The following is a 57671-nucleotide window of genomic DNA, read 5'->3' on the forward strand; positions in this document are numbered from 1 at the left end:
CAAATCACCCTTACAGGACGTAGGGAAGGTTTGGAATATTTGCTCGTTTTTTTTATTGACCTAATTTATAGGAATCAAGGAGGAGAAAATCGTGCTAGTATTAGGAAGAAAGCCTGGCGAATATGTCATGATCGGCGATGTTATGGTTAAAGTTGTCAGGAGTAACTCAGGTGATTTAAGACTCGCAATTGATGCCCCTAAAAGCGTAACGATCACACGTGGAGAGTTGTACGAAAGTCAAAAGAATTCTCTCACGACTAATATGCAGTAATGCTATCTTAACGACACATTGTATGAACCCAATTTAATACAAGTACAGGGACGAGCAAAAAAACCAAGTAACTCTTACAGGACGTAGGGGATAAATTTGGGATAGTTTGCTCGTTTTTTTATTTATTCATACAATCAAGGAGGAGTGAATTATGCTGGTGTTAGGCAGGAAGCCAGGCGAATACGTGATGATTGGCGACGATATCATGGTCAAAGTCATTGAAAGTGACTTAGGAGATTTGAGATTAGCAATTGATGCCCCTAAAACCACACCTATTATACGTGGAGAATTGTATGAAGAACAAAACAAGCCTCCCGAGACCAATTAGGTGAAGTATATCAAATTTTGCAAAGAGACCCTTTAATAATACTTCAAGGACGATTACCTTTGCTGATTCCTAGCAGGACGCTGGGTTAAATGCAGCAGAGCAATCGTCCTTTTTTCTATAGTTAAGCATCTTCTTATGGTAATAAGCCGAGTGGCCATGAGGCTTGTTATATAAATATGTGAACACGGATGTTCACATAAATAAAAAATACACGGAGGTTTTAATTATGATTATCAATACTAATATGGCGTCCCTCAACACCTTACGTCAGTTGGGTATCAATGAGAAGAATACCCAGAGCGCCTTGGCAAAATTGTCCTCAGGTCTTCGCATAAACACTGCAGCTGACGATGCAGCAGGTCTAGCGATCTCCGAAAAAATGCGTGGTCAGATTGCTGGTTTGAACAAAGCTACTAGCAATGCTCAAGATGGTATTTCCCTAGTATCCACTGCAGAAGGTTCACTGAATGAGACCACTAGCATCCTTCAACGTATGCGCGAATTGGCTGTTCAGGGTTCTAATGATACCAACACTACGAGCGACCGTACTGCAATCCAAACTGAGATGAATCAGTTAACCTCTGAAATCAACCGGATCGGTAATACCACTGAGTTCAATACCCAGAAATTGCTCAAAGGTACCAATGCAGCGGCAGTGACCACTGCTCAAACCACAAATACTAATGTTGATGGTGTGACTGGCATTGCTGCAGGCGCAACCGATGCTATGGTAGTCAATGCAAAGAGTGTTGTGGCGATAGCTTCTACCGGCTCAGTGCAGGGTAATACTGCCGCTGCCACCGGTAAAGTCGGCTCTACGGATATCACAACGGCGAGCGTGAAAGGTGCTACCGCTTCGACTACGCTCCAGGGACTTACTTTTACCTCAATTACCAAAAACGATAAATCTGTAAATGGGGTAACGGTTAAGATTAACCAATTGGCAAACGCAACTGGAATTGGCAGTTCCGTAGACATTACTGGTTCTGGTGCTACTGCTGTAATCAACTTTAATATTGGTACTGGTACGGATGGCAAATCCCTCTTTACTGGTTCTAACCGTGGTGAATTGTCCAATTATCTCACCAGTATCACAGGTGGCTCAGGTTATGCTGGTTCAGGAGTGACAATTGCTCCTCCAGGTGCTGGTTCTGCAGAAAAACTGGTTGGTATGTCAGATGCTACGAAAGTAGCCGCTGCCTCAACAATTTCCAGTAGCAGCTTGTCTGGTGGTATAACCGAAGTAAAAGGTGTTAGTACGTTCTCTATTACCAGTGCCATCAAAGAAGCTGGCGATACGATTAATGTCGGTGGCAAAACCTTTACAGCGGTAGCAGGCACTGCGGATGCTTCCAAAGGTGAATTCAATGTTGATAAAACTGCAGCTGCAGTTGTTGCAGGAGCAGGCGCTGCGGCAACAACAGACGTTTCCGCTGCTACAGGAAATCAAATTGATATTGCAATTGGTGGCACAACTTATACCTTGAATAATACGGCAATTACGGGATATGGTGACGGTGTTGGAAAAACTAATGCAGATGTAGCGACGTTAATTGGTAGCGCTGCAAATGGTACAGCTAAACTTTCAGATGTGGCTAATGTAACTGTTGACACTAGTGGAAAAATTAATATCACTGCCAAAACTGCTGGATCTGCTGTTGCTGCACCTGTAGTTTCGGTAACAGGTAGTGCAGCCTCGACTTTAACTGGATTTGCTGTTTCTGCTAATGTTGGAACCGCTGGAACCGATCCCGATCTAGGAAGCGCGGCAGTTGTTGCTGCAGCAGGTGATAGAACAATAGCGACAGATATGACTGGAGTAACAACTGATGGACAGATAGACATCGCATTTGGTGTAACGACTTATACTATCGATCATACCGCTCTATCAGGATATGGCGATGGTTCTTCGGCAGCTGCTAGTGATCTGACTGATCTATTTGATAATGCATCTGATGGCGGTACTGGTAAACTTTCAGACGTTGCTAACGTAACTATATCTGGTAATAAAGTTACTATAACAGCCAAGACCAATGCTTTACTCGGCGCAGCACCTACAGTTACTGTATCAGGTACTAGTTCAACTGAAACAGATTCGATTACAGCTTTAACTGGATTTGCTTTGGGTTCTACTCCTGGCACTGATGGTACCGATATTGATGCAGGAACTGCGGGAGTTGTTGCTGCAGCCAGTGATAGGGTGTCAGCTACAAATACGGGCGCCACATTAGCAGGTAATGAAAATATAAAAATCAACCTAGGTGGAACGGATTATAATGTGGATCATAACGCTCTAGCAGCGTATGACGGCTCCGTAAAAGATGATGCTGCGCTGATTGCATTAATTGGTGCTGCAAAAACTGCTGGCAATGTTGCTCTTTCAACCGTTGCAAATGTAACTATAGCTTCTAATAAACTTACGATCACAGACAAAACAAATAACGCAGCCCACGGTGTTCCTACAGTTACTTTATCTGGTACGAATGCAGCTAACCTTGCAACTTTAACCGGATTTGCCGCTCCAGTCACTGGAACCGCTGGTACAGATACTAGCAGTGCTGCTGAGCAGGCAAAAAATTTACTGATGGCTATCAATGCCGATACTGATTTAAGCAAACATTTTAGTGCTACTGTGGCGAATGGCAAAATCACCATGACCGAAAAAACTAACCAAGCAACTGGTACGGCATTATCCACTGTTACTACTGCCGGTGCTGGAGCCAATGACAAACTAGATATTACTGACACAAGCGGTAAGAATTTGAGCCAAATTACCATTGTCAAAGGTTCTCTTGCCGCTGGTACTGCAGCTGTAACATCAGCCGTAGATTCTATGACCTTGACGTCTGGAACAAAAAGCACCGAGTTAAATGGTATAAAGCTGTCCTTTTCAGGTTTAACATCAGGGACTTCAACGAGTTTGACGTCTTCGTGGGATGCAGCAGCACAAACCTTAAATATAACCGGTAGTATTGCTGATGCAGAAACTGATGCTAATTTTGGAGCTGCTGTTTTGGCTACGGCAAAGACTGGTTTGACTGACGCTGGCTTCCAAGGTGGGGCTGCACTTACTCTGACTCCTGGTACTGCCGGTACCGGTGCTGGTGGTAGTGCTACTTTGATTGCTACAGCTATGAACGGAAATAGTATGACATTTTCTGGTGGCGTAAAAGACGTTGTGGCTGATACCTTGACCGTCGATCAAAAAGACGGCAACCTAACGATCTACTTGGCTAACACCACAGCAAGCAATAATACTGCTGCTAAGATTCAGACCGCCGTGCAAGCGTTAGGCACCGTCAAGACTGCAAATGGCGATGTAGACTTTAGCAAATATCAGTTCAAGGCTGAAGGCAATTGGGATACCAAAGCAACAGGCGAAGATATTGTAAAAGCTAACACCACCTTGGTAGGTGGTACCACAGAAGTCAAAGGTGACTACAGCTTTGACATCGCCAAGGCGTTTGACGTTGGTGACCTAGTGAATGTTAAGGGTCAAATCTTCACTGCAGTCGCTGGTAATGCCGTTGGTTCTAAAAACGAGTTCGATGTCTCTGGTGGCGATATTGACAACCAGGCAATCAGCTTACGCAATGCTATTAGTTTAAACAGCACCTTGAGTGCTACCTATAATGTCAGTGGCACAGGCGCTAACGTTGACTTGAAGGAAATTACGGCAACTGGAACTGACCTGAAAACTACTGACCTTGCAGTAAAAGGGACTGGAACAGCCGGGCAATACGCCGTTGATGTTAGTAGTCTGATGACCAATGGTGCGTCCTTTGAACTGGATGGTCAGAAAATTAGCGTTTCCAACAAAGCCGCCAATGTGGGCTATGCTAATGGTACGGCAATTAAAGTGGCTGCAACCGTGGCCGATCAGACGAAGGCTTTGGCGGATGCCATCAACACCAACGCCACCCTTAAAGTCAATTATACCGCATCGGTTGATTCCACCAGCGGCAACCTGGTACTCACACAAACTGCCTTTGGAGCCAGCTCGACCGCACCTCAGGTATCGACGACGACTTCAACTTCCGGCGACTTTATTGCCAAATTGCAAATTGGAGCAAACACTGGTCAAACAATGACCCTTGACGTTGCTGATATGAGATCCGTGGCACTTGGCATCTCCGGCGATGGCACGGCAAGTACCGTCGCAGCGCAAAATGGCACCATTGCCTCGTATGTGGCAACAGCCAACGTAAGCAATGGTACCGACAATACCAATGTCGAATTTGCACTGGACATCTCTACCGCTGACAAAGCAACAGCAGCCATCAGTGTTATCGATGACGCCACCGCCGCAGTATCTGCTGAGCGCTCTAAGCTCGGTGCTTACCAGAACCGTCTCGAACACACCATCAATAACCTTGGCACTTCTTCCCAGAACATTACCACAGCTGAGGCCAACATCCGCGATGTAGATATGGCCAAAGAAATGACCAACTTCCAAAAGAACAACATTCTCCAACAGGCTGCACAAGCTATGCTGGCGCAAGCTAACCAACAGCCTCAAGGCGTTCTCCAATTACTGAGATAATTGGCTTAGCGTCCTGGCTAGCAATTGATGCCCAATCGTCACGCTCAAGAGCCAGAGATCTACTTCTCTGGCTCTTCTCTAAATTGAGGGATGTGTGGTATCATTAGACGACTAGTAGTCAGGCATTGCAAAGGAGCCAGCTGTGACCGATGAAAACTATTTGATCCGAAAACTAGAATGGGTGAAGTACAGACTCGAAATGTTAAATCAAATTGATGAGAAGTTGGTTGAAATGAGACAACTGGCCGAAGGTGCCCGAGATAACAAGCTAAGCGGTAAACAAATCAAGGTAATTAATACCAGACTGCACAGATGCCAACAAGAAGTTAGCGAAATGGATGAACAAAGCAGAACTTTTTGGCTAGACTTTCAGTGATCTCCAGTGGGAATGATTCACTTTAAGATTTGACTTTTTGGTAGTAAATCTAACGAAGGAGTGATTGAAATGGATATAGCAGCTATGTCAGTCGTGCTCAGTCAAGGCAAAGTTCAGCAACAAGCAGGCATATCGGTCATGAAAATGGCGATGGGCGTTGAAGCGACTAAAGGTGACTCAATTGCATCTCTAGTAAGTGGAACAACTAAGACCATGGAAACGTCCGTTCAGCCAAACTTGGGTGCTAATCTTGATATACAAGCCTAAGGAACAGCCGCTAGTTTAGGATCATACCTAGCTAGTGGCTTTATTATTCTTGGCGACCTGTATCATTGCGAACTGCCACGCAAAAAAACACGTTTTTAGTAGTTTACACTAAAGCTTAGTAGCACTTCTTACGATACATATAGTAGAGTAAATCAATCAGAGGTGTTCGATTTGGATATAAGCGCACTAAAGACTTCCGTAGGTTTTGGTGACTCTGCCAATATAGAGCAGACGGTTCCCCGTACACAGTTCGTTATTAATGTTCCAACTGCGACTACGGGTAACGTTACGGATAAACTAGTGACTGCACCCATTGACGACAAAGTCAATAAAAAGCCAGTCAATTTGCATGATGTAACCCAGATAACGGAATCGATAAATCGGTTTATTGAAGCAATGGATGCCAATATTAGATTCACAGTCCATCAAAAGACAAACGAACTTATGGTACAAGTCATTGACCAAACTAATAATAAAGTTCTAAAAGAGTTTCCGCCCCATGAATTTCTCGATACGATGGCTGCGATTCGGGAATATGTCGGGATACTACTTGATAAAAAGATATAGTGATGGATTTTTGATAGGAGGTCTGAAATATGTCATCGATAGGAGGAACTTATGGACTGTCTGGTTCGGGCATGGATATTGATTCTATCGTAAAAAAGCTAATGGCTGGACAGCAAACAAAAGACGATGCGTTGGTGCAAAAGAAGACGGTATTGCAATGGCAAAAAACTGCCTATAATACGGTGTATGATGATATTAGCACGTTTCGTAATACGGTATTTAATTATAAACTCGAGGGGACTTTAAATCCGAATAAGGTTTCTTCCAATAACATGTCTGTAGTCACTGCGACAGCTAATGCTGGTGCAGTGGATGTAAATCATTCCTTGGTGGTTGCGCAGTTAGCCAGTGGAGTGAACTTGACGAGTACTAGTAGCATCACCCCTACTGGAGCGGATAAGAAGACACTTGCCACACAGTTGGGTGTAACAAGTTCTTTTGCTATTAATATTGGGAACGGTTCGGCTAGCAAGGCTATTACCATTACGCCTACCGAGAGTATTAATGATGTTGTCAGTGCGATAAATAGTGCTGGTGTTAACGTGCAAGCAAGTTATGATAGCACCTTAGACCGGTTTTTCCTTTCGACAACCAATTTAGGATCTACTACGGGGATTAGTATTAGTAGTACTGTTACTACTGGAACCCCTGATGCAGGGGCCGATTTTATCAGGAAACTTAATCTATTTCCTAATGCTGCTCCTGATTCCACAACTAACACTGGAGGTTTCACTACCGCCGACGATACTACTGCTAATACAACTACCACTACGTTTTCTAGTCCTACCGGTCTAGATGCGGAATTTAAACTAGACGGGGTTCATTTAACCGAAGCTAGTAATACATTTAATATCTCCGGCGTGACGTACAGTATAACAGGCGTATCGCCTAACGTGGGGGCGGGCAATATCGAAGATAAGTTGTCTGCGGGACAAGCGACTAGTGTGAGTGTGACAAACGATGTCGACAAAGCGGTGGACAATATCCAATCCTTAGTTGATTCCTATAATAAGATTTTGGCTGAGGTTAATGGCAAGGTAAAGGAGACGCGCTACACTGACTACCCCCCCCTTACGGATACTCAGAAGGCAGCTATGAAAGATGCAGATATTACTCTCTGGAATACCAAGGCACAGAGCGGGATGCTTCACAGTGATGCGACCTTGACGAGCCTTGTGAACGCCATGCGAAATGCATTTTCTAGCCCTGTCTCTGGCATTACTGGCACCTATAATAGTGCGTCCTCAATCGGTATTACCACTGGCGACTATACCGAGGGCGGTAAATTATACTTGAATACGGATAAATTGCGGACCGCGTTAAACGCGAATCCGAATGTACTGAATCAGCTATTTGGCGCTGCTGGTACAACAACAACAATTAATGGTAAAACGACTACCGACAGTAAAAGTCAGGGGATCGCAGGGCGGCTGTATGATGGCATTAAGAACACAATGGATCAATTGAACCAAATAGCGGGTACTACTGCTAATTCCCAATATGATACCAATAGCAATTTTGCTAAAAAAATTATTGCCTACAATACGCAGATCAGCAATGCTACAAACAGGTTCAATACGATGCAGAGTGCTTATTATAAGCAGTATAATGCTATGGAAGTAGCGTTGTCGGCATTGAGCTCCCAGAGTAGTTGGTTATCATCGCAATTGGGTACCAGTAGTACTGGCTAATAATACAGGAAATCATAGGGAGGGTTTATCTTGATGAATTCGCAGATGGCAAATGCTTATAAAAATCAACAGGTTATGACGGCTCCACCGGAACAATTGACCTTATTGCTCTATAATGGAGCGCTACGGTTTCTGAATGAAAGCATTTTGGCGATGGAGCAGGGGGATATACAAAAATCCCACAATGCCAATATGCGTGTACAGGACATCGTTCGTGAATTTGTACTCACGTTGGATATGAGCTATGAACTTTCGAAAAACTGGGCACAGCTTTATGAATACACGGAACACTGCCTTATTCAAGGCAATATTAAGAAAGATGTGGCACAGTTGCAACAGGCTAAAGGCGTGTTAGAGGAACTGAGGGATGCTTGGGTAGGCGCCATGAAACAAACTCATGTGGCCCGGGCAATGGCTAAGTAATGGTAGGCGAGACAGCACAAGGTTTGTGGGAGAATTACCGGTTTTTGACGAAAGAAATGATGAAATTTCTGACTAAGCAGGATATGAATCTTTTTTATGACCTGCTGAATCAAAGGGAGCGGTTGCAGACCCTCATTGAACAGACTGATGATGATGGTTTCAAAGTCTCGCCAGTAGGACAGAGCTTGCTTACCGAAATCCAGAAAGATAGTGAATGCATCATCCATAATTTGCAAGTTCGCCTCCACAGTAGCAAGCGGCAACATCAGGTATCAGAAGCTTATAGTGCTACGAGCACTACGGCCGTTAGCGAGATGAATTGGAAACGATAATTGGTAGACTATCCTCGACTTTCTATGTGAAGGTCGGGGATGTTTTTCTAGAAGAGAAGAGTGGGGATTCCATGAAAATAAGCCTATGCATGATAGTGAAGAATGAAGAAGATGTTCTTCAACAAAGTTTGAACAAGGTTGGTCGTTATGTCGATGAAATCATTGTTGTAGACACTGGTTCAACCGATCGTACCAAAGAAATAGCGCTGACATTTACTGAAAAGGTCTATGATTTTACATGGTGTGATGATTTTTCTGCTGCCAGGAACTTTTCATTAGAGAAAGCGTCTTGCGATTGGGTGCTTGTTTTGGATGCTGATGAAGTCATAACTAATTTCAACGTTGGACATTTCTGGAACGTTATAAAGAGCGATAAGTCCGTTGTTGGACGAATTAGACTGATCGATATTGTATCCGATGCGACGGGAGAGAAACGCTGTACGGAGAGAATCAGTCGCTTATTTAATCGAAGATTATTTCATTATGAAGGGATTATCCATGAACAGATTGTCAAAAAAGACGGAAACTCCTTTAATACTGTTCCGGTGGAGATTACGGTAGAACATAGTGGTTACACCCAGGAAGTTATTCAACGCACAGATAAAATCGCCAGAAATATCACGTTGCTGGAACAGGCATTGGAGAAAAATCCCGAGGATGCTTATATGCTTTATCAATTAGCCAAAACATATTATATGGCTAAGAGTTACAAAGATGCTGTGTATTGCTTTAAACGAGCGTTAGCCTTGCCGCTAGATTTTTCACTTGAATATGTGAAAAATCTGGTTGAAACGTACGGATATGCTTTAATTAATAGCGGAAGTTATGGAGAAGCAATGTGTCTCAAAAACTATGAGAAGTATTACGCTAGTTCAACGGATTATCAATTTTTGATGGCTCTTATCTCTATGAATAACGGGAGATTTTCTCAGGCAATCGAACAATTTATGCGGTGCATCGATAATAAAGAAGGAAAGGTAGAAGGAACTAATTCCTATTTGCCGAAGTTTAACATTGCCGTTATATATGAGTGTTTGGGATACCGGGCTGAAGCGGTTAGGTATTATGAGAAATGCGAAAACTATCCAGCAGCTCTTAAGCGTCTGAGGGAAATTTAGTACTCGTTGGGAAGAACTATCGTTGATGAATCTTTAAAGTTATGAAGCTCAATCTTCGATATATAAAGTGTAATCATTCTCCTATTAGATACCACTGAATTTAATCTTATCAATTATTAGGCATGAGGTTAGGAGGAATCTTCGATGGTCAATCCCATTCAACCGAATACTCAGTCCACCACGATCCCAGTGGATGCCTTTCCAGGTCAAAAGCTGGAAAGGTCCCAAGATACACCGCGTCAGGTTGTCGATCGTAAGCAGGAAATTCCCTCGGCCCGTGAAGAAATTCCACGTGAAGAAGTAGAAAAAGCTACGGAAAAGCTCAATCGACTTATGGGAATTATCGATAAACGTTACGAATTCAGTATTCATGAAAGTTCTCACCGGCTTACGGTTAGGATCGTGGATCAACAAAGCGGGGAAGTACTGGATGAAATTCCATCGAAACGTGCTTTGGAGATTTTTGATTCTTTTAGCCAGATGGCAGGTTTATTGTTCGATAAACATATCTGAAAGAGTGAAGTGCTTTTAAAATGACGTTAAGAATTCAATATAGTTTGAAAAAACAACAGGATACTTTGTGTACTCTGTTGTTTTTTATTTTTGCCCGAAAGTCCTATCAAATTTTGTCGAATAACTATATACGCATTTACAACTTGATGCTAATATTAGGGAATAAGCTGAGAAGATTGTATATTCGTTTTCTTTGGAGGAATTTCACAAAAAATGGCGAATAACAAGACTGGAGCAATATGTCTATTCTTGGAATAAGCTGTACATAGGTTGTTCGATAATTCAAATACGTACCCTTAAGTGGTGAATTACAAAGTTGTATCATATAGTTTCTTAAGAAAAAGATTGGGGTGGCAAAGCATGAGCCAGGATGACGGTAAAAATCAGGGAGTAGATCTGGGGGAGTTCTTAGAGTTTTATTTGTTGGATTCCCAGGAACAGATTGAAAAACTCGGGGCGGGGCTCTTGCAACTGGAGAAAGAGGGAGGAAATATCGGGCTTATTAACGATCTTTTCCGCTCGGCTCACAGTTTGAAGGGGGCCTCGGGCACAATGGGGTTCACTCCTATAGTTGCGTTGACCCATGCGGCTGAGGATTTATTGGATCGTTTGCGGCAAGGTAAAATGGAAGTTTCTCTAGAAATGATTGATATTTTATTAGCAGTGACCGACAGGGTGAAAGTGATGCTGGCTCAAGTGGAGCAGCGTCTGGAGATTTCTGTTGAGTATGAAGATGTAGTTTCCTCCATGAAGGGGTTATTAAATGGAGAGAAACCTGCTGAATCCGTGAGTCCACAGCTTGTAAAGGGAAACGAAGATGTGGTAGATGATTTTGTCCCGCTAGACTTTGTCTTATCTCAGTCAGAACGTGAAAAAGTAAACAATGCTTACATTATGGGGTATGGAATCTATCAAGTGGATGTGAGACTGGCGCCTAATACGATTATGAAAGCCGTTCGTGCAGTGATGGCGACCCAGCGGCTTGAGGGTATGGGCACGGTGATTAAGCTTTATCCGAGTGTTGAAGATCTGGAAGTCGGGAATGCCGAGGGCTTCTCCTTACTTGTACTATGTAATGAGTCCATTGAAGAAATGCACAGGGAATTATTAGAAATATCTGAGTTGGTAGATGTTGCTATTCACCCTTACCCAGAGGGCGAAGGGCTGGTTGAAGAGGTAGCTGCGGGTGCGACTGTGGTTATTGATGAACCCATTTTAGATCAGGAAATATCCCCTAGCTTCCAATCCTTTTCCGATAAAATAGCTGAGGTTCAACCTAAAGCGATAAGCACAACGTCTACGGCACCGGCTATCGAAGTCGTTAGCGGGGAAGGTAACACGCAAGTACATACGATTCGGGTCGATACGGCCCGGATGGATAATCTTATCAATCTCGTCGGGGAAATGGTCATTACCCGAACCCGCTTGGTACAAATCGGACTGGATCTAAAGGCCCAGTACACTACGGATAATATGGTCAATAATTTAAACGAGGCCAATGTTTACTTGGGTCGCTTAATGAATGATCTTCAAGAGAGTGTCATGCGTCTGCGAATGGTGGCGATTGGAACTGTTTTTAGTCGATTCCCCCGTTTGGTCCGCGATCTCGCTAAGAAAACTGGGAAAGAGATAGAACTTGTCTTAAAAGGTGAAGACACTGAACTAGATAAAACGGTCGTCGAAGTTATCGGGGATCCCTTAATGCATCTCATACGGAATTCAGTGGATCACGGGGTGGAGTCTCCGGAAGAGCGTCGCGCGGCGGGTAAACCGGATCGTGGTACGATTACGCTGGACGCCTATCATGAAGGAAATCATATTGCGATTCTCATTTCAGATGACGGGGCAGGGTTGGACCTTGATAAAATCCGGAAAATTGCAGTTTCCAAGGGCCTAGTCGGTGATAAAGAGGAACTCTCTGAACGCGATATTGCTAACCTTATTTTCTTGCCAGGTTTTAGCACGGCAGATAAGGTGACTGATATCTCGGGTCGGGGTGTTGGAATGGATGTTGTGAAAAAGGCCTTGAATAATCTTGGGGGCATGGTGGATATCACGACCAATAAGGGTAAAGGTACAACCTTTACTATCCGGTTGCCTCTAACTTTAGCGATCATTCAAGCTCTGCTCGTGGAGGTTGGGAAAGAAATTTATGCAGTTCCACTCTCTTCGGTGTTGGAGACCCTTCTCGTCAATCGAACGGATATTAAAACGGTCGGCGGTTTGCCGATGGTTCAACTACGCGGGAATACGTTACCCCTGATTTCGTTACAAGAAAAATTTGGTCTTGCAGCTCCAGAAACGGCCAGTAGTGAGGTCTTTGTCGTGGTCGTGGGCTTTGGAGATAAAGCCCTGGGGCTTATTGTGGATGAACTGCGTGGACAACAAGAAGTTGTCATTAAGTCGTTGGGCGATTTTCTGAATAATCTCCCTGGTATTGCTGGTGCTACGATTCTCGGAGACGGCAAAGTCACGTTGATTCTTGACATAGGATCATTGATTCAAGACGTGTTGGTTATGCGCAAAGGCTAGATAGAGAGTATCTATTATGAGGAGGATTTAACTATGGCGGAAGAACAATTAGTTACCTTTAGCTTAGGGTCTGAAGAATTTGGCGTCGATATTATGCGTGTTCAAGAGATTATTCGCATCCCACCCATTACTCGTGTGCCAAAAGCCCCGAGCTATGTCGAGGGTGTTATTAACTTGCGTGGGAACGTGATTCCTGTCATCAGTTTGCGTAGCCGTTTTAGTATGCCTCGAGTCGATGAAACTGATCTCAGCAGAATCATTGTTTTGCAAGTTCAGAATAAAGTCTTTGGTATTAGGGTGGATGCGGTAACCGAAGTCTTACGCTTACAGAGCGAAGCCATTGAACCCCCGCCACCGATTGCCTTAGGTATGGACTCTCAGTTTATACGCGGAGTGGGAAAAATCGGCGAGCGTCTCCTTATCCTATTAGAACTTGACCAGATAATGGGCGGAGAGATGAGCCATGAGTTCAGCGCTTAAGCCGCCGATCGGGGTTCTAATCGTGGATGATTCTCCCTTTATGCGTTTGACCTTACAGAAAATCCTTAGTCAGGATCCGAGTATTAAGGTTTTGGATACGGCTCGGGATGGACGTGAAGGGATTCTCAAACTCCAGTCCCTTCGCCCTCAAGTCGTGACGATGGACGTGGAAATGCCGGTTATGAACGGACTTCAAGCTTTGGAAGAAATCATGCGTTGGCAGCCTACCCCGGTGATCATCTTGAGCTCGGTGACGACTGAAGGTGCGCAAGCAACGCTAAAAGCTCTTGATCTAGGGGCCTTTGATGTTGTGGCGAAACCGTCAGGCAACCCAGGAGCGGATTTACAGGCGCTTTCTCGCGATTTAGTGGATAAGGTGAAAGCTGCTGCGGGTGTTAATCCTGCGCGACTTGGGCGTAAGGGATTAACCTCAATGGTTGCTTCCTCGACATCGGGTGCTATGGGAACAACGGGCGTTGGAGGGACGACCAAGATCGCTGCGCCAACGTCCATTGGCCAGAGCCCTCGCCTTCCTGGCACAGGAAGGATGGGCTTGTTGCCCAAGCATGCGGTCGAGATAGTGGCTATCGGAACTTCCACGGGTGGGCCGTCTGCTTTACAAGCAGTTTTACCCGCTCTCCCGGCCAATTTTCCTGTTCCAGTGCTCGTTGCACAGCACATGCCTCCGGGGTTTACTGGGCCGCTTGCCCAGCGATTAAATGGGCTCTGTCCGTTAAATGTTCGAGAAGGTATCCATGGAGAAGTATTGAAAGCTGGAACTGTATATGTTGCTCCAGCAGGAAAACAGCTACAGGTTCAGCGCAAGCCGGGGCAGTTGATCCTTCACATTGGAGACGAAGCACCCATCCCCACGCTTTACCATCCTTCTGTGGACGTCATGTTTCTTTCCTTAGCAAAGGTCGTTGGTAAAGGAACCCTTGGAGTGGTGATGACCGGAATGGGAAGTGACGGTACGAAGGGTATGAAGGAAGTTAAGGCTTCAGATGGGTTTGCGATAGCCGAGTCGGAAGAGACCTGCGTGGTCTATGGAATGCCAAGATCCCTGGTGGATGCTGGTCTCGCTGACCGGGTCGTACCGCTGGGGGAGATTGGGCGAACCATTGTAGAGTGTGTCATGAGGAGGGGATAGACCTATGAGTCTTTTTGGAGCCATCGATATCAGTGCCTCGGGTTTAACTGCCCAACGTCTGCGTTTGGACCTTATTTCCAATAATATCGCCAATATTAATACAACCCGCACGGGCGAACTTACCCCTGGGGGAAACCCCATACCTTACAGCAGGCAAGCCGCAGTGTTCGTCCCACGCCCCTCGGAAACACCGTTTGCCAATGTCTTAGGAGAAACTTTAGGGGACCGAAACGTTGGAAATGGGGTACAAGTTTCAAGCATTGAGCGCGACGTTCAAGCGCCATTTCGCTTAGAATATAACCCGGATTCCCCTGATGCAGCTAAAGTGGCCGAGCCTGGTTTACCAGTGGGATATGTCCGTCAACCGAATGTCAATATTGTGACTGAAATGGTAGATATGATTTCCGCATCGCGGGCGTACGAGGCGAATGTGACAGCTCTCAATGCCAGTAAGTCGATGGCGGCTAAAGCGTTAGAGATTGGAAAGGGGTAAACATTAAATGAGTATTCCGCCAATAGCACCGATCATGCCCCTTGGCGTTTTAAGTCCAATCAGTTCAGCATCTTTGGAGACTCAGCAAAGTGTTGGCTCTGGAGATGGGGCACAAAAGGCGGGCACGGATTTTTCCAAGTTTTTAAACGATGCTCTCCATCAAGTTGATGCCTTGCAATCGAAGGCGGATGTAGCCAGCTTAGAATTGGCAACGGGTCAGGTGCAAGATATGTCATCGGTCATGGTTGCCCTAGAGAAAGCAAGTTTGTCCATGTCTTTGACGGTTTCGGTGCGAGATAAAGTGTTAGATGCTTATAATCAAATCATGCGTATGCAGATGTAAGAAGTGAGGGTGTTATAAGTAAATACGTTTGGAGTTGCATTTTTTGGTGGGTAAACAATGGATAAATATCCTAGATTTGAAGAAAGGAGGAGCGAAGAATGGATTTTTCTTGGGCTGGAATTCGGCAATCATTGAAGTCATTTTGGGATAAACTTTCGAGCCCACAGAAAATAATAACGGTGCTTGCTCCTCTTTTGGTTGCTGCCGCACTGATCACCTTGATCACTTGGGCGGGACGACCGCAATATGTGGCAATCTTTACGAAACTGAGTGACACAGAGGCAGGGGCAATCACCACGAAGCTGAAAGATTTAAAAGCAGATTATAAGTTGGCGGATAATGGGTCAACCATTATGGTTACTCAACAGACAGCCGCTGATATTCGCTTACAGCTTGCTAGTGCGGGGCTTCCTCAACAAAGTAAATTTAGCTTTGACAGCCTTAATACAATGCATCTAGGCGAAACGGATGCGGACCGGAAACTACGTTATGTTCTCGGGTTACAGAATGAACTAGAGAATACCTTGAAAACGTTGAATGGTGTGCAAGATGCGCGTGTGCATATTGTGATGCCCGAACCGTCATTATTCGTAGATAGTCAAAAAACGGCAACGGCGGCGGTGACATTGAAACTCGTTCCTGGGACGAAACTCGGTGAGGACCAGGTACGTGCGATTGCTAATCTTTTGGCAGGTTCTGTAGAAGGACTGCAACCGGAGAATGTGACGATTGTGGATACTGGAGGAAATGTACTTTCGGATGTCTTAGGAAAAAGCAAAGATCCTAAACGTCTTACGGGAACGGATTATCAACTTCAACTAACGGTTGAAGAAGACACTCGAAAATCGGTTCAAAGTATGTTAGATAAGGTGCTGGGTTCGGGTAAGACTGTCGTTCGTATTAATGCTGTACTAGATTTTGATCAAATCAAACGGACCAAGCAAACGAATGGACCAGGCGCTGTGGTGAGTGAGCAATATACGAATGAAACCGCTACGAACGGCTCTTCAGCAGTGGGGGGGACGCCAGGAGTGACTGCAAATGGAGCTCCGACATATCCCACTGGGACCCAAGGATCGAATTCATCTAGCAAGGTCAATAGTACTAAGAACTATCAGGTAGATACAACACAGGAAGAACAAGTCGTAAGCCCGGGTGCTATAAAACATCTTTCTGTGTCAGTTATGGCGGATTCGGATATTATTTCTCAGACTCAACTGGATCAGATTAAAACGATTGTGGCTTCTGCGGCTGGCGTGGACCAAACCCGTGGAGATCAAATTCAAGTAGCAGCTCTGCCCTTTAATAAAACAGATTTGCAGCAGGAAAAACTTGCGATGGATAATGCACAGAAACGGCAGCAAATGCTTAATTATGCCGAACTAGGAGCGGCTGTTTTGTTCGGCATAATGTTTTTCTTAGCGTTTTTACGATCCCGTTCGAAGAAAGCACGTGCTGGAAAATTGCTCGAACTGAATGGTTCACAGCCGGTAACACTCGCAGCGGCCGAACTTCTCATGGCCGAACAACAGTCGGCAGAAGAAGAGGCGAAGCTTAAATTTGCTCAGAAAAACACTAAGACTGCTGATGAGCTTGAAAAGCAAAAGACGAAAGAGTCAGTCGAACTGTATTCGCGCAATAATCCGGATGAAGTTGCCCGTCTTATGAGAACCTGGCTATCGGAGGAGAGTTAGATGGCGCAAGCTTTAACGGGAATTCAAAAAGCCGCGATTCTAATGGTCGCCTTGGGCGCAGAGAATTCAGCTCAAGTGGTTAAACACCTCGGTGAGGGTGAGATAGAACAGTTAACCTTAGAAATGGCGAATGTTGGTAGGATATCGCCGGAACAGCGGGATGCTGTTGTGGAAGAATTTCATCAAATGTGCATTGCTAATGCTTATATTTCTCAAGGGGGCATCGAGTACGCGCGTGAGGTGTTGGAACGGGCCCTCGGGGAAACACGGGCGTTTGAGATTATCAGCCGCTTGTCGACCTCTTTGAAGATGCGGCCTTTCGACCTCGTGCGTCGGACGGATCCCAAACAACTTTTTTCCTTTATTCAAGGAGAACATCCTCAAACGATAGCGCTGATCATGACACATCTTCCAGCAGAAAAAGCAGCGACCTTGCTCTCTAGTCTTGCACTAGACCGACAGGCTGATGTGGCGAAACGTGTTGCGACAATGGGCCGAACAAGTCCGGAAGTGCTCAAAGAGATCGAGAAGGTCTTGGAACGCAAGATTTCTAGTCTCGCTCCGACGGATTATACGACCTCAGGTGGGATTCAAAGTATCGTAGATGTTCTTAACCGTGCAGATCCCGGAACCGTCAAAGTGGTCATGGATGCCTTAGAAGTCGATGATCCTGTCTTGGCTGAACAGATCAAGAGGCAGATGTTTGTCTTTGAAGACATTATTATTCTGGACGACCGCGGTATACAATTGGTCCTGCGCGAAGTAGAAACCAAGGATTTGGGGCTAGCTCTGAAAGGGTCCAACCCCGAAGTGGCGCAAAGGATCCAAGGAAATATGTCCTCGCGTGCAGCTCAGATGCTCAAAGACGATATGGAATTTATGGGTCCAGTGCGGTTGCGTGATGTCGAAGAGGCTCAGCAACGCATTGTGAAGGTGATTCGTAAGCTTGAGGAAAGTGGTGCGATTGTGATCTCAAGGGGGGGAAGTGATGAGATTGTCTATTAGCGGGCGGGTTGTCAAAAGTTACGATGTTGAGGTTTCTGCCCCGCGAATGGTAGAGAGCCTCGAGGGGTTTCAGCAGTTGGGTCCGCGTTTGACGGTACTCAGTGTTGAAGAAGAGGACCGTACCTCGGCAAACTCAGAACACCTTAGTTGGATTGCGAATCCCATTGAGGTAGAGGCCAAGGAGAAGGCAGCAGCCATCTTTGCTGAGGCCCAAGAGAAAGCAGCCATCATCCTCGCTGAGGCTGAAGCAGAGGCTCAAGAAATTCGTGTCCAGGCCCAGGCTGATGCGGATCGTTTCCGTCAGGAAGTCGTAGAGACTGCACGAGCTGAGGTGTATCCCGCAGCACAGTCCGAGGGATATCAGGCGGGATTACAAAAAGGAGAGGCTGAGGGAAACCGCTTGTTCCAAGAGGCAAACCAGCTTTTTAACTTAGCGCAGCGAGCGGTTCAGGAGGAGTATGCTAAAGTCGACGGAGAATTGCTGGGTTTAGCCATAAAGATTGCTGAACGCATAGTGCGATCAAGCTTGGCCGTCGAACCGCAGCGATTAGCAGCAATCATTCAGGCCTTAACTCTATTGCCGCAAAATCGAGAGGGCTGGCGGTTGCATGTAGCCCCAGAGGATGCTCGTTGGCTGGAGCGCGTTGGCAATCAACCGCCTTGCCCCTGGGTTTCAGATGAGTCATTGGGTCCTGGAGATTGTTTCCTAGAGTGTCAGGAAGGAATTTTTGATGCTCAGCTTGAAGCCCAGTTAGTTAAATTAGAGCAAAGTTTGCGAGAGGAGTTCGAGCATGGGGGCCTGGAATCGTTTGACGCAGAAAGTGGAACAAATTGAACCGATTTCGGCTCAAGGGAGGGTCTCGAAGATCGTGGGTTTGATGGTTGAGGCAGCGGGTCCACGCGCGAGCGTTGGAGAATATTGTCACATCATCGGGCGCAATGGACAGGAGCTTCCGGCGGAAGTGGTGGGCTTTCGGGATTCCATTACCCTGCTCATGCCTTTAGGGGAACTTGAGGGGATTGCTCCAGGAGACCGAGTAATTCCTCAGCACCAAAAGCTAACGGTTGCTGTGGGGCCAGGGCTGCTCGGACGAATCCTTGATGGGCTTGGACATCCTATGGATGATCGACCGCTTGTCTCGGAAACGGCGTATCCTCTCCAAAATAAACCGCCTAACGCTTTATTACGTCCAAGAATTCGAGATACCCTGAGTGTTGGAGTTAGAACGATTGACGGAATTCTCACCATTGGCCGAGGACAACGTATGGGGATCTTTGCGGGGTCTGGTGTGGGTAAGAGTACTCTGCTTGGCATGATGGCGAGAAACACTGTGGCAGAAATCAATGTCATCGCCTTAGTAGGGGAACGAGGTCGAGAACTGCGAGATTTCATCGAGAAGGATTTAGGTCCTGAGGGATTAGCGCGTTCGGTGATTATTGTGGCGACGTCGGATCAGCCAGCCTTAGTAAGGCTGAAAGCAGCTTTTACCGCGACGGCTATCGCCGAGTATTTTCGGGACCAAGGGAAAGATGTCCTCCTGATGATGGATTCTGTGACACGTTTTGCTATGGCACAGCGGGAAGTGGGGTTGACGGTGGGAGAACCTCCGGCGACGCGAGGATATCCTCCCTCTGTTTTTGCCCTTCTGCCTAAGCTTTTGGAACGATCGGGAATGGCGGAGATCGGAAGTATCACGGGGATCTATACAGTGTTGGTGGATGGAGACGATCATAATGAACCGATCGCGGATTCGGTTCGAGGGATTCTCGATGGGCATATTGTCTTGACCAGGGAGTTGGCCATGCAAAATCAGTATCCAGCCATCGATATTTTACAATCTGTCAGCAGGGTTATGAACGATGTTATCAGTCTAGAACACAAAGCAATCGCTAAGGTGGTTCGCGAACATTTGGCAGTTTACCGTGATGCTAAAGATTTAATTGACATTGGGGCGTATACTCCCGGTAGTAATTCCAAAATTGATGCCGCTATAGAGCATATGGACCGTATTCAAGAGTTTATTCGACAAGGGGTGGACGAACACGCTGGATTTAAAGAAATGCTCCTGCAAATGCAACAGATTATCCAGCCTTCAACTCTAGCTACCGTTCCCAGATAGACAAAGTTGAGTGCTGGAGGGGGTTAAACAATGGCGCGATTTCAGTTTCGATTGGAAGCAAGCCTTAGACTCGCGGAACAAGCCTTAGAAAAGGCACAGAGAGAGTTTGCCCAGGAGGTACAGCGTTGGCAAGCCTGTGTCCATGCCTGCATGGTTCAACAAGAACGTTTTGACGAGGCACAAGAAGGGCAACGGGACGCGGGTCGACACCGGCCTGAAGAGCTTGGAGTTTGGCAAGTTTTCACATTGGAACAACGGAAGCGCTTAACCCAATATGAAGAACAACGAATAGAACAAGAATCCGTCGTGGACAACGCGCGTGGTATCTTGCTAGAAGTTCACCGTGAAGTGGAAAAGTTCCAGCGCTTGAAGGATAAGCAGGCCAAGGCTTTCCAGTGGGCCGAGTTGCAAAGAGAACAGAAGATATTAGATGAAACGGGTCAGGTTCTTCACTGGCGTCAGCAAACTATGGTCGAATAAGACCCATTCATGAAGGGGAGAAGATATGATTTATGTCACACGCTTAAATGACAAAACCTTTGTCATCAATCCCGACTTGATTGAAATGATGGAAGAAACTCCAGATACGGTCATAACGTTAACCGGTGGAAATAAATTCGTGGTGTCAGAGCCCATCGAGGTTCTCATTGAGCGGATCGCTGAGTTCCGTAGGCGCTGTCTCCAGATTTGCAAAGTGGAGGAGCAAAAAGATATATGAACCGAAAATCTCTTGTTTTTATGATTATCGCCCTAGTCTTGGGCGTGGCTTTGGGCGTAGGGGGAACCATCGGTGCCCAAAAATTTATCTTTAAATCCTCGACACAAAGTGCCACGGCGGCGAGTACAGCAAAAAAGGCAGGGCCACTTCTGCCCGTCGGTGAATTCACCGTGAATTTGCAAGGAGGGTCTTTTCTAAAGACTACGATTACTGTTGAAGTGACAGATGCGAAAGCGGAAGTTCTCTTGAAGGAGGAAGTCGCTTTCTTGAAGGATCGGGTGAATACCGTTTTAGCAAATAAATCTATTACTGATGTGCAAACAACTGCTGCACGAGAAAAATTGAGAGAAGAATTAATTAAACAACTCAATGAAGTAGCAGATAATAAAATTAAGGATGTCTTATTTCTATCATTGGTTTACCAGTAATCGTAGTTTCATGTTCGTGGATTGAACATGAATAACAGATATCGGAGTTAGGTCGTGGAACGAACCACGAATATCGCAAACCGAGATGAGGGGGGGGATTCTATGGGAGACGTCTTGTCCCAGTCTGAAATTGATGCGCTACTGAGTGCGCTGTCCGAAGGACAAGTTGACGTGGAGGAAATGCGAACAACCAAGAGCCAAAAGCGGATTCGAGTGTACGACTTTAAACGCCCGAATAAGTTTTCCAAGGATCAGATTCACTCCCTCCAAAACATTCACGAGAATTTTTGCCGAGGATTGAGCACGTATTTCTCCGGAAACTTACACTCAGTTGTTGAAAGCAACGTTCTTTCTATTGAGCAGATCACGTATGATGAATTCATTCGTTCCCTACCAAGCCCCACCGTCTTAGGTCTTTACTCGTTGAATCCGTTAGAGGGGACAGTTTTGATAGAGGTGAGCCCTTCCTTAGTTTTCGCCGTAGTGGATCGACTTTTAGGTGGGCAAGGGCAAGGGTCGGAAAAGAATCGAGATTTAACGGAGATTGAAAGAACCATTATTGAGCACCGTCTGGTTCAGATGATATCTATCTCTGAAGAGGCCTGGGCAGAGGTTTACGAGCTCAAACCCCAGTTCGTGTCCATGGAGACAAATCCACAGTTTACGCAAATTGTGGCTCCGAACGAAATGATTGTACTCATTACTCTGGAAGTTAGGATTGGCGATGGGGTAGGAATGATTAATATTTGTATGCCTTATCTTGTACTCGAACCTATCTTGGATAAGCTAAGTACGTTTTTCCTTTTTTCCACTCAAGCGAAGGTCACCTCTCCTGAGCAAGTTCAAGCGATTCGGCAAAAAATTGAATGGGCAAAGGTCGATATGGTTTCATTTTTGGGTCATTCTGAAATCCTTGTTCGAGATCTTTTAGACCTTGCTAAGGGAGATGTTATTCCCTTGAATCAATCCATTCATGATCCGCTCCCTGTTTATGTAGGAGAGTTTATGAAATTTAGGTGTACACCGGGACTACATGGAGAACATCTCGCAGTTCAGATTACGGAAACAATAGAGGAAGGAGGGGAAGAAGATGGGTAATGGGATGCTCTCCCAGGAAGAGATTGACGCATTGCTTCGAGGGACAATGGAGCCAGACTTGGAACCAGAGGCACCGTCTGAGGAATCCTTTCTAAATGAAATGGAGAGAGATACTCTCGGAGAAATTGCCAACATCTCTATGGGCACCGCAGCTACGACATTATCTCAGCTCTTAGGAAAAAAGGTAGAAATTACCACGCCAAAAGTCGACTTAACGACCTCGGAACAGATTCGCCAGGATTATCCCATTCCTTCCGTGATTTGCGATGTCAAATATAAAGCTGGAATTGAGGGTTCAAACCTCTTGATCCTTTCTCAAAGGGACGGTTCAGTCATCGTGGATCTCATGATGGGGGGAGATGGCAAAAATCCGTCTCCAGATCTCTCGGAACTTCAAATTAGTGGAATTTCCGAGGCCATGAATCAAATGATGGGATCAGCGGCTACTTCTATGTCCACCATGTTTAATTCAATGGTAGATATTACGCCCCCGACCTTAGTGCTCAATGATTTATCGATGGAGAACGATGTGATTCAGGACTTCCTTCGTGCAAAGGAGTCGCTTGTACGGATCTCATTCCGGATGGTTGTAGAAGATGTCATTGACAGTATTCTAATTCAGGTGGTTCCAATCAGTGTGGCTCGAGGGATGGTTAATAAGTTAATGAGCGTGATGAGTGGTGGCTCCTCAGTTGCTTCGGCTCAGCAATCCGCTGCCCTTGCCCAACCTGAGCCTACACCAACTTATCAGGCACCCCCGTATTCACCGCCACCAGCCTATGAACCACCGCCTTATCAGGCGCCAGCCGCCAGCTACCCTCCTTATGGAGCGTCACAAGCCTATCCCCAAGGGGGAATGCAAGGTGGATATTACCCGCCTCCCACAAGTTATGCTCCGGGACCGTCAACTCCTGTTCAACCGGCCCAATTTGCGCCACTTCAACCTGGGCAACCGCCGATACAGCCGGATAACTTGCAGCTGATTTTAGATGTCCCGTTACAAATTAGTGTGGAGCTAGGTCGAGCGAAGAAAACCATTAAGGAAATTCTGGAAATGGGTCCAGGCTCGGTTATAGAACTGGATCGTTTGGCTGGGGAGTCTGTGGATATGATTGTCAATGGCAAGTTGATTGCTAAATGTGAGGTTGTTGTCATTAACGAGACGTTTGGGATTCGGATTACTGATATTGTGCATCCCATGGAACGGATGAATTCGTTAAAATAGAGGAGGAAATACGAGTGAGTGCTACAATAATGATCGTCGATGATGCCGCGTTTATGCGTATGATGCTGAAAGATATCTTGGGTAAGAATGGGTTTACTGTAATTGGTGAAGCAGAAAATGGGGCCGTTGCCGTGGAAAAGTATATGGAATTGCAACCGAACTTAACGATAATGGATATCACCATGCCAGAAATGGATGGACTTCAAGCGGTTAAGGAAATTCGTAAAAAGGACCCTAAAGCTCGCGTTATCATGTGTAGTGCTATGGGCCAACAAGCTATGGTTATTGAAGCGATTCAGTCTGGAGCCAAAGATTTCGTGGTTAAGCCCTTCCAAGCAGAACGCGTGGTTGAGGCTGTCACAAAGGCGTTGAAATAACATGTCGGACTTAGAAAGCCAGCCATTTCCTCCAAGTGGAGCCACCCCAGCCGTCGCACAATCTGTTTTTTCATGGTGGGGGCTTATAGGTACTTTGTTGGTTTTCCTCTTCATTTTACTCGTGTCCCTTTGGGTTATCCGGCGGCTCAACAAGTCTAATCTTCGGAGTATGAATGCTCCCTGGGCAAGGGTTCTCGACCGACAAGTGTTGAGTGGCCAGCAGAGACTATATCTAGTAGAGATTGCTGGTCAGTTACAGGTACTTGGGGGATCAGATCATCACTTGCTGAAATTAAGCGAGATTAATGATCCCAATGTTGCTGCCGAAATTCTAGAGGAGATTGCGACTCGTCCAGTGGAACGAGTCGAAGGCTGGGCTAAAAGCATTGATAGACTTTGGCAGGCCCGGTCGCGCAAGAAGAAATCATTTTCTGCAGAGCTGGATCGCTTGCTTGAGGAGGTAGACCCATGATGTCTCCATCAAGCCTTAAAACGAAACTCTCTAAATTTGTGGGATTCTTCGGAATAGCTCTCGGTGTAGGGATGTTGGCAAGTCCCAAAACAGCTTATGCGGCAGGCCTCACGTTGGATCTGGGGACCTCTTCGACGCAGCAAACAGGTACATCACTGCAGATTTTGATGCTAATGACCGTGTTATCGTTGGCTCCGGCTATTCTCATGCTGATGACTTCCTTTACTCGGATTATCATAGTCTTGTCCTTTGTGCGCAACGCACTGGGAACCCAGCAACTTCCTCCGAACCAGGTATTGGCAGGGTTAGCGCTGTTCCTCACGTTTTTTGTCATGGCTCCGACGTGGATCCAGATTAACACGAATGCTCTTCAGCCTTATATGAAAAATCAGATCACACAGACGGAGGCTCTGACCAAAGCAGAGGAGCCGCTTCGGAATTTCATGCTTAGGCAGACTCGGGAAAAGGATCTAGAACTTTTTGTCGGCCTGTCCAAAATGGAACGACCCAAAACCTATAGGGATGTTCCGACGTATGTTCTTGTTCCGTCCTTTGTGATTAGTGAATTGAAGACGGCATTTCAAATGGGATTTGCCATATTCATTCCTTTCATCGTTATTGATATGATTGTATCGAGTACGCTCATGTCGATCGGGATGATGATGCTCCCTCCCATGATGATTTCACTACCGTTCAAATTGCTTTTATTCGTTCTAGTCGATGGCTGGCATTTAGTGGTTCAGTCACTCGTGACGAGTTTTCATTAGGAGAGTGGAGAGACTCAGAGGATAAGACCATTATTAGGGAAAAAGGAGCGGGGGACGATGAATCAAGCCCAGGTACTCTATATGGCTAAGGAAGCCGTGGGCGCTGTGCTCCTTGTGGGAGGGCCAATCCTTGGGGTGAGTTTGTTGGTCGGTCTGCTGGTTAGCATCTTCCAATCCATGACCCAGATTCAGGAGCAGACACTTTCCTTTATTCCCAAAGTTGTTGCAGTGGTTGCCATAATGCTCTTGTTAGGTCCGTGGATGCTGTCTGTTCTGACGGCTTACACTACAAATTTGTTGACCCAATTGGCGACGTTTGGAGGCATGTAAGCGATATTTGAAATCAAACCTCGGACTTCGAAACACGAACATCAAATTTGGGGGGTTGAAATTTGAGTTTGACGCAGATGCTCCAATGGAACCTCTCCTTATTTCTGCTAATCTTCGCCCGTTGGACAGGCATGATTATGTTAGCCCCAGTATTTGGTGCCCGAGGGGTTCCAACCATGGTAAAGTTAGGTTTGGCTGGGAGCCTTTCTGTAATTGTTTATCCCTTGATTTCTGCGTTAAATCCATCCATTCCCGTCGAGTTACTCCCTTATGTCGCAGTGGTGATCAAGGAAGCCTTGGTAGGCCTAGTCATTGGGTTTGTGATTTATGCCATGACTGCCATCATACAAGGGGCAGGGCAACTGATCGATTTTCAAATGGGTTTTACTATGGGGGCAGCGATCGACCCTGTTTATGGGGTGCAAAGCCCCATGATGGGAAACTTCCAGATGGTCTTAGCCACGATGTTACTGCTCGCGACCAACTCCCATCACTTTCTTATCGCCGCAATGGTGAAGAGCTATGCCTATATTTCAATTAATCCAACCAAGCTACCGGTTAACTATCTTTTTTACGCCCAACTGATCACACATGTGTTTGCTTTGGCGATTCAATTAGGGATGCCCGTTTTTGGAGCACTTCTGGTTTCAGATATTGGGGTCGGACTCTTGTCTAGGACTGTACCCCAACTTAATATTTTCTCAGTGGTTTTTCCTGTGAAGATTGTATTTGGATTTATTCTTCTTTTCCTCGCGGTTCCTTTTTTCGGGGAATCCGTCGTGCATCTCTTTAACACCAATATTTCTTGGCTTTTAGAACTTTATCAGGGGTGGAAGCAGTGAGTGAGAAAAAACATGCCGCCACGCCCAGGCGCAAAGAAGACGCGCGCAAAAAGGGCCAGGTATTTAAAAGTCAGGAAGTCATCTCTGCATTTATGCTCTTAGGTCTCGTAGCCATTCTAAAATACTGGATTCCGAGCATGATAGAGCACATGGAGCAACTCTTTCCTTATGTCTTAGGTCTTTCCTCAGAGTGGACCGAGCGTTCGGTGGCCAGTCTGATGTTGAATGTTCTGTGGCTTGGAATTCAAATTATGTGGCCAATCTTTGGTACAGGTTTTCTGATTGCTTTGGCTGCAAATTACATCCAAGTAGGAATCCTCTTTACAGGGGAGTCCATGAAACCTCAACTATCTCGCTTAAGTATGATTAGTGGCGCGAAACGAATGTTTGGTGTTAAGGCCTGGGTCGAATTGGCAAAGTCCCTAACCAAAGTGATCCTGATTGGGTATTATCTCTATGCTAGTGTACGAGACCGTCTTTTTATCTATCCTGCACTGCAACAACTGGACGTTGGGCAAGGAGCTATATATCTAGGGCAAGCCATATTAGAACTTGCTTGGAATATTTCGATATCCTTTTTCGGGATAGCTGCTTTCGATTACCTCTATCAACGCTGGGATTATGAAAAGAACTTACGGATGTCCCACGAAGAATTAAAACAGGAATACAAACAAACCGAAGGAAATCCACAACTGAAAGCTGAGATTAAAAAACGTCAACGGGCTATGGCTATGAGCCGGATGATGCAAGATTTGAAGAAGGCGGATGTTGTCGTCACCAATCCTACTCACTTTGCAGTCGCCCTTCGCTATGACATAAAAGAACAGAAAGCACCTTATGTTGTCGCTAAAGGGCAAGATCAAGTTGCCCTTCGCATACGAGAATTGGCGAAAGAATATGACCTTGTGATTATGGAAAATAAGCCGCTAGCCCGCGCCCTCTATGCACAAGTGGATATCGGACAGGGAATTCCAGCGGATCTGTATAAAGCAGTGGCCGAAGTTTTGGCCTTCGTTTATCGGTTAAAGAAAAAAAGGCGAGCATAGCTCCTCACGCTTGATGGTTCTCTTTGCAATTTCATTTCATTCATTAACTTTGATTACGACGGGGAAGGGAATATCGTGATAACTAAGCCTTGACGACGCATCAAAGGATGCCCAATCCCCGTAGACCCAAGATAAAGGAAGTTTCTTTGCATAGAGAGCACGGAGAGCGGAATTGCGTCAATGAGCGCAGTCGATAAGGCGTAAAGAAACGCAACGGGACTTGTCCATTGATGGACTGATGCCGCGGTGCCAAGGATGGCAAGGAGCGGCGAACATTCAGGAATAGCCCAGAGGTTTTGCGTTTTAGCCTTAGCGACAAGTGAATAGCGATGGAACGTGTGCGAACACGATAGTCTCCAGTGGAGACTATCGCCGAAGGCGCTGACCCACAACAAACACATGTCGCCGTAGGATGCTAAGAAACTTCCGAGGCCACATCGAAAGCAAACTTGAAAGGAGGACCATTTATGGCCATATCGTTGAAGCGCGGGTTGCTGGATAATACTGATATATTGGCTGCGATCGGGATTGTGGGCATTGTTGTAATGATGGTCGTTCCCTTGCCTGCGAGCTTACTGGATATCTTGATCACCCTAAATATTTCAGGTTCCGTGCTCACGTTGATGCTCGCGGTCTTTGCTAAAGACCCGCTGGAATTCTCTGCGCTTCCTTCGCTCTTATTGATGATGACGTTATTTCGACTATCGTTAAATGTCTCGACAACTCGTCTTGTTCTTCTGGACGGCTTCGCTGGGCAGGTCATCCAACAGTTTGCTCAATTCGTGATTCGAGGGAATATGGTCGTCGGTTTTATCGTCTTTGCAATTTTGGTCATTGTACAATTCATTGTTATTACTAAAGGAGCAGAGCGTGTCTCGGAAGTGGCTGCCCGCTTTACCTTGGATGCTATGCCAGGAAAGCAGATGTCGATTGATGCGGACCTCAATGCTGGGATGATCAACGAACAACAGGCTAGAGATCGCCGTAAAGCAATTCAACAGGAAGCAGATTTTTATGGTGCAATGGATGGTTCCACCAAGTTTATCAAAGGGGATGCCATTGCCGCTATTATTATTTTATTTGTCAATATTGTCGGAGGGTTTATTTCTGGGGTTGCGATGCAGGGGATGCCTTTGCTCGAAGCTTTACAGAAGTATACGATGCTCACCATCGGAGATGGGCTTGTCTCCCAGATCCCTGCGCTCTTGATTTCCACGGCGACAGGTCTCGTCGTCACTCGAGCCTCTTCGGATAGAAACTTGGGTGAGGATTTGAGTAAACAGTTGTTTCGAAATCCCAAGGCTTTGTTCATTACAGGTGGCGTATTGACCCTTCTTGCCTTTCTTGGCCTGCCGAAATTACCCATGCTGACCGTAGCTGTCGGTTTAGTCGGCGCTGGTGTGATTCTCCAAAAGAGTTCTAAGGTATCTGTCGTTGAAGAAACGGCAGCGGCTCGGGAGTCGGAGATCGAAGAAAGCAAGAAACCAGAAAATGTTCTTAACCTTTTGCATATTGACCATATGGAACTAGAACTGGGCTATGCCTTGATCGCCTTGGTCGATGTCCAACAAGGGGGAGATTTGCTCGACCGAATTGTCCTGATTCGTCGCCAAATTGCTAGCGAGCTTGGATTTATCGTCCCGGTGATTCGGGTACGCGATAATATGAACTTACAACCTAACCAATATGTCATTAAACTTAGAGGAGCAGAAGTGGCCACAGGCGAAATTCTGGCCGACCATTACATGGCAATGAGTAATGGCTTTGACGATGACTCTATTCCAGGGACTCCGACCAAAGAACCAGCCTTTGGACTTGACGCCAAGTGGATCAATGCCATGTATCGAGAACAAGCGGAACTCAGCGGGTGGATGGTCGTGGATGCTCCGACCGTTCTGGCGACTCATATTACAGAAGTGATTAAGATGCAAGCATGGGAAATTCTAAACCGCCAAGATGTTAAAACACTTATAGACCATGCCAAGGAACAAGCTCCTGCTGTAGTGGATGAGCTAATTCCAGAAATATTAAGCCTTGGTCAAGTACAGAAAGTTCTTGCGAACTTGCTGCGCGAGAGGGTTTCGATTCGTGACATGGTGTCAATTCTTGAAACCCTAGCCGACCAAGCACAAGTCACTAAGGATCTAGACCGTTTGACCGAACATGTACGGCAGGCTTTAGCTCGTCAGATTTTACAGCCGCTTGTTGGTAAAGATAAAACTTTACCTGTGATTACGCTTGATCCGCAAATTGAACAGCTGATTCTCGACAGTATTCAACCGTCCGATTATGGCACTTATTTAGCACTTGATCCGAAGATGTTACAAATAATTGTACAAAATCTTTCACAAGAAGTGGAGAAGGTCGTGTTGAAAGGGTTTTCACCGGTCATTGTCTGTGCTCCACTGGTTAGAATCAATTTAAAACGTGTCACCGAGCGTCAACTCCCACAACTATTGGTGCTTTCATATAACGAATTAGTTCAAGGGGTACAAGTTCAAGCTATAGGAATGGTGGGGATGGATCGTGCGAGTTAGGCGATTTGTAGGCGATAATGTAGCAGAAACTATGGGAAAAGTGAAACGAGAACTGGGATCTGAAGCGGTCATCCTTCAAACACGCGAGTTTCGCGAGGGAGGAATATTTGGCCTCTTCGGGAAAGAACGTGTAGAAATCACGGCGGCTACCGAAGAAAATCCGGTGGCAGGTGTGAAAACCCCCTCTCCCAATTACGTGTATCATGTCAACGAAGTTAAGCTCCCTATATCTAGGTCAGTGTCTGACTCCACGGATCAGTCTGGGGTGATACAAGATGAGCTTCAGTCTATGCGCATGATGCTTGAAAGAATGAATAAGCATATGGAGGGGCTCGGCAAGGAGAAAAGTCTTTGGCCCTTAGAGCTTCAAAGGTGGGCCGATCATTTACAAGACAAAGGGATTAGCGAAAACCTTACTAAGAGCTTAATAGGTCAAGTACAACAAACGTTGTCACCAGAGGAGTGGATGAATGATCTTCTGGTTTATGAGCAGCTTGAAGCCGATGTTCGTCAAATTTGCGGACAGATAGGGCTTATTCAGCCTGGGTTTGACAAACCGAGGATTGTTGCCATGATCGGACCAACGGGTGTGGGTAAAACGACCACGGTTGGAAAGCTTGCTGCAGGGTTTAGTATTGTTGACAAACGTAAGGTTGCTTTGATCACCGCCGATACCTATCGGGTTGCAGCAGTTGAGCAACTTAAAACGTTTGGCGAAATTATTGGAGTGCCTGTTGAAGTGGTGATGACCCCTACAGGACTGCGTGAGGCGTTAGATCTTCATGCGGATAAAGAACTTATTTTTATTGATACGGCAGGTCGGAGCCCTCATCATGATTTACATATGTCAGAGTTGCGTGCCTTCTTGGATAGAGCTCAGCCAGATTTCACAATGCTGGTAATGAGTGCGACCACGCAAACTGCGGATCAACTCCAGATCTACCAACGCTTTGAAGCCTTAGCAACTCATCTCATTTTTACAAAGTTAGACGAGACTAGGAGTTCTGGATCGATACTGAATCTGTTGTCCCAGACAAAACTCCCTACTGCTTACCTAACAAATGGGCAAAATGTTCCATATGATATTGAGGCGGCAACGCCAGATTGTTTGATTCGTTATATTATGGGAGAGGAGATGCCCTATGCATGATCAAGCGAGTGCATTGCGTGCTTTGGCCTCTCGCGAAAATCAAAAACATAGTAAAATGAGGGTTATTGCTGTGACCAGTGGCAAAGGGGGAGTGGGTAAAACTAATTTTACGGTTAACCTTGCACTCGCCCTAGCTGAATATGGACAGCGTATCATCATTCTTGACGGAGATTTAGGCCTTGCAAACGTGGATATTGCCTTTGGCCTTACGGCTAGGCATACGATTGCACATCTAATATCGGGAGAAAAATCTATAGAACAGATTATTCTTTCTGGCCCTCGCGGAATAGGAATTATACCAGGGGGATCTGGCGTTCAAGGACTCGCCGACTTAGAGAGAGATAAATTGACCAATGTCTTGGCAAATCTCGGCCGATTAGAAAAGATGGCAGATATGCTCATTATTGATACAGGTGCTGGACTGGGGCATACTGTCATGAATTTTTTGCAGGCTGCTGACGATATCATTTTGGTGACGACACCAGAACCCACTTCGTTAACCGACGCGTATGGCTTATTAAAGACTTTGAGGAAAGAGGCTGGTGAGGTACCAATCCATGTTGTGGTTAACCGGGTACGTACTGAATCAGACGCACAGGCGACGTTTAGACGGTTGGAAACTGCAGTGCATAAATTTTTGGATGGGTCGGTAAATTTTATGGGCTGGGTCTATGACGACCCGCTCGTCGGCCGCTCAGTTATGCAGCAGGAACCTGTGGGGATTAGCTTTCCTGAAAGTCCAGCTTATCGTTGTGTCCAGTGGATTGCTGGAAAGGTTGCAGGAATTTATCTTCGTCCACCTCGACAGGCTGGCGGGGTGAGGGGCTTCTTAAGTAAGTTGCTTCGTTCGTTCTAGGCTATAATAATTATTACCAGTAATCTTCCTAAAGGAGGTGGCATGATTGTCATATAAAAAGAAGCTTCTACTTGGGTTAAAGGTAGAGCTAAGCGTGCCAGAAGGCGAATATGTAGGGACATATCGGACGCGTATTGAAGAAGTGGGAGAAAAAATTCTCGCTGTTGGAGCTCCATATGAACATGGGGAGCTGGTTCCTTTGCGCGAAGGGACGAAGGTGAAACTGACCTTTTGGGACGAGGTGGCAGCCTATTCATTTGTGGGGAGGATTATGCAGCGGATTGCAGTTCCTATACCAATGCTTGTTTTAGAGTTGCCAGATTCGGTGGCTAAGGTCCAACGCCGTAGCTTTGTTCGAGTTCCTGCTATGTACCCAGTGACGTTTCGATCAGTGACCCGGGAAGGGCTCAGTGATCTTCACAAGGGGACAATGCTGGACATAAGTGGAGGGGGGATTCGCTTTTTAACGGAGGAACGAGTGGAGAATAAATCGTTACTCTATGTTCAAATAGCTTTGCCAAACGGAGATTTGCAGACTCCAGTTCGTGTTTGCCGAGCTGAAAAAGTAGAAGATAGTAAACGGTACACTGTTTCCGTCGAATTCCATGACCTCCCGGAACGAGAGCGCGATAAGGTCATTCGCTGCGTCTTTGATATACAAAGGGCGATGCGTAAGAAAGGGCTGGTATAGAATGGAGATTACACAGTTCCAACTGGATGCCTTGCGTGAAATCGGAAATATTGGGTCGGGACATGCAGCCACAGCTTTGTCTACCCTTTTACAACGTCGAATCGATATGTCTGTACCAGAAGTTTGGGCAATCCCCTTCGAACAAGTCTCTGCCATTGTGGGACAACTCGACATGCCACAGGCGGTCATCTATGTGAAAGTGGAAGGAGAGGCCCCGGGAAAGGCTGTTTTTTTCTTCCCTGTAGAAAGTGCTCAAATAATGGTTCAAGCTCTGTTTGGGACAAATGAGCCGATGGATGTATATGCTGATGAGATGGCACAATCAGCCTTGAGAGAAGTTGGGAATATCCTAGTGAGTTCTTTCCTGATAGCCCTAAGTCAATTTTCGGGGATTCCCCTTCAACCTTCCGTACCTGCATTAGCGGTGGATATGATTGGCGCGAGTTTAGATGCAATATTTCTCGAAGATGGCACGCTCGACGAAACTGTGTTGTTTATCGACACCCAACTCACGGGAATTCCTCAGATTGAAGGGCAATTTATCTTTTTACCAGACGATGGTTCGTTAAAAAAATTGTTGGGAGCCATGGGATTATGAATGTAGTTATCACGGTCGGTATGGCTGACTTCAAAACTGCAAAGGCACCGGATCTTTTACTCACTGCTGGATTAGGGTCTTGTATCGGGATCTGCATCCATGATCCCCTTCTCAAGGTGGGTGGGATGGCCCACATAATGCTCCCGACGGCTAGTGGGAGTTTGGGGGGGAATCCGATGAAATACGCGGATACCGCGCTAGAATTACTACTCAGAGAAATTGCTGGGATGGGCGCTAATAAATCGCGTCTCAAGGCCAAAATAGCCGGTGGCGCTCAGATGTTTTCATTTCCTGGAAAACCTCCTGTTCTGAAAATCGGGGATCGCAATGCAGAGGCTGTGGAACAGGAACTGAAAAAGAACGGAATCCCACTCTTGGTTTCCGATGTCGGAGGAAGTTTTGGACGTACGATTCACTTTGATGTGGGGACTGGGCAATTGCGCATACGAACAATCAATCATGGAGAAAAGGTGGTTTGATGGTCGTCCAGAACTACGAGCAATTTAAGACCTGGGCCATGCGTCTTTCTTTAGTAACGATGGTGCTTGTTACCCTTCTCAGTGTTATCAATAAGGTGAAAATCTTTGACATCATAGTGCGGGCTGGAGTTTCCTTTGGTGTAATGTATCTCTTAATGGTCGGAATTTTACGCTTATTTGAAAGAACGGCTCCCCAACAACTTCAGAAGGAGACAACTAGCTCGGACATAGGACGCGGTAGCTTTATAGATTTTTCTGTTGGGGACGATACACAACAGGCACCACAGGGGGAAGATTCACAATTTCCTGGACAGGTTGACAGAGATGTAAGCGCTGGGTTACCTGACAGTGAGCGACAAGCGGAAATCGTACGCCGTATGGGTTGGGACGAAACTAAAGATAAAGAATAAGAGGTAGACATAGAGAATGTCGACTACGAATAATGAATTCGGAGGTGAGTAAAACTTGGTACCGAAAGCCTATGAATCCGCTGCGCGCAGCCCGTGGAAACAAGAACAAATCGAACAATACTTACCTTTGGTAAAGCGTATTGCGGGTCGTTTAGCCATGTCTCTTCCACCTCATGTCGACGAGGATGATATGATCGGTTATGGTGTCTTTGGATTACTCGATGCCTTGGAACGGTTTGAAGTAGCCCGAGGGTTCAAATTTGAAACGTATGCCTCAATTCGCATTCGTGGGGCCATGATCGACGGACTTAGGACCATGGATTGGGTTCCTCATTCGGCAAGGCAGAAAGTAAAGCGGGTTCAAGATGGCTTTGCTGAGCTGGAATATCAACTCGGAAGAGCGGCTACGGTGGAAGAAGTCGCGGATTTACTTAAAGTAGAGGTGCGGGAAATAGAAGGGGTATTAGCCCAGGCTCAAATCTTGACTCTGACCTCGTTTGATGAGACTAGCGTTGATGCTACAGGAGATAGTAGCGGTTCACCTCTTAATTTGCTTGTAGACACAGAAGCTCAGGAAGCGTATCAAGCGATCGAAAAAGAGGAACAAAAACGGATTCTTGCCGTAGCAGTAGAAAAATTACCCGACAAGGAAAGATTAGTAATGGCACTCTATTATCAAGAAGAACTGACCTTAAAAGAGATTGCAGCAGTCTTAAAACTCTCCGAATCTAGGATTTCCCAACTTCATTCTCAGGCAATTTTGCGTTTAAGAGGAAGGCTTGGTCGAAAGAAAAGAGATTTAGTGTAGAAAATAATTGTCCTAATGTTTCATTGGGATTTTGCCGATATAAGTAATAGAAATCTGAGTTGGAGGTGACGATGGATGGCAGGTATTCACGTCCTTTTGGATTCCCTGCAGGGTGGAAACAAATCAGAGAAGGCAACAACCCCAAGGGGAAAAGACGTTATAGACAGCTCTGGAAACGCTGCAGAAATCTTTGCGGCGATGCTTAGTGGCTCCATGAATCTAAACGCGAATCCAAAAGGGCAGAGCTCTTCTATAGCAGGTCAGGATTTGGAAGGAATGCAGTGTGTCGATGATTCTTCACAAAAACCACAAAACCTGAGTGCACAGGGAAATGTACTGCTAGGATACGGTAATTATGCGCTTCCATTTATTACACAGCCAATGCTACAGAGTGATCTTCCGGCAGGCAAGGAGGCCAATTCCGGAGACGTTGTGGGCCAGGGAGCAGGGGGTTTGGCAACGGCTGATACATCATTGACTAATGCGCCGATTGTTTCGGGCAACAATCTTGAGTTAGCTATGTTGAATCTGGTTTCTCAGGCAGCAGATGATTCTGCGCAGTCAGGGATGACGACGCCTATACCTGAAGGGGACAACCCCGGAATCGCGGAGTTGGATAAATATAGACAGGTTATAGCAGATCTTTTAGTGGCACTCTCTGGAGAAATTACAGACACTTCTCTAAAGGGGACTCCTTCAAGTTCTGAAAACTTAGGAACCAAGGATCTTAGTCAAGATATGGCAAAGATCGTTTCCACTAATCAAAAGGGTATTCAACCGTTGCTTGACGTTTTAACCACTGGGCAAAGTATCGTTAACCCTGAGCTAAATGCGAAGATCGCCACACTGTTGGCAGCATTAAAAGCACCTCAGAGAGTCAATGAAACGCTTCAAGCAGAAGGCGATATGATCGAACCTATGTTCAAAGGCCATTTAGAGGCATCCATGAACAAGCCAAAAGTTATGGGAAACGCCTTAGAGCCAGCCGTAACGGTTGCCAAAGATACAGCGATTCATATAAGCCCCCAACTGAAATCATCCGAAGTGGATCAGGGAGATCCAGTGCAACCCTCCGAATCTTCTACAGTGAAAGACGTGCAAAATCAGAATTCAAACCTAGGCATTGGGGTTGCAAGTAACATTGTAGCGCCAAATGTTGCAGATGGAAAAACAGTCATTCCAGTATGGGAACAGATCTCCACCGTACTTCGTGAGCAAGTCAAGAACAGATCTCAGGATTTGAAGCAACTAGACATTCAGCTGCATCCTGCAGATTTAGGAAAAATCCAAATCAATCTACGCTGGGAAAATGGGCAGGTCCATCTACAGGTACAAGCTTCTGAAGCAGCGACTGGCCAAGTTCTTCAAAATCAACTTCCAGATTTGCGACAAGCCCTTACGAGTCAGGGTGTAAACTGTGGTATGTTACAAATGGGACAAGGTGGAGAACGTCAGAAAAATCCTCACGGGGATTCATCACAAAGGGCGTTCGAGCAAAACTCCGACCTCGACGAGGACGAGGACCCAATCTCAGTCACCTCCTACCCCTCGCTTGGGCAGGATGAGATCAACAGAATTAATGTCAAGGCATAGGAGGAAATATGAGCAACACAGTTGGTGGGACAAGTTCCACAAACAATGCAGCCAATTCGACGACTACTAATAAAGTTAAGGCTAATGATGAACTTGGGAAAGACGATTTTCTCAAGTTATTAGTTACGCAGATGCAAAATCAGGACCCAATGAATCCAACGGATAACAAAGAATCCATTGCGCAATTGGCCTCTTTCAGCTCTTTAGAACAGATGACTAATATTGCCAATGCCATGAATACATTGAGCCAAAGTATGACTAATTTCTCCCAACAGTCATCGCTTACCCAAGGGGCGGCTATGATTGGGAAATGGGTAAGCGGAGTAGATACAGATGGTAAGACTCCACTGGAAGGTACTGTTGAAGCGGCGAAGTGGCTCGACGGTAATCCCAAGTTGCAGATTCGTAAGGAAGATGGGACTCTTGTGGATTTGGAAATGAGTCTGATTACACTGGTTAAGGAACAAGCGCCCACGACTGCTGCAGCAGCGGTGACTTCATAATATAATTCTGTGTCTTTAGTTGGTCATAAGTACACTAAGAGGAGGAATATGCGCTATGATGCGTTCTCTTTATTCGGCAATTTCGGGGTTGAAAAATCACCAGATCAAAATGGATGTTATCGGGAACAACATTGCTAATGTCAATACAACAGGGTTTAAACGAAGTCGGGTGACTTTTTCCACAATGCTTAGTCAAACTTTGAAAGGGGCATCTGCACCGGTGGCAGGACCTCCAACATTAGGTGGCACTAATTCGATTCAGGTTGGCTTAGGGGCTTCACTAGGCTCCATTGATCAAATTATGACTCAGGGTAGCTCTCAGTCGACAGGGAATCCCACGGATATGATGATACAAGGTTCTGGTTTCTTTGTCTTAACAACTAACGGGACAGATAAAGTATATTCTCGCGCGGGTGCCTTTTCATTAGATTCCAACGGTACTATAATCGATCCTGCAACTGGGGCACAGCTATTGGACACTGCTGGCGCACCAATTAAAATTACCCCTGACACATATAGTAGCTATAGCATCGATTCGCAAGGGACTATCACGGGTATCCAAATTTCTGATTCGTTGCCGGCTACCATTGGGAATATTGGAATTGCAAAGTTTCCTAATGATGCTGGTCTTACTAGTAGAGGTGGGAACTTTTACCAAGAATCCAACAATTCCGGGACTGCAACTGTATATGGGGCTGATACAACTCCCTATCCTTCTGGAACAGCACTCGTCTCAAATACTGTAGAAATGTCCAATGTCGACCTTTCAACTGAATTCACGGATATGATTGTTGCCCAGCGGGGCTTCCAGGCCAACTCACGGGTTATTACGGTATCGGATTCTCTTTTACAAGAATTAATTGATCTCAAGCGACAATAATTAGGCTTTATACTTATTTGAAACGACGGAGGTCTACTTTATGCGCCTGATAGGAACTGCTGCGTCGGGGATTCGTGCGCAGCAAGTAGCGATGGATACTATAGGAAATAACATGGCTAATGTGAACACACCTGGATTTAAAGCGAATCAGATGGATTTTGCTGAAGCTCTGACAACAGAGGTGCGTTCCGCGAATACCAAATATGCTGCTGGGACAGCTTTCGGAGTTGGGGCAGGGGTAGTTTATAACGCCAGCGGGGTGAATTTTCAACAAGGGAATTTGGCCACTACGGATAACCCTTTAGATTTGGGGATTGAAGGATCGGGGTTTTTTCAGGTTAGGACGCCAGACGGAACGACTGCCTATACCCGTGTGGGGGCGTTTAAAGTGGATGGGTCCGGGCAACTTACGGATCAGCAAGGAAATGTCGTACAACCGAGTATTATGGTTCCATCCGATGCTAAAGATTTGTCTGTTACGTTGGATGGCGAAATAAAGGGAGTGGTCGATGGAGTAGGGATGCTATTCGGTCAGATCTCCCTAGTAGGATTTCAAAATCCTGAGGGCTTACAACAAAGTGGGAACAACCTCTTTGTGCCCACCGCTAATTCTGGTGTACCACAGATCGGACAACCTGGTAGCACTGTAGGGGATCAGGTTTTAGGAACGATTAAAGGTCAGTCTTTGGAACAATCAAATGTGGACCTGACTACCTCGATGACGGATCTGATGCAGGTCCAGCGAGCTTATCAAATGAATGCTAGGTTGGTTCAAGATGGAGATCAGATGTGGGGCATCGCTAATTCCCTAAGGAGGTAAGGAAAATGTCTGGTTGGTTGGATGGGCCAGTGTTAAACGTTTTGCAGAAAGGGCTTAATGCTTCAAATTTGAGGCAACAGGTTTTGACTAATAACGTTGCCAATATTGATACTCCGAATTTTAAACGCTCTGATGTAGACTTCCAAGCGGTGCTTGGCGCTGTCTTAGGTGAAAAGAGTGTAGCTCTATCAATGAAACAGACGTCTCCCAAGCACATTCCGGGCTTTGCAGATGGCGGCGGGTCGGGGATTGTGACGGATCATGCGACATCGATCCGTAATGACGGTAATAACGTAGATGTGGATCGTGAAATGTCCAATGTGGCTGAAAATGGACTTTACTACAATTCTCTTACCCGTACCATCTCTTCACAATTAGGTTTGCTTCGAATGGTTATCAAATAACACAGATGTAGGGGCAATTTATGTATTGCTCGACAAGAAACCCCAGAATAATTGGATAAAGGCGGGGTACAAGGTGATTCGAGGACTATATACTTCAGCTTCAGGTATGTTGGCCACCCAAACTCAAAGCGAAGTTATCGGGGATAATGTTTCGAATGCGAAGACTCCTGGCTATAAAGAACAACTTGCCAGTAATATTTCTTTTCCCTCATTATTGATTGAACGCATGGGAGGAAATCAGGCTTCTGAAGCTGTACAGATTGGTGGGCTGGGGACGGGGATTGGTGTAGACCGTATTACACTGTCCAATCTTCAGGGATCTTTACAGACGACGGGCCTTAAAACGGACTTGGCGTTGACGTCACCCGGATACTTTGTTGTTCAGACTCCGGAAGGAGAGCGATATACGCGTAATGGACATTTCCTGAAAGACGGCAACGGGATGCTTACTACTCCTGATGGATATGCGCTGCTGGGCGAAAAAGGCCCTATAGGCCCACTGAGCTCCAACTTTGATGTTAGGTCAGATGGCACCATTATGGATGGAGGACGGCTTGTTGATGTCCTACGTGTTGTAGAAATTCCTGTAGATGCTCTAAGACGTCAAGGACAATCTTTGTATGGCGCTTCTCAACCGGTTCAAGTTTCGACTACCGCTCAACTTCTTCAGGGATCCATTGAAACTTCCAACGTCGATCTTTCTGGACAAATGGTTCAAATGATAACCGTCATGAAAGCTTACGAAGCCAATCAAAGAATGATTCAGACCCAAGACGAGATGTTAGGAAAGGCTGTCAATGAGGTCGGGAAGATTTAGCAAGGGAAGTGGTCAATTTGGCAGTTCAAGTCGTCATTTTCACCTTAGGTCAAGAAGAGTACGCGATGCCCATCGAAGTGGTTCGGGAAATTACCTGTCTAGGAGAGGTGCGTACGATTCCACAAGCTCCTGCTTACGTGCGTGGTCTAATTAACCTACGGGGTAAGGCGATCCCTCTGATTGATTTACATGTGCGGTTTGGGATAGGCGATAGTTCTGTCTCACCGGAAAATCAGAATACCTTTGCTTTAATCACTGAGGTTCATGGAAATCAAGTAGGTTTTGCTGTCGACCAAGTTCGGGAGGTTCGCATTTTAGAGAATATTGCTCCCCCCCCACCGCTGGTTACCGCCCCCTTTATTGGCGGAATTGTCAATCTCCCTGATCGAATTATTATTCAGCTCATTCCGGAACAGATTCTAGAAAGCAACGAGATTCAGGGACTGAGTCGACTAACTTAAAGGTAGAGTTCTTGCGCTTTTGGCTACTGATTTAGGGACAGTGAAAGGAGGCTTGTTCGAATGAATGCCGCTCAGATGTTACTACTATTGCAATTTCAACAAATGAATACGTCTTGGCAGACGGCTCAAAATGATCAAACTGGGTCGTCTGAAGCTGGAGGAATGGGCAATTCAAGTTCGCAACTTTTCGCTGCCTTACTTCAAGCAGCCCTTGGAGGAGGGACGAATGCTTCCCAGGGGTTAACCAGTCAATTGAAAGGTTTGTCTAGCACAGCCCAGGTTAAGGGATATCATTTAGCCTCTGTTCCCCAGGCTAAGGGTGAAAACGTTGGTTCTCTTGAAAATGTTATTTATTCGATGGCCCAAAAATACGGGGTTGATCCGACCCTGATTCAGCAGGTCGTCAAAGCAGAATCAGGGTTTAATTCTAATGTAACGTCACCGGCTGGTGCTATGGGCTTAATGCAGTTAATGCCAGGGACGGCAGCTTCATATGGAGTACAGAACGCCTACGACGCGAAACAAAACCTGGATGGGGGAACACATTTCTTAAAGGACTTACTAGACCGTTTTCAGGGAGATGTTCCGATGACTTTAGCAGCTTATAATGCCGGACCGGGAGCAGTTGATAAATACCAGGGGGTTCCACCATATAAGGAAACTCAGGACTATGTGCAGAAGATTATGGCAGAGTTGAATCGAAAAAATTGGGAAGCTTAGAATTCACAGCAAGGAAGGATGGAATCGTGGTTAAGAAAACCTGGTGGATTGCTATACTTTTAGTAATCACTTTGTTATTTCTATCCGTATCGTCGGTGTTTGCGGCTACTTCTACCACGGGTTTTAAGATATGGCCGGCTATTACAACAACAGATGTTAATAAGGTTTGGACGATTTCGTTTAATGCCCCACTCTTGAGTACGAGTGTGAGTAGCGATACTGTTTACGTCACTGATAGCAAACAAACCAAGGTCGCAACAACGATTAAACTATCCCCCGATGGTCTCTCTGTAACTGTGACGCCGTCTAAAGCCTATTCGGGGGGGGATTATAACTTATATATTACGGAAGGCGTTATGTCCGAGGTTAGTGGGCAACTTAGTGAGACGATTATTGTTCCATTCTCAGTGATAGTACCTTCCGCCTTTACCTCTAGCGTAAATCTTGTAGTCACAGTTACTTACGATGTCAAACCCTCTGTTACACCTGATCTTGCAGGAAAACTATCCCTTCAAGGGCCAAGTGGCGACCGCATTGGTCCGTTTTCAAGCGATTTGTTAACAGGGAAGTATACTTTTATTATTTATGCTGATGGCGATTATTCTCTGAATTTGTTCAGCGTTGATAATGGTGTGATGAATACTCGATCTATAAAAATACCCACTATTAAAGTGCCCGCTATTAAAATTCCAACGACTGGAACAACAGCAACACCAACTGTAACGGTAAAGACTGTAAGTTTAGTTATTCCATCTAAAGCTGGAGTAGATGGCGGGAAATCAGGTTCTATCGGAGGAAGTACTAACAGGGCCAGTCTAACAGAAGAAACATGGGGTATACCTGTAAAAGTATCGAATACCACTACAACATGGACAACAACAACGGATATAAATGGGGAATTTAAGGTTTATTTGCCCACTGGTAGTTACACATTATTGGTTGATGGAAATGGACCTCAATATAAGAAACACAGCTATAAATTAACCGTAACGGCAGGTCAAATGGCTACTCCATTGGAGACCATCAATCTAGAAGACCCCATAAATAAACTGGGACTTCTGCTTGATGAGTCTAAGTCTGTGAAGGACGATGGGTCAGGCGGATTAAATGGTATTGATGCGACAACGAAAGAAATAGATGGAAGTGTTAACAGTGATGCCATAGTATATATCTATGACACGGTCCCAGCAACTCCATTTTTACTCACAACTTCTAAACCTGATAAAAATGGAAAATTTGTTGCGAAATTACCAAGTGCTCTAATAGGGAAAAAATTACAGATTAAGGTTATTGATTCTGCTGAAAACGTTTATTCACTGGATATGGAGTCTGCTATATAATTATAGGGGCAATGAGGTTGTTGCTATTCAAATTTGCTAATTTAACATAATTAATGACAACATCAAACGTAACTGTCACTGTTCTAAGTTTAAAGAAACTTCTGTTAGGAAGTGTAAAGTTTCTAAGAGAACCTTACGATATAGATAATATGTTAATCAAACAAATATAACCCTATCCGAAAAAAGCAAACCTATCGAAAGATAGGGACGCAAAGCCACGGGTCTAAGGTAATCTAAGATCGCCGGGCTACCGAACAACAAGAGTGTAGAATCCCCTCTTCGGTAACGTAGAAGGGATTTATTATTTACACATTATAATTCAATAGAGGAACCAGTAGAGAAGCAGAGAGATTTAATTACTAAAATAGGAGGTAAGAAAACATGACTGTACTGTATGCTAAGCTTCGAGTTCTTATAAAACCGTGTTTAAATTGGGGTCTAGTTGTTGGTATATTAGTTACATCGCTCATATCGAGTCTAGTAATTGACTCTAAAAGGGCTGATGCAAATACCGCAACAGCAACTCCTGGAAGTGCAGCAGTGACTACAAAATTGACCCTAACACCTCTGAAAAAGGGGGATACATTCCAATACCTAATAAATACTGCAGCAATTAGTACCCTGCCGGTTACTGGAGGAACTCTTCCAACTGGAACCACGATATATACATCTGGCAATGACATAACCGGCGTAGATGTAGATAAGTATATAGACGTTTACGAAGTGGATGGAACCAGTAATATCGTAGCCTTCAAGGAATTTAAACTAACAGCCAATAACATTGCAGCACCTGTTTTGACTACCTTACCAGTAGCGGATATCGGAGCTTCGGCAGGAAGTACAAAATTGACGTTAGTTGCAAATAACTCTGGAGATACATTCAAAGTACAAGTGGTTAGCAAAGTAACGCCACTGCCGGCCCTAGGAGCCACAGCTAGTGGAAAGGCGTATACAGCGGGTAGTGACCTAACCGGAGTAGATGCAACAACAAATAAGTATGTAAATGTTTATGAAGTGGATGGAACCGGTAAAATAGTCGCCTTCTCAGAGATCACACTGACAGCCGGCAACATTACAGCACCTGTAGTGAAAACCGCAACAGCAACTCCTGGAAGTGCAGCAGTGACTACAAAATTGACCCTAACACCTCTGAAAAAGGGGGATACATTCCAATACCTAATAAATACTGCAGCAATTAGTACCCTGCCGGTTACTGGAGGAACTCTTCCAACTGGAACCACGATATATACATCTGGCAATGACATAACCGGCGTAGATGTAGATAAGTATATAGACGTTTACGAAGTGGATGGAACCAGTAATATCGTAGCCTTCAAGGAATTTAAACTAACAGCCAATAACATTGCAGCACCTGTTTTGACTACCTTACCAGTAGCGGATATCGGAGCTTCGGCAGGAAGTACAAAATTGACGTTAGTTGCAAATAACTCTGGAGATACATTCAAAGTACAAGTGGTTAGCAAAGTAACGCCACTGCCGGCCCTAGGAGCCACAGCTAGTGGAAAGGCGTATACAGCGGGTAGTGACCTAACCGGAGTAGATGCAACAACAAATAAGTATGTAAATGTTTATGAAGTGGATGGAACCGGTAAAATAGTCGCCTTCTCAGAGATCACACTGACAGCTGGCAACATCACAGCACCTTCATTGTGATATAAATAATTTCAAAATCAACCCCTCTCTGACATTTAAGTTGCACAGCGAGATTCGCCACTTCGTGGGGTCTTCTCCCAGAAAGTGGCGAAAGTATTTTAGCATTTTTGAGGAAAAAACCTATTGGTTACAACATGGATTATTAGAGTTTTTAATAATAATCTTTGATCTTATAGACTCTTTTGATAACTAATATGAGTATTGCGAATCTTTATAAATGCTGTTATTATTAACTATACTTAATAATGACTCTAATTAAGGAGGACAAAATCATCCGCCAATTTGGAAATGTTCCCAATTTGGTGCAACTCTGAAGGCCGTTTTCGCCCTAATGTTTGTCCGAACTGTAGTGTAGTAGTGTAGCAAAGAACAATTCGTTAAGCCAGAGTAGTAAAAAGAGGTAAAAAATGGTAGAGTACTATAGTTATCTTTGGAGTACGACCTGGCCAAATTTAGTCGTACTCTTTTTGATATGGGGTGTTGTCGTTTCTCGACTGGTTTGGAAATCGGTGGGGACTTGGCGTTATGCCCGCGATGCTTGGGGTTTTCTCCTATTAGCTGGGAAGGCCTTTATATGGGTTGGGGTTTTAGGAATCTATACAAAACTGTTATTCTTTTCTCAACCAGATTGGTTAGCTCAACCAAGTTTTATCCAGGGTTCGGTTCTGGAAAAAGCCTATGATTCAGGCTTCAAAGCTTTTGCTTTAGTGGTTCGTAGCGGGACAGAACAAAAACAACTCTATGTTGACAAAAATGTCTATGACAAGCTTAAGATTGAAGATCAAGTAAAAGTGATGTATCTCCCCACTCGACGAGAAGTTGTGCGTTGTGAACTTGTGGGAAGTTTGCTTTAAGATGAAAAAACTACTATATTAAGATGGTATGAAACGCAAATTATGAATTGGGGTTATCTGATAGTTTGGAGATTACAGGGGTTTTGGGAATCGGATGACTTGATATCGAGAAAGAGGAGTGTTTATTTTGAGTTCGGAAGTATTTTTTACCAGTATGAAGACTAAAAGTGGTGAAAGCCTCTTAACAAAACTTGAGCATTTAATAATACGGGCAGGATTGCTGGATGCAATTGCACCCAAAGACCTTGTAGCGATCAAGTTGCATTTTGGAGAACGAGGGAACTTAGCTTATGTCCGTCCGCAATATGTTAGAAGAGTCGTGGATCAAGTCAAGAAGAAAGGTGGACTTCCTTTCTTAACAGATGCCAATACGCTTTACGCTGGTTCTCGTTCGAATGCTGTGGATCATTTAGAGACGGCAATTGAAAATGGTTTCGATTATTCCGTCGTGGGGGCCCCTTTGGTGATTGCCGACGGTCTTAATGGGAAAGACTATGTATCTGTGCCAGTTAATTTAAAGCATTTTGATGAAGTTAAAATTGGAAGCGCCGCAGTCCAAGCGGATGCCTTACTAGCCATTACTCATTTGAAAGGGCATGAGGCGACCGGTTTTGGAGGTACACTCAAAAATCTAGGGATGGGACTGGGTAGTCGCTCTGGTAAACAGCAGCAACATTCTGATCTTTTACCTCAAATCAATGAAGAGCTCTGCGTAGCCTGTGGCAAATGTTCAAAATGGTGTCCAGAGAAGGCTATCGTTGTAGAGGGTAAGGCTAGAATTTCAGCAGATAAATGCATCGGTTGTGGCGAGTGCACGGTCACCTGCCCAGTGCGTGCCATTGCGATTAATTGGAAGACAGAACCTGACATAATTCAGGAGAAAATTGCCGAGTATACGGTTGGTGTTCTTAAAGGCAAAGAGGGGAAAACGGGGTATATTACCTTTGTGACGAACGTTTCCCCACTTTGTGACTGTTGTGGTTGGAATGATGTGCCGATCGTCGGTGATATTGGTATTCTAGCATCCAAGGATCCAATTGCTATTGACCAGGCCGCAGTGGATCTGATTAATCAGGCACACGGGAATCCTCATTCAGAGCTTGGGGAGCGCCATGAAGAAAAGGATAAATTCCGAGTACTATTTCCGGACATTGACTGGACCATTCAACTTTCCTATGGGGAAGAGATTGGCTTGGGAAGCAGGGAGTATAAACTCATACAAATTGGGTAAAGAAGATATTCTGAATTCCCTGGATTTCACAGAAAAGTCATGTCGTAATATGATATAATGGGAATAAGATAGGGTAAGAACTTGATGCGGAAAGGAGAGTGGGGATATGCGTGTTCAAAAAGTTAACGAGCATACCATCCGCATCTTTATCTCTTTGACAGAGCTAACTGACAGGGATATTACGATGGCTGATTTATTCCAACGATCAGCGAAGACGGAGCAGCTGTTTTGGGAACTCATTGCACAGGCGAGAGAAGAAGTAGAATTTAATCTAGATCAACCTTTCTGGATTCAGGCAACGGTGGCAACGAATGATGAATTTGTCATCACGATCATGAAGCAGGAAGAAACAATCGAAGGTTCGGTTAAAGAGAAGGCGGTTCGTAAAACACCTAAAGGTCGTGTGACGGAATTAGTTTATGTGTTTGCTGATCTTGAAGATGTGATTTCTGTTTCTGGACGTTTGCCTGAATTTAGTCAGTTGCGTTCCAGTCTCTATGAATTTGAAGAAGAATACTACCTTGTCCTAAATCGTATGGGATCGGGCAAGAAGCGCTTATTAGCGGAGGCAATTCTCGATGAATATGGAGAAATTGTGGCCACTACAGGAGCTTTCCTGTCTGAACATGGAAAAGGTATTATTTTGGCAAAGGCTGTGCAAACGCTGAACGCTTCGTTCAATAAGTCTTCACATGATAAAATGGAGAAGGTATAAGAAAAGGGAAGCGTTTGCTTCCCTTTTTCTATGAATTAGACGAGCTTGTCTTTATACTATACATTTTAAATCATCGAGGAAAGATTCGCTTTTAGGCTGGTCTCAACACTAGGAGCGAATGAAATTGAGATTAAATGGAGCCTTACTGTTATCCAAAGGAAAAAATTGCTGGGATTTGGCGCAGGCAGTGGATGCAAACAGTTTTTCCTTTAAACTTGTGAATCCTCATGGTTTTACCACAAAAGATACAAGGTTGGAACTGTTCTCTTGGGCGAGAGGGCCTATTAAAGGGAATAATAATAGCTTGATGAACTGGCTGTTGTAGTTGGGGAGTCGAGCTAATGCTGGACATGGAATACCTCCTTGAATTGCTTGTGCATTTATCATATGCCAATTGTGATGTCGAAATCCTAAAAAGCTTGCGGGCCGAATATAGAAAATTGCTCGAAGATAATTGTGGCCCCTTTAAGGAGTGACAATCAGTGGAACAAGAGAAAAAAAGACGATTAAGGGCGCTTCCAGCCGTTCACGAAGTAATTTCCCAGCTGGAGCACGAAGAAGAATTCAGTCCGTTTTTGGCGAATGAGAGGCGGTTTCCTCGTTTAACGCAGGGTGTTCGACAGGTTTTACAAAAAGCAAGGGAGAATGTCGTAGGGAATTTTACGGATTCATTTGAGGAATTTGAATCCTCCCTTTGGCCGTGGTTGAAAACCCAGCTTTTACAGGAGTTGACACGTTCAGAAACTAGTTTAAGGCGTGTCATCAACGCCACTGGGGTTGTGTTACATACTAATTGTGGAAGAGCCCTGCTCGCCCCAACGGTTGCGCGTTTTGTTGCAGACCAAGCCGAACGGTACAGTAATCTAGAGTTGAATATTGAGACTGGGGAGCGGGGAGTGCGCTATGTCCATGTTGAAGCTCTGTTATGTCATCTAACCGGAGCAGAAGCTGCTATGGTGGTTAATAATAATGCCGCAGCCGTTCTTTTAATGATGAATACGTTTGCGCAAGGCAAAGACGTGATTGTTTCACGCGGGGAACTTGTGGAAGTGGGTGGATCTTTTCGGATTCCTGAAGTTTTGAAAGCTGGGGGGGCTAAGCTTGTTGAAGTCGGAAGTACCAATAAGACCTGGCTTAGGGATTATGAATCGGCGATCGGACCAGAGACTGCTCTATTTTTAAAAGTTCATACGAGCAATTACCGGGTTGAAGGGTTCACCCATTCCGTTTCGGGAGCTGAGTTGGTAGAACTTGGAGAAGCGCGAGGCTTGCCGGTGATGGAGGATTTAGGAAGCGGGAGCTTCTTTGATGGGACAAACTTTGGATTCCCACTTGAACCGACCATTGAGCAATCTATCAGAGCAGGGCTTTCCCTCGTGTCTTTTAGTGGAGATAAATTGCTGGGTGGTCCCCAGGCCGGAATAATCGTAGGAAAACGTGCTTTCATCGAACGTTTGAGGGCGAATCAATTGACCCGGGCTTTGAGGGTGGATAAGCTAACCTTGGCAGCCCTCGAAGCGACCCTGCGTTTATATAAAAATGAGGAATTTGAAGATATTCCCGTCTGGCGAATGCTCTCTCTCTCTCTAGATAAGTTGGAATCAGCCGCTTCGGAGCTTGTAGCAGCTTTAGCTAGGAATTCTAATATCACGGTTGACTTGAAGGAAGACGTCTCTCAGGTGGGTGGTGGGGCTTGGCCCACGGTTGAACTTCCAACCTGGGTATGTGCAATTCGCCCCAAGCAAGGAAGTGTGATGGAGTTAGAGCGGTTTTTGCGTTTAGGGCCAGTGGCTATTTTGTCTCGGATTCGCAAGGATTGGGTACTCGTTGATGTACGAACTTTGTTAAGTGGAGATATGGAGGAGATTGTTCGGCGGTTAGTGGATTGGAGAGGGGAGTCAGTGTCTTAGCACGTTCGCACACGCTCCATTGCTATTCGCTTGACGCCGCGGCTAAAACGCAAAACCCCTTGGCTATTCTGGCCGTTTGCTATGCCATCCTTGGACAAGTCCCGTTGCCTTTCTTCAGGCTTGGCGTTTGCGCTCATTGACGCAAAGGCGCTTTGGTGGAAGGCGCACGGCTGCTTGCTAAGTTGACGTATAATTAAATTAGATTATAATTAAAGAGTAATATCTCGAGTTAATTAAAGAGTAATATTAAAAACGTTAGGTGGTGTGTGAGATGGATCTCAATATGATGATGCAAAATAAAATGCCAGAAAAGGTTCGGTTGACTCAGTTATCGACCAAAGCGGGTTGAGGATGTAAGATAGGTCCTGCGGACCTGGCGCAAGTTTTGCGCTACTTACCACCGAACCAAGTGGATGCTAACCTTTTAGTGGGTATGGAAACTTCGGATGATGCTGGAGTTTACCGTTTAAATGATGAACAGGCCATCGTTCAAAGTGTTGATTTCTTTACTCCGGTCGTGGATGATCCCTTCGCGTTTGGGCAAATTGCCGCGGCTAATGCTTTAAGTGATATTTACGCAATGGGTGGTAAACCGCTTACGGCTATGAATTTGGTTTCTTTTCCGGTTGGAAAGTTAGATATGGAAATTTTGGCTAAGATTCTTCAAGGTGGAAGTGAGAAGATTCGAGAGGCCGGTGCGGTTCTTGTCGGTGGGCATTCTATTGATGATCCGGAGCCGAAATATGGGCTGTCCGTCACTGGAATTGTGCACCCAGACCATGTTTTGTCCAATGCTAAAGCTGAGCCTGGGGATGTTTTAGTTCTTACTAAACCGCTCGGGGTAGGAATTATCACGACTGGGATCAAACGAGGGATTGTCTCTTCGGAGGCAGAAGCAGAAGTGATTCGAGTGATGGCTACCCTGAATAAGGGCGCGGCCGAAGCCGCTATTTCAGTGGGGGTTCATTCTGTCACGGATGTGACGGGTTTTGGACTTTTAGGGCATTTGCATGAAATGCTTCAGGCCAGCGGGTGTAGTGCCGAGGTTTATGCTGGGGCTGTGCCGATTTTAGATAGTGTTTGGGATTGTATTCAACAAAAGGCTATTCCAGGTGGGACTCAAGCGAACCGACGTCATCTTGAAGATAAGGTGAAGTTTGCAGGGGACGTGTCAGAAGAGCTTCGGATTGTGCTTTTTGATGCGATCACTTCAGGCGGATTACTGCTTGCAGTACCTGAAGAACGGGCTGATTTGCTGATTGAACAGTTGACTGCGCACAAGACACCTGCAGCTGCTGTTATTGGAAGAGTCCATAGTGGCGAGCCTGGAGAAATTGCAGTTTCTAGTCGTGCATGATAAAATACCTCGTGTACTGGAAAGGTAGCGGGGGGATAGAAATGAAAGATCCAATGCAAACCATGGCTACTTGTTTCGAACAAGTAGCTTTATTTTTTCCAAGTGGAGATCCTAAGATACAAGAAAGTTTTGAACGGCGCGCGGCTTATTTGGATACCAGAGATTATTCAAGGGGAATTTTAGCGGATACCCTAAAGGCTTATCATATACAGTTAGGGGCTAACGCGAAAACTCTACGGATGATTGAAGAGCTGAGAGAAAGAGAAACGCTCGCGGTGATCACAGGCCAGCAAGCGGGAATTTTGACGGGACCGTTGTATACTTTATATAAAGCCATGACGACTATTCGGTTAGCTGGTGAGCAACGTGAACAACTGGGTCGACCCGTTGTGCCGATTTTTTGGATCGCAGGGGAGGACCATGATTGGTTAGAGATACGTGAGACCTATATTTTGAATTCAGAAGGAAAGCCAGGGTCTTGCAGTCTTTCGGGTGAAGGGAGAGGGGAATCGGTTGGAAACCAACCAGTGCCCTCTTGGAAAGAGATTGAAAGCCAGCTTATGAGAGCAATGCCTGATAGCGAATTTCGATCTTCCATCTTAAAGCAATGTCGAAAATTAACTGAGCAAGCGAAGAATTTGACGCAATGGTTTGCTTTGACCCTGCAATGGCTTGTTCAAAAGTGGGGGCTTATTTTCTTTGATCCCTTGTTACCAGAATTTAAGCGACTGGCTGCTCCGCTGTATGAACAGACTTTAAAGATGCACGTGGATGTTCGTGAGGCTTTGGCGGAACGGACGAGGGAATGGGTAAATCTTGGATTTCAGGCGCAAATTCAGCCAACTGGCGGAGAGGTTAATCTTTTTCTGTCCGTGCCCGAACGACGGGCAATCCTATATAATGACCAAATGTTCTCTTTGCGGGGGCAAGAGGAGCCTTGGAATTTGGATGCTCTTAATGCGTTATTAGCTCAAGCGCCGGAACGATTTTCACCGAATGTTGTGACTCGTCCGGTCGTTCAAGAATATCTGTTTCCAACCTTAGCCTATGTTCCCGGGCCAGGAGAACTAAATTATTGGGCTCAGTTAGGTAAAGTTTTTGCAACATTTGGATTCGTTATGCCCATTCTTTACCCGCGTTTGTCTGCCGTTGTGTTGACGCCTTCTTGGCAAAAATCCTTAAACAAAGAAGCGCTGACCCTCAAAGATGTCTATCAGGGGTTATCGAAACACCGCGAACGTTCTGTAAGGGAGCGGGATAACTTGGATATCGATGAACGCATCAAACAGTTACAAATACAAATTGAAAAGGGATATGCTGAGCTTGAACCTCTGGAAGAGATTCACGTTAATGTCCATGATTGGTTGATTAGAAATGAAGCGAAAGTTAACTTTCAATTAAATTATCTCCAGAAAAAGCTATGGCAGGCGCAGCGTAAACGATGTAATAAGGTGCTCCTTCGCTTGCAACAGCTTGAAGATGGGATTACACCGATACATTCTAGACAGGAACGGGTCTACAACTCTTTAAGCTTTGTTGCGCGTTACGGGCTGGGCTTTGTTGACAAAGTGGCTGAACTTCCACTAACAGGTGATTTTTCCGAGTGTGTAATCCTTTTATAATTAAGAAAGGCTTCTTTCATGAACTTATTTAGTAAATAGCTCAGAAAATTCGTTTTCTGAGCTATTTTTTAGGTTTCTTTCACTATTTTCTTTCATATCGTTAAAATTTGGGTATAATGTTAAAAAGATGACAAATGATGGAGCTGGTGATTGTGCGGCGCAAGATAAACTTAATCCTGATGGTCGTGGCCTTATTGGGTTTTTCAGCATTAGGATTTGTCGGGTATAACGGATTCATGGGAGCTGGGTTTGGGGGCGAAAGCGCTAGTGGCAACCTAATAAGTTATTCCAATGACGGACTGTCAAAACGGGTCAGTGTTCTACTGATTGGAGCAGATCAACGTCCAGAGGAGACAAAGTTTAATACGGATTCGTTGATTTTGGCTAGCGTCGATCCGGAAACGCAGCGTATTAGCCTGCTTTCCATTCCGCGTGATACTCGTATCTTCCTTTCGGGGCAGGGTTATATAAAAATAAATGCGGTTTCAGCCTTAACGGATTTATCTACCCTCCAAAAATGCGTTGAAGACTTGACGGGTGAAACGATTTCAGGGTATGTCCAAACTAACTTTCAAGGATTTAAGGAAATCATTGATACGTTAGGAGGTATTACGGTTGATGTCGAGAAAGATATGTACTATGAAACGGGCGACATTGAAGATGGATATATTAACTTGCATAAAGGAGTGCAACGTCTAGACGGTGGGAAAGCCCTACAGTATGCACGTTTCCGTCATGATGCGTTAGCGGACATTTCGCGGACGGCAAGACAACAGGTCGTTCTGAAAGCAGTTGCCAAGGAGATGTTTCAGTTAAGCACCCTTCCGAAGCTACCCTTCCTTATTCCTCAATTAATGCAGGCGGTGCATACCAATTTGGCGGCAAGGGACATTTTAGGGTTGGCTAAGGTTGCGATTGGGATTCAAAGCTCGAATGTGGTTTCTCAGACCCTACCAGGAACATTTTCAGATATAGAGGGGGTAAGTTATTGGAAGGTTGATCCCCTTGAAGTGAAGAAAGTAGTTAAAAACTTATTCCTTGGGGTGACAACGGAGAAAGTGATTGACCAGGAGAATGTTGATTTGTTAAAGCCTGTGACTTCGACACCTAATAAGCCCTTACCTAAAGTCCCTGGTAACAGCCAAGATCCGAATGGGCAAAAGTCGTCGGGATATCAGATATTTAAACCGTAGAGATGAGCAGCCGGAATGTGGAACATTAATGTATGGGCTGATAATTCCCACGAGAATGAAGATTTCTGATCACAATTGGGCCTTAAGGCCTGCCAATTAGGACTTAAGGCCCATGTGGGTCGAACAAAATCCCTGATATATTAAGAATATCAGGGATTCTTATAAAGTGAGGCGATAGGGGTGCCAGAAGAAGTCGCTCAAGGACGTTCACTAGAAGAAATTCGACAAGAGTGGGCGCTTAAACTAAAACTTTCACCAGAAGATCTTATGCTTGAAGTCATAGAAAAACCCAATTTTTTTTCTCGTCAGTGGAAAGTTCGCCTAAAATGGAAAGATCAAACACAAGCGCCCCTATTAACTTGTAGCCAAGCGATTTGGGATGGAAGCAACTATGTGCTTGCCTTGGGAGAAGAGGTCAAAGAGGTTCGTCCTTTTACTCAGGCGGGCGAAGTTTGGTTGAATGGTAAGCTTCAGGATAAGCCGTTTCGCGTTATATTAGGGGATCGAGTAGAATTCCATCCTTTAGTTAAAGAAGGTCAGTTGACTTGGGATTTGCAAGTCCTTCATCTCGGGTTGTCTGTTGTGGCGAAAGTCAGGCATGAACAAGCAGGACGTTATATCCTTTCGAAAGACCTCTCAGCTCTGGAGGAGATTGATTTAGTAGGTTATGTCAATTTGGAGAGTGTGCCCTCGCAATCTGAAGTTTGGAATGAGGCGAAGCTAAGCACTGATCTAGAGCAGTTGAAGATTGTCCATGGAGTAAGACCCGAATGTTGGCAGGAGATTCTGGCAGTCAAGGGTGCTGGGGAAGTTGTGATTGCTGAAGCAAGTTTTCCGGTGCCACCAGAGCATGCCCAACTAGTGGATTTTGTAGGTGACCCTCAAGTGCCTAATGCCGCAGAGGAGGGGAACATCGATTTTTTTGCTTCCAAAGTGAAACTGGTTAAAGAGGGTGCTATACTCGCTCGCAAAATCCCTGGCAAGCCGGGGGTGCCAGGGAAAGATGTGTTCGGTAAGGTTCTTCCAACTGCAGCTGTTAGGGATTTCCAATTCCGTCTAAAAAAGAATGTACAACTTTCTGCCGATGGACTCGATGTGGTAGCCGCGTGTGCTGGACAACCTGTTCGGTTGGATGAGAAGACGTACATGGTTGAGAATGTCTATGTCCTGCAAAAGGATGTGGATATGGCAACAGGAAGTATCGAATTCCCAGGCGATGTCTTCATAAATGGAAATGTTCAAGATGGACTTCATGTTTATGCTGGAGGAAAGATAGAGATTAGGGGATCGGTGTCGCATGCCGAGATAAGGGCAGAAAAAGGAACTAAGATTCATCAGAACCTTTTAGGTGGCAAGGTCGTTGTTGGGGAAAAATTCGTGGTCCGTTCGGAACTCCTGCGCAATGTCTCCGAGTTGTGGGAGCAACTTAGCGATTGTTTGCGTCATACGGCAGAGTTAATTAAATCACAAGGAGCTAAGAATCTTCAACCAGGTCAATGTCTAAAACATGTCATGGAAAAACGGTTTTCCGAACTTCCCAAACTCTCTAATCGGGTTGAGAAGTTTATTTTGGAACACAAGGATGACGAATTGATCACGGAAGGTTTGATCGTTTCCATCCGAACGGCAAAACACTTTTTGGCCGGGTTAGGGCCTTTAGAGCTTCAATCCCTGCCGTTCTTGTTAAGGGTGAATCAAGCCCTTGAACAATCCATTGAAACCATGTCCGTCGAGATTCCTGAAAAACTCAAGTTTGTGGTCAACTATGTGCAAGGAGCAACGATTGAATGTGGCGGCTCGTTTGAATGTCAGAAGGGGACCTATAACTCGGATATTCGGGTAGAAGGGGACGTCGCAATTGAGGGCGTATGTAGGGGAGGAAAAGTCTTTGCTGGAGGCCAGGTCAGTGTCCGAGAACTCGGGGGATCAGAAATGAGTTCAACGTTTGTCATGATCAGTCCCAACAGCCGTCTTTCTGTGAACTATTGCCATTCTAATGTCATTGTGGCTGTAGGAAAGGAAATTATTCGGATCGAGGAAGCCTGCCGGAAATTAGAGATTTATCGTGAGAAGGGAGTTGTTCAAGTCGAAAAGATTCGGGCGAATCCACTTTGAGTTGGCACGCGCTCCCAGGGTATGATTTTAAATAGAGAACTGATACCTCATTTTTAGAGGTGTCAGTTCTCTATTTATAAATATCCTTATGGGTACACCTCCTCCTTAAATTCCTTTGAGAATGTTTGGAATTATGCTAAACTTAAGCAGAGTATCAAGAATTTTTTGTCTCCTTTAAATTTTGAATTAAAGTAACGCGGAAGGAACTATTGATATATGAAAATGATGATTGAATTAGAAGAAGCGAAAGAATTAGTCCTCTCCGGGGTTCAAATGGTTGAAAAGGAAAGAATTCCGCTTGCTGAGGCTTATCACCGTGTATTGGCGCAGGACGTGAAATCACAAATTTCCATGCCACCGTTTGCGCGCTCGCCGCTGGATGGTTATGCATACTGTGCTAAGACGTTTGATCCTAAACCGCTCCAACTTAAGATTGTAAGTGAAATTCCGGCGGGAACGTTCTCAGAACGGGAAATCACCATTGGAGAGGCTGCTAAGATATTTACCGGTGCACCGATTCCGCCTGGTGCCAATTGTGTGGTGCGGATGGAAGACACAGAGTCTGTTTTGGATGAAGTGACCATCTTACGCCCAGTGTTGCCTGGTTCCAATATCGTACCTAGAGGGGAAGAAATAAAAGAAGGGGAACTTCTTCTCAGCTCAGGTTTCTATTTAACCCCACCGGCTATCGGGCTCTTAGCTGCGGTAGGGCTAGATCAAGTGGAGGTTTTTCGTCGACCACGTGTGGGGTTGCTTTCCACAGGGACGGAACTTATGGATGTGGGGCAACCTTTACTACCTAGTAAGATTTATAATAGTAATAGTTATACACTTCGCGGAATGCTTCAAGAAGCGGGTTGTGATGTCGTGGTTATTCCGATCGTTTCGGATCAAATTAATGAGACTCTTGAAGCCTTACAGAAGGTTGAAGATACTGATATGGTCATATCGACTGGCGGAGCTTCGGTCGGTGATTACGATATAATGCGCCATGCTTTAACCCAATTCGGCTGTGAGATGTTGTTTTGGAAAATAGACATTAAACCTGGAACGCCTGCTTCCGTGGGACAAAAAGGGAAACAGTTTTTTTTCTCTCTTTCGGGAAATCCTGCAGCTGCAATGGTAACATTTGAGCTTTTGGTTCGTCCGGCTCTTCGTAAACTGGCAGGTCGCTCCGCAGTCGAAGAGGGACAATTCCTTGTTAAGATGGCGAGTGGTTTTGGTAAGACTGGAAGACAACGACGATTCTTACGGGCTCAGGCGGTGTTGAAAGATGGGGAAGTGTGGGCAGATCTTACCCCAGCTCAGGGATCGGGAATTCTCCGTTCAATGATTGGTAGCCACCTTTTGGTGGATGTACCGTCTAATCATGGAGCGGTCGTAACTGGAGAACTCTTGATGGCACGCTGGATTGCGGACTGGGAGAGTTAAGATGGAACGAAGAGGAGAGACTTCTGAAATCCCCGTCATATCGATTGTGGGTGGAAGGTCTAATTCAGGCAAAACTACGCTTTTAGAAAAAATCATCCGGGAAGCGAAGCGACGTGGGTGGAGGGTGGCGACCCTGAAACATGATGTCCATGGGTTTGAGATGGATCAACCGGGTAAAGACACATACCGTCATGCTCAAGCGGGTGCAGATGTTGTGGCAATCAGTTCACCCAACAGGATTGCCATCTTGGAGAGTGTTGCAGACGATCAGCCTCTCGATGAAGTCCTTGCCAGAATTAGTGGCGTGGATGTGATCTTTACCGAAGGCTACAAGCGTGGGAACAAGCCGAAAATCGAAGTGTATCGCTCGGAAGTGCATACGGAGCTTTTCTCGAAACATGAGGAGCTTATTGCAATAGCTAGTGATATTTCATTTGATAATGGAATTCCTTGCTTTGGATTAGATGATGCGTCCGGGATTTGTGATTTAATAGAAGAAAAGTTTGAAGTGAAGGGGGGCTTTCGCTGAGTTTGCTATTCTGCTTACGTAAAGACGTCGCGCTTGTGTGACACTGCGTCCCGGGGCTTCACGGGAGCATCTTTTTAAGGACTCGAGTAGCCCAAGGCAATAAGGGAAAGGCCAATAGTGAGGATATAAGATTAAAGAGGGTATGGGCGTTGGCGACCTGCCTAGAGAGGCTACCTCCCATGAGGGTGAGCCCGTTGGCCAGTGGTCCAACGAAGGGTAAGAAGACGAGAACCCCTAATACATTGAGTAATACATGGAAAAGAGCTACCCGTTGGGCGGCTCGCGAAGAAGCTAGTGCTGCCAAGACGGCGGTAAAACAGGTGCCAATGTTCGCTCCAAAGATGAAGGCAAGCGCAGTAGGAAGGGTTAACCATCCATCTTCTGCGAGTAGCATGACAATGCCTGTCGTGGCACTTGAGGAATG

General features: G+C 45.4%; 63 protein-coding genes and 1 riboswitch (1 of these 64 only partly in view). Of the genes, 60 read left to right on the forward strand and 3 right to left on the reverse strand.

Features of this window, described 5'->3' with window-relative positions; all coding sequences use genetic code 11:
• Nucleotides 1–91: 91 nt before the first annotated feature.
• The 31 genes from E4K68_RS10475 (at nucleotide 92) to flhB (ending at nucleotide 27549) form a co-directional block, all read left to right on the forward strand.
• Nucleotides 92–271, forward strand: a complete 180-nt coding sequence (locus E4K68_RS10475; protein WP_135378876.1) for a carbon storage regulator — start codon at nucleotides 92–94, stop codon at nucleotides 269–271.
• 151 nt (nucleotides 272–422) lie between these two features.
• Entirely contained in the window at nucleotides 423–599 is a 177-nt protein-coding gene (locus tag E4K68_RS10480; RefSeq protein WP_135378877.1) for a carbon storage regulator, read from the forward strand.
• A 244-nt stretch (nucleotides 600–843) separates the two neighbouring features.
• A complete protein-coding gene (locus tag E4K68_RS21650; RefSeq protein WP_348982856.1) occupies nucleotides 844–5142 on the forward strand; it encodes a flagellin in 4299 nt (1432 codons plus the stop codon).
• 142 nt (nucleotides 5143–5284) lie between these two features.
• Nucleotides 5285–5518 carry a hypothetical protein gene (locus E4K68_RS10495; RefSeq protein ID WP_135378878.1) on the forward strand — a complete coding sequence of 78 codons (234 nt, stop codon included), beginning with the start codon at nucleotides 5285–5287 and terminating at the stop codon, nucleotides 5516–5518.
• Between the two features lie 69 nt (nucleotides 5519–5587).
• Nucleotides 5588–5785 (forward strand): YjfB family protein, encoded by a 198-nt coding sequence (locus tag E4K68_RS10500; RefSeq protein WP_135378879.1) that lies wholly within the window; start codon nucleotides 5588–5590, stop codon nucleotides 5783–5785.
• 162 nt (nucleotides 5786–5947) lie between these two features.
• Entirely contained in the window at nucleotides 5948–6352 is a 405-nt protein-coding gene (locus E4K68_RS10505) for a flagellar protein FlaG (RefSeq protein WP_243450336.1), read from the forward strand.
• Nucleotides 6353–6381: 29 nt separating this feature from the next.
• Nucleotides 6382–8043, forward strand: a complete 1662-nt coding sequence (gene fliD, locus E4K68_RS10510) for a flagellar filament capping protein FliD (protein WP_135378881.1) — start codon at nucleotides 6382–6384, stop codon at nucleotides 8041–8043.
• A gap of 30 nt (nucleotides 8044–8073) precedes the next feature.
• A complete protein-coding gene (gene fliS, locus E4K68_RS10515) occupies nucleotides 8074–8466 on the forward strand; it encodes a flagellar export chaperone FliS (RefSeq protein WP_135378882.1) in 393 nt (130 codons plus the stop codon).
• Entirely contained in the window at nucleotides 8466–8798 is a 333-nt protein-coding gene (locus tag E4K68_RS10520) for a hypothetical protein (RefSeq protein ID WP_135378883.1), read from the forward strand. The genes fliS and E4K68_RS10520 overlap by 1 nt, the downstream gene beginning before the upstream one ends.
• An 89-nt stretch (nucleotides 8799–8887) precedes the next feature.
• Nucleotides 8888–9916: a glycosyltransferase gene (locus E4K68_RS10525; protein WP_243450337.1), complete on the forward strand. Its 1029-nt coding sequence runs from the start codon at nucleotides 8888–8890 to the stop codon at nucleotides 9914–9916.
• Nucleotides 9917–10060: 144 nt separating this feature from the next.
• Entirely contained in the window at nucleotides 10061–10429 is a 369-nt protein-coding gene (locus E4K68_RS10530) for a flagellar protein FlaG (RefSeq protein ID WP_135378884.1), read from the forward strand.
• 360 nt (nucleotides 10430–10789) lie between these two features.
• A complete protein-coding gene (locus E4K68_RS10535; protein ID WP_135378885.1) occupies nucleotides 10790–12961 on the forward strand; it encodes a chemotaxis protein CheA in 2172 nt (723 codons plus the stop codon).
• A gap of 33 nt (nucleotides 12962–12994) precedes the next feature.
• Nucleotides 12995–13441 (forward strand): chemotaxis protein CheW, encoded by a 447-nt coding sequence (locus E4K68_RS10540; RefSeq protein ID WP_135378886.1) that lies wholly within the window; start codon nucleotides 12995–12997, stop codon nucleotides 13439–13441.
• Nucleotides 13425–14591: a chemotaxis response regulator protein-glutamate methylesterase gene (locus E4K68_RS10545; protein WP_135378887.1), complete on the forward strand. Its 1167-nt coding sequence runs from the start codon at nucleotides 13425–13427 to the stop codon at nucleotides 14589–14591. Before E4K68_RS10540 ends, E4K68_RS10545 begins: the two co-directional genes overlap by 17 nt.
• 4 nt (nucleotides 14592–14595) lie before the next feature.
• Nucleotides 14596–15084: a flagellar basal body rod protein FlgC gene (gene flgC / locus E4K68_RS10550; protein ID WP_135378888.1), complete on the forward strand. Its 489-nt coding sequence runs from the start codon at nucleotides 14596–14598 to the stop codon at nucleotides 15082–15084.
• Between the two features lie 7 nt (nucleotides 15085–15091).
• Entirely contained in the window at nucleotides 15092–15427 is a 336-nt protein-coding gene (gene fliE, locus E4K68_RS10555) for a flagellar hook-basal body complex protein FliE (RefSeq protein ID WP_135378889.1), read from the forward strand.
• A gap of 98 nt (nucleotides 15428–15525) precedes the next feature.
• Nucleotides 15526–17121 (forward strand): flagellar basal-body MS-ring/collar protein FliF, encoded by a 1596-nt coding sequence (fliF, locus tag E4K68_RS10560; protein WP_135378890.1) that lies wholly within the window; start codon nucleotides 15526–15528, stop codon nucleotides 17119–17121.
• Nucleotides 17122–18126 carry a flagellar motor switch protein FliG gene (gene fliG / locus E4K68_RS10565; RefSeq protein WP_135378891.1) on the forward strand — a complete coding sequence of 335 codons (1005 nt, stop codon included), beginning with the start codon at nucleotides 17122–17124 and terminating at the stop codon, nucleotides 18124–18126.
• The gene (locus E4K68_RS10570) at nucleotides 18110–18961 is read left to right on the forward strand and encodes a FliH/SctL family protein (protein WP_135378892.1); all 852 of its coding nucleotides are present in this window, start codon (nucleotides 18110–18112) and stop codon (nucleotides 18959–18961) included. Before fliG ends, E4K68_RS10570 begins: the two co-directional genes overlap by 17 nt.
• Nucleotides 18918–20246, forward strand: coding sequence for a flagellar protein export ATPase FliI (fliI, locus tag E4K68_RS10575; RefSeq protein ID WP_135378893.1), 1329 nt, complete (start codon nucleotides 18918–18920; stop codon nucleotides 20244–20246). The genes E4K68_RS10570 and fliI overlap by 44 nt, the downstream gene beginning before the upstream one ends.
• A 30-nt stretch (nucleotides 20247–20276) precedes the next feature.
• Nucleotides 20277–20726 carry a flagellar FliJ family protein gene (locus E4K68_RS10580; protein ID WP_135378894.1) on the forward strand — a complete coding sequence of 150 codons (450 nt, stop codon included), beginning with the start codon at nucleotides 20277–20279 and terminating at the stop codon, nucleotides 20724–20726.
• Between the two features lie 25 nt (nucleotides 20727–20751).
• Nucleotides 20752–20964, forward strand: a complete 213-nt coding sequence (locus tag E4K68_RS10585) for a flagellar FlbD family protein (RefSeq protein WP_135378895.1) — start codon at nucleotides 20752–20754, stop codon at nucleotides 20962–20964.
• Nucleotides 20961–21392: a flagellar basal body-associated FliL family protein gene (locus E4K68_RS10590; RefSeq protein ID WP_135378896.1), complete on the forward strand. Its 432-nt coding sequence runs from the start codon at nucleotides 20961–20963 to the stop codon at nucleotides 21390–21392. The genes E4K68_RS10585 and E4K68_RS10590 overlap by 4 nt, the downstream gene beginning before the upstream one ends.
• Nucleotides 21393–21494: 102 nt before the next feature.
• Entirely contained in the window at nucleotides 21495–22490 is a 996-nt protein-coding gene (gene fliM, locus E4K68_RS10595; protein ID WP_135378897.1) for a flagellar motor switch protein FliM, read from the forward strand.
• Complete coding sequence (gene fliY / locus E4K68_RS10600) at nucleotides 22483–23715, forward strand: flagellar motor switch phosphatase FliY (RefSeq protein WP_135378898.1); 1233 nt, start codon at nucleotides 22483–22485, stop codon at nucleotides 23713–23715. Before fliM ends, fliY begins: the two co-directional genes overlap by 8 nt.
• 14 nt (nucleotides 23716–23729) lie before the next feature.
• A complete protein-coding gene (locus E4K68_RS10605; protein ID WP_135378899.1) occupies nucleotides 23730–24092 on the forward strand; it encodes a response regulator in 363 nt (120 codons plus the stop codon).
• A 1-nt stretch (nucleotide 24093) separates the two neighbouring features.
• On the forward strand, nucleotides 24094–24564 hold the full coding sequence (locus tag E4K68_RS10610; protein ID WP_135378900.1) for a flagellar biosynthetic protein FliO: 471 nt from the start codon (nucleotides 24094–24096) through the stop codon (nucleotides 24562–24564).
• Nucleotides 24561–25331, forward strand: a complete 771-nt coding sequence (gene fliP, locus E4K68_RS10615; protein WP_135378901.1) for a flagellar type III secretion system pore protein FliP — start codon at nucleotides 24561–24563, stop codon at nucleotides 25329–25331. The genes E4K68_RS10610 and fliP overlap by 4 nt, the downstream gene beginning before the upstream one ends.
• A 57-nt stretch (nucleotides 25332–25388) precedes the next feature.
• On the forward strand, nucleotides 25389–25661 hold the full coding sequence (fliQ, locus tag E4K68_RS10620; RefSeq protein WP_135378902.1) for a flagellar biosynthesis protein FliQ: 273 nt from the start codon (nucleotides 25389–25391) through the stop codon (nucleotides 25659–25661).
• Nucleotides 25662–25723: 62 nt separating this feature from the next.
• Entirely contained in the window at nucleotides 25724–26503 is a 780-nt protein-coding gene (gene fliR / locus E4K68_RS10625) for a flagellar biosynthetic protein FliR (RefSeq protein ID WP_135378903.1), read from the forward strand.
• A complete protein-coding gene (gene flhB, locus E4K68_RS10630) occupies nucleotides 26500–27549 on the forward strand; it encodes a flagellar biosynthesis protein FlhB (RefSeq protein WP_135378904.1) in 1050 nt (349 codons plus the stop codon). The genes fliR and flhB overlap by 4 nt, the downstream gene beginning before the upstream one ends.
• Nucleotides 27550–27602: 53 nt before the next feature.
• Here flhB and E4K68_RS10635 read toward each other — a convergent pair whose 3' ends face one another.
• A complete protein-coding gene (locus tag E4K68_RS10635) occupies nucleotides 27603–27950 on the reverse strand; it encodes a hypothetical protein (protein ID WP_135378905.1) in 348 nt (115 codons plus the stop codon).
• Nucleotides 27951–28016: 66 nt separating this feature from the next.
• Here E4K68_RS10635 and flhA point away from each other — a divergent pair, with 66 nt between their 5' ends.
• The 23 genes from flhA (at nucleotide 28017) to selA (ending at nucleotide 49000) form a co-directional block, all read left to right on the forward strand.
• On the forward strand, nucleotides 28017–30086 hold the full coding sequence (flhA, locus tag E4K68_RS10640; RefSeq protein ID WP_135378906.1) for a flagellar biosynthesis protein FlhA: 2070 nt from the start codon (nucleotides 28017–28019) through the stop codon (nucleotides 30084–30086).
• Nucleotides 30076–31236 (forward strand): flagellar biosynthesis protein FlhF, encoded by a 1161-nt coding sequence (gene flhF, locus E4K68_RS10645; protein ID WP_135378907.1) that lies wholly within the window; start codon nucleotides 30076–30078, stop codon nucleotides 31234–31236. The genes flhA and flhF overlap by 11 nt, the downstream gene beginning before the upstream one ends.
• Nucleotides 31229–32092 (forward strand): MinD/ParA family protein, encoded by an 864-nt coding sequence (locus E4K68_RS10650; RefSeq protein ID WP_135378908.1) that lies wholly within the window; start codon nucleotides 31229–31231, stop codon nucleotides 32090–32092. The genes flhF and E4K68_RS10650 overlap by 8 nt, the downstream gene beginning before the upstream one ends.
• Nucleotides 32093–32138: 46 nt before the next feature.
• Nucleotides 32139–32783 (forward strand): flagellar brake domain-containing protein, encoded by a 645-nt coding sequence (locus E4K68_RS10655; RefSeq protein WP_135378909.1) that lies wholly within the window; start codon nucleotides 32139–32141, stop codon nucleotides 32781–32783.
• 1 nt (nucleotide 32784) lies between these two features.
• Nucleotides 32785–33381 (forward strand): chemotaxis protein CheC, encoded by a 597-nt coding sequence (locus E4K68_RS10660; RefSeq protein ID WP_135378910.1) that lies wholly within the window; start codon nucleotides 32785–32787, stop codon nucleotides 33379–33381.
• On the forward strand, nucleotides 33378–33860 hold the full coding sequence (locus E4K68_RS10665; RefSeq protein ID WP_135378911.1) for a chemotaxis protein CheD: 483 nt from the start codon (nucleotides 33378–33380) through the stop codon (nucleotides 33858–33860). The genes E4K68_RS10660 and E4K68_RS10665 overlap by 4 nt, the downstream gene beginning before the upstream one ends.
• On the forward strand, nucleotides 33860–34270 hold the full coding sequence (locus tag E4K68_RS10670) for a hypothetical protein (protein WP_135379088.1): 411 nt from the start codon (nucleotides 33860–33862) through the stop codon (nucleotides 34268–34270). The genes E4K68_RS10665 and E4K68_RS10670 overlap by 1 nt, the downstream gene beginning before the upstream one ends.
• A 55-nt stretch (nucleotides 34271–34325) precedes the next feature.
• Nucleotides 34326–35078: a FliA/WhiG family RNA polymerase sigma factor gene (locus E4K68_RS10675; RefSeq protein WP_135378912.1), complete on the forward strand. Its 753-nt coding sequence runs from the start codon at nucleotides 34326–34328 to the stop codon at nucleotides 35076–35078.
• A 75-nt stretch (nucleotides 35079–35153) separates the two neighbouring features.
• A complete protein-coding gene (locus tag E4K68_RS10680; protein ID WP_135378913.1) occupies nucleotides 35154–36671 on the forward strand; it encodes a flagellar hook-length control protein FliK in 1518 nt (505 codons plus the stop codon).
• 8 nt (nucleotides 36672–36679) lie between these two features.
• A complete protein-coding gene (locus E4K68_RS10685) occupies nucleotides 36680–37174 on the forward strand; it encodes a flagellar hook capping FlgD N-terminal domain-containing protein (protein ID WP_135378914.1) in 495 nt (164 codons plus the stop codon).
• A gap of 55 nt (nucleotides 37175–37229) precedes the next feature.
• A complete protein-coding gene (locus tag E4K68_RS10690) occupies nucleotides 37230–38054 on the forward strand; it encodes a flagellar hook-basal body complex protein (RefSeq protein WP_135378915.1) in 825 nt (274 codons plus the stop codon).
• A gap of 40 nt (nucleotides 38055–38094) precedes the next feature.
• On the forward strand, nucleotides 38095–38874 hold the full coding sequence (locus E4K68_RS10695; protein ID WP_135378916.1) for a flagellar hook-basal body protein: 780 nt from the start codon (nucleotides 38095–38097) through the stop codon (nucleotides 38872–38874).
• Between the two features lie 5 nt (nucleotides 38875–38879).
• Nucleotides 38880–39278 (forward strand): flagellar basal body rod protein FlgB, encoded by a 399-nt coding sequence (gene flgB, locus E4K68_RS10700; RefSeq protein WP_135378917.1) that lies wholly within the window; start codon nucleotides 38880–38882, stop codon nucleotides 39276–39278.
• A gap of 73 nt (nucleotides 39279–39351) precedes the next feature.
• Complete coding sequence (locus tag E4K68_RS10705) at nucleotides 39352–40095, forward strand: flagellar hook-basal body protein (RefSeq protein ID WP_135378918.1); 744 nt, start codon at nucleotides 39352–39354, stop codon at nucleotides 40093–40095.
• A 17-nt stretch (nucleotides 40096–40112) separates the two neighbouring features.
• Complete coding sequence (locus E4K68_RS10710) at nucleotides 40113–40556, forward strand: chemotaxis protein CheW (RefSeq protein ID WP_135378919.1); 444 nt, start codon at nucleotides 40113–40115, stop codon at nucleotides 40554–40556.
• Between the two features lie 60 nt (nucleotides 40557–40616).
• Nucleotides 40617–41276: a lytic transglycosylase domain-containing protein gene (locus E4K68_RS10715; RefSeq protein ID WP_135378920.1), complete on the forward strand. Its 660-nt coding sequence runs from the start codon at nucleotides 40617–40619 to the stop codon at nucleotides 41274–41276.
• A gap of 26 nt (nucleotides 41277–41302) precedes the next feature.
• Complete coding sequence (locus tag E4K68_RS10720; RefSeq protein ID WP_135378921.1) at nucleotides 41303–42616, forward strand: hypothetical protein; 1314 nt, start codon at nucleotides 41303–41305, stop codon at nucleotides 42614–42616.
• A 174-nt stretch (nucleotides 42617–42790) separates the two neighbouring features.
• Nucleotides 42791–42871, forward strand: a riboswitch (cyclic di-GMP riboswitch).
• Nucleotides 42872–42997: 126 nt separating this feature from the next.
• The gene (locus E4K68_RS10725) at nucleotides 42998–44290 is read left to right on the forward strand and encodes a hypothetical protein (RefSeq protein WP_135378922.1); all 1293 of its coding nucleotides are present in this window, start codon (nucleotides 42998–43000) and stop codon (nucleotides 44288–44290) included.
• Nucleotides 44291–44697: 407 nt separating this feature from the next.
• Nucleotides 44698–45144 (forward strand): hypothetical protein, encoded by a 447-nt coding sequence (locus tag E4K68_RS10730; protein WP_135378923.1) that lies wholly within the window; start codon nucleotides 44698–44700, stop codon nucleotides 45142–45144.
• Between the two features lie 127 nt (nucleotides 45145–45271).
• A complete protein-coding gene (locus tag E4K68_RS10735) occupies nucleotides 45272–46375 on the forward strand; it encodes a DUF362 domain-containing protein (protein ID WP_135378924.1) in 1104 nt (367 codons plus the stop codon).
• A 106-nt stretch (nucleotides 46376–46481) separates the two neighbouring features.
• Nucleotides 46482–47090 (forward strand): adaptor protein MecA, encoded by a 609-nt coding sequence (locus E4K68_RS10740; RefSeq protein WP_135378925.1) that lies wholly within the window; start codon nucleotides 46482–46484, stop codon nucleotides 47088–47090.
• A 124-nt stretch (nucleotides 47091–47214) separates the two neighbouring features.
• Entirely contained in the window at nucleotides 47215–47415 is a 201-nt protein-coding gene (locus E4K68_RS20360; protein ID WP_158291409.1) for a hypothetical protein, read from the forward strand.
• Nucleotides 47416–47572: 157 nt separating this feature from the next.
• Nucleotides 47573–49000 (forward strand): L-seryl-tRNA(Sec) selenium transferase, encoded by a 1428-nt coding sequence (gene selA, locus E4K68_RS10750; RefSeq protein WP_135378927.1) that lies wholly within the window; start codon nucleotides 47573–47575, stop codon nucleotides 48998–49000.
• Here selA and E4K68_RS20365 read toward each other — a convergent pair.
• Nucleotides 48997–49137 (reverse strand): hypothetical protein, encoded by a 141-nt coding sequence (locus E4K68_RS20365; protein WP_158291410.1) that lies wholly within the window; start codon nucleotides 49135–49137, stop codon nucleotides 48997–48999. The genes selA and E4K68_RS20365 overlap by 4 nt on opposite strands.
• Nucleotides 49138–49289: 152 nt before the next feature.
• Here E4K68_RS20365 and selD point away from each other — a divergent pair, with 152 nt between their 5' ends.
• The 6 genes from selD (at nucleotide 49290) to mobB (ending at nucleotide 57247) form a co-directional block, all read left to right on the forward strand.
• Nucleotides 49290–50357, forward strand: a complete 1068-nt coding sequence (selD, locus tag E4K68_RS10755) for a selenide, water dikinase SelD (RefSeq protein ID WP_199241751.1) — start codon at nucleotides 49290–49292, stop codon at nucleotides 50355–50357.
• A gap of 41 nt (nucleotides 50358–50398) precedes the next feature.
• Nucleotides 50399–51979, forward strand: coding sequence for a bacillithiol biosynthesis cysteine-adding enzyme BshC (bshC, locus tag E4K68_RS10760; protein WP_135378928.1), 1581 nt, complete (start codon nucleotides 50399–50401; stop codon nucleotides 51977–51979).
• Between the two features lie 152 nt (nucleotides 51980–52131).
• Nucleotides 52132–53172 carry an LCP family protein gene (locus E4K68_RS10765; protein ID WP_348982857.1) on the forward strand — a complete coding sequence of 347 codons (1041 nt, stop codon included), beginning with the start codon at nucleotides 52132–52134 and terminating at the stop codon, nucleotides 53170–53172.
• 180 nt (nucleotides 53173–53352) lie between these two features.
• Nucleotides 53353–55287: a FapA family protein gene (locus tag E4K68_RS10770; RefSeq protein ID WP_199241743.1), complete on the forward strand. Its 1935-nt coding sequence runs from the start codon at nucleotides 53353–53355 to the stop codon at nucleotides 55285–55287.
• Between the two features lie 216 nt (nucleotides 55288–55503).
• Entirely contained in the window at nucleotides 55504–56718 is a 1215-nt protein-coding gene (glp, locus tag E4K68_RS10775) for a gephyrin-like molybdotransferase Glp (protein WP_135378929.1), read from the forward strand.
• Nucleotide 56719: 1 nt separating this feature from the next.
• Nucleotides 56720–57247 carry a molybdopterin-guanine dinucleotide biosynthesis protein B gene (gene mobB, locus E4K68_RS10780; RefSeq protein ID WP_135378930.1) on the forward strand — a complete coding sequence of 176 codons (528 nt, stop codon included), beginning with the start codon at nucleotides 56720–56722 and terminating at the stop codon, nucleotides 57245–57247.
• 58 nt (nucleotides 57248–57305) lie between these two features.
• On the opposite strand, the gene E4K68_RS10785 is transcribed toward mobB, so the two are convergent.
• Nucleotides 57306–57671, reverse strand: the end of a protein-coding gene (locus E4K68_RS10785; protein ID WP_282432984.1) for a Na/Pi symporter. Its footprint extends 549 nt past the window's final position; only the last 366 of its 915 coding nucleotides appear in the window; the start codon falls outside the window, past its right edge — the gene reads right to left on this strand; it ends in the stop codon at nucleotides 57306–57308.

The organism is Desulfosporosinus sp. Sb-LF (assembly GCF_004766055.1).
Taxonomy (GTDB): Bacteria; Bacillota; Desulfitobacteriia; order Desulfitobacteriales; family Desulfitobacteriaceae; genus Desulfosporosinus.

What these genes read in the sequence shown, in the direction of transcription:
- fliP (WP_135378901.1), top strand. Translation starts at nt 24,561, where the DNA reads ATGATGTCTCCATCAAGCCTTAAAACGAAACTCTCTAAATTTGTGGGA.
- E4K68_RS10685 (WP_135378914.1), top strand. Translation starts at nt 36,680, where the DNA reads ATGAGCAACACAGTTGGTGGGACAAGTTCCACAAACAATGCAGCCAAT.
- flgC (WP_135378888.1), top strand. Translation starts at nt 14,596, where the DNA reads ATGAGTCTTTTTGGAGCCATCGATATCAGTGCCTCGGGTTTAACTGCC.
- E4K68_RS10480 (WP_135378877.1), top strand. Translation starts at nt 423, where the DNA reads ATGCTGGTGTTAGGCAGGAAGCCAGGCGAATACGTGATGATTGGCGAC.
- E4K68_RS10650 (WP_135378908.1), top strand. Translation starts at nt 31,229, where the DNA reads ATGCATGATCAAGCGAGTGCATTGCGTGCTTTGGCCTCTCGCGAAAAT.
- E4K68_RS10730 (WP_135378923.1), top strand. Translation starts at nt 44,698, where the DNA reads ATGGTAGAGTACTATAGTTATCTTTGGAGTACGACCTGGCCAAATTTA.
- flhA (WP_135378906.1), top strand. Translation starts at nt 28,017, where the DNA reads ATGGCCATATCGTTGAAGCGCGGGTTGCTGGATAATACTGATATATTG.
- E4K68_RS10570 (WP_135378892.1), top strand. Translation starts at nt 18,110, where the DNA reads ATGAGATTGTCTATTAGCGGGCGGGTTGTCAAAAGTTACGATGTTGAG.
- E4K68_RS10610 (WP_135378900.1), top strand. Translation starts at nt 24,094, where the DNA reads ATGTCGGACTTAGAAAGCCAGCCATTTCCTCCAAGTGGAGCCACCCCA.
- E4K68_RS10520 (WP_135378883.1), top strand. Translation starts at nt 8,466, where the DNA reads ATGGTAGGCGAGACAGCACAAGGTTTGTGGGAGAATTACCGGTTTTTG.
- E4K68_RS10695 (WP_135378916.1), top strand. Translation starts at nt 38,095, where the DNA reads ATGCGCCTGATAGGAACTGCTGCGTCGGGGATTCGTGCGCAGCAAGTA.
- E4K68_RS10665 (WP_135378911.1), top strand. Translation starts at nt 33,378, where the DNA reads ATGAATGTAGTTATCACGGTCGGTATGGCTGACTTCAAAACTGCAAAG.
- E4K68_RS10590 (WP_135378896.1), top strand. Translation starts at nt 20,961, where the DNA reads ATGAACCGAAAATCTCTTGTTTTTATGATTATCGCCCTAGTCTTGGGC.
- fliI (WP_135378893.1), top strand. Translation starts at nt 18,918, where the DNA reads ATGGGGGCCTGGAATCGTTTGACGCAGAAAGTGGAACAAATTGAACCG.
- E4K68_RS10660 (WP_135378910.1), top strand. Translation starts at nt 32,785, where the DNA reads ATGGAGATTACACAGTTCCAACTGGATGCCTTGCGTGAAATCGGAAAT.
- E4K68_RS10670 (WP_135379088.1), top strand. Translation starts at nt 33,860, where the DNA reads ATGGTCGTCCAGAACTACGAGCAATTTAAGACCTGGGCCATGCGTCTT.
- flgB (WP_135378917.1), top strand. Translation starts at nt 38,880, where the DNA reads ATGTCTGGTTGGTTGGATGGGCCAGTGTTAAACGTTTTGCAGAAAGGG.
- fliF (WP_135378890.1), top strand. Translation starts at nt 15,526, where the DNA reads ATGGATTTTTCTTGGGCTGGAATTCGGCAATCATTGAAGTCATTTTGG.
- E4K68_RS10530 (WP_135378884.1), top strand. Translation starts at nt 10,061, where the DNA reads ATGGTCAATCCCATTCAACCGAATACTCAGTCCACCACGATCCCAGTG.
- glp (WP_135378929.1), top strand. Translation starts at nt 55,504, where the DNA reads ATGAAAATGATGATTGAATTAGAAGAAGCGAAAGAATTAGTCCTCTCC.
- E4K68_RS10690 (WP_135378915.1), top strand. Translation starts at nt 37,230, where the DNA reads ATGATGCGTTCTCTTTATTCGGCAATTTCGGGGTTGAAAAATCACCAG.
- E4K68_RS10715 (WP_135378920.1), top strand. Translation starts at nt 40,617, where the DNA reads ATGAATGCCGCTCAGATGTTACTACTATTGCAATTTCAACAAATGAAT.
- E4K68_RS10680 (WP_135378913.1), top strand. Translation starts at nt 35,154, where the DNA reads ATGGCAGGTATTCACGTCCTTTTGGATTCCCTGCAGGGTGGAAACAAA.
- fliD (WP_135378881.1), top strand. Translation starts at nt 6,382, where the DNA reads ATGTCATCGATAGGAGGAACTTATGGACTGTCTGGTTCGGGCATGGAT.
- E4K68_RS10635 (WP_135378905.1), bottom strand. Translation starts at nt 27,950, where the DNA reads ATGTGTTTGTTGTGGGTCAGCGCCTTCGGCGATAGTCTCCACTGGAGA.
- bshC (WP_135378928.1), top strand. Translation starts at nt 50,399, where the DNA reads ATGAAAGATCCAATGCAAACCATGGCTACTTGTTTCGAACAAGTAGCT.
- fliY (WP_135378898.1), top strand. Translation starts at nt 22,483, where the DNA reads ATGGGTAATGGGATGCTCTCCCAGGAAGAGATTGACGCATTGCTTCGA.
- fliM (WP_135378897.1), top strand. Translation starts at nt 21,495, where the DNA reads ATGGGAGACGTCTTGTCCCAGTCTGAAATTGATGCGCTACTGAGTGCG.
- E4K68_RS10540 (WP_135378886.1), top strand. Translation starts at nt 12,995, where the DNA reads ATGGCGGAAGAACAATTAGTTACCTTTAGCTTAGGGTCTGAAGAATTT.
- E4K68_RS10535 (WP_135378885.1), top strand. Translation starts at nt 10,790, where the DNA reads ATGAGCCAGGATGACGGTAAAAATCAGGGAGTAGATCTGGGGGAGTTC.
- E4K68_RS10725 (WP_135378922.1), top strand. Translation starts at nt 42,998, where the DNA reads ATGACTGTACTGTATGCTAAGCTTCGAGTTCTTATAAAACCGTGTTTA.
- E4K68_RS10740 (WP_135378925.1), top strand. Translation starts at nt 46,482, where the DNA reads ATGCGTGTTCAAAAAGTTAACGAGCATACCATCCGCATCTTTATCTCT.
- fliG (WP_135378891.1), top strand. Translation starts at nt 17,122, where the DNA reads ATGGCGCAAGCTTTAACGGGAATTCAAAAAGCCGCGATTCTAATGGTC.
- E4K68_RS10500 (WP_135378879.1), top strand. Translation starts at nt 5,588, where the DNA reads ATGGATATAGCAGCTATGTCAGTCGTGCTCAGTCAAGGCAAAGTTCAG.
- E4K68_RS10545 (WP_135378887.1), top strand. Translation starts at nt 13,425, where the DNA reads ATGAGTTCAGCGCTTAAGCCGCCGATCGGGGTTCTAATCGTGGATGAT.
- E4K68_RS20365 (WP_158291410.1), bottom strand. Translation starts at nt 49,137, where the DNA reads ATGAGCGCAAACGCCAAGCCTGAAGAAAGGCAACGGGACTTGTCCAAG.
- E4K68_RS10585 (WP_135378895.1), top strand. Translation starts at nt 20,752, where the DNA reads ATGATTTATGTCACACGCTTAAATGACAAAACCTTTGTCATCAATCCC.
- fliE (WP_135378889.1), top strand. Translation starts at nt 15,092, where the DNA reads ATGAGTATTCCGCCAATAGCACCGATCATGCCCCTTGGCGTTTTAAGT.
- E4K68_RS10580 (WP_135378894.1), top strand. Translation starts at nt 20,277, where the DNA reads ATGGCGCGATTTCAGTTTCGATTGGAAGCAAGCCTTAGACTCGCGGAA.
- E4K68_RS21650 (WP_348982856.1), top strand. Translation starts at nt 844, where the DNA reads ATGGCGTCCCTCAACACCTTACGTCAGTTGGGTATCAATGAGAAGAAT.
- E4K68_RS10525 (WP_243450337.1), top strand. Translation starts at nt 8,888, where the DNA reads ATGATAGTGAAGAATGAAGAAGATGTTCTTCAACAAAGTTTGAACAAG.
- mobB (WP_135378930.1), top strand. Translation starts at nt 56,720, where the DNA reads ATGGAACGAAGAGGAGAGACTTCTGAAATCCCCGTCATATCGATTGTG.
- fliQ (WP_135378902.1), top strand. Translation starts at nt 25,389, where the DNA reads ATGAATCAAGCCCAGGTACTCTATATGGCTAAGGAAGCCGTGGGCGCT.